This window comes from Arsukibacterium sp. (assembly GCF_018402695.1).
In the GTDB taxonomy this organism is placed as follows: Bacteria; Pseudomonadota; Gammaproteobacteria; order Enterobacterales; family Alteromonadaceae; genus Alishewanella.
Map to the genome: position 1 here is coordinate 1 of NZ_JAGYIM010000024.1, position 57,671 is coordinate 57,671.

A 57,671-nucleotide genomic window follows, 5' to 3' on the forward strand; every position below is an offset into this window, starting at 1 on the left:
TGTATTACCGCAAGAAAAGAATTTCGGCTGAAACAGCTAAAACTTGGTTGAAATATCAGAACTAAAGATAAAGAGACGTTCCATTCTTTATGTAGCCCCAACACATACATGAGTTGTAAAGCATGTAAAGAGCAGATTCGGTAATTGGTTAGAAGAAAGAATGTTCAAATTTATTAGTTCGGTGGTTGAGCTGTTTCTTTGGAATGTTCTTGGTGATAGCATTCGCCATACCGAGTATTCAGATGGCGGATCAAGGATGTTTTGTTAACGAAGTCGGTAGGGAGTTCTGCGATCGGCAGCCGGCGTATGGATCTTGGCGACGGTGCTGGCTCTGGTATCAGAAGCTTTCAGGATAAACAAAACTCCCGAACGGTTAGTGGTCTTACTGAGCGAGGTTGGCCTGGCAGGGGAGATCCAGCCAGTGCGAAGTCGCGTGGTCGAACAGAAAGAAGCAGCCAAAGCAGCTTAAAAAGGCAGTTGTGCCGTTGGCTAATAAACCTAAAGAACAGATTAGCGGGATGGATCTTTGTGGCCAAGTGTCCTAAACTAAGCGGAGGCATTAAAGCAATTTAAGTCGTTGTCAATGAAACTGAAGCGCTGGAGGTGGTAAAAACAGGGCTCTTCATAATGACGGTCTGTTGGCTGGAAAGTTATGTTTCAAGCACTAAAGTCTGTTTTCAGTTTTTCCAGACCCGAAACTTGTCATAACTTTCTACCATAACCAGTGCCTGCTCGACATGGGCGAGTCACAGTAGTATTCCACTACATACCCCACCTGAGGATTGGCCGTTTCCTTTGAAGCGCCACGGCGCATGTAAATAATCCAGCAATCATTAACTCACTGACCGTACTTCCCCAAAATTTACTCTTCATTTACACTACATCCGTTTTTGGCTTCAGTACTGTGCCACTGGGCGGGGTGGTGGTAGCAGAATTTTGAAATCATCAAATGCGCTACTCAGATTGCTGTGGTGTAAAATCTGCCCCAGTTATTTAAAAAACTCCTGAAAACTATTTTCATCGGCTTTTAATTTGGCAAACCATGCCAAATAACAAGTAAACATAGATATGGGATCGTTTGATGGATAAGTTGGAGCCGGATAAAACGGTCGATGCTAGCCGAATGCCTGTGCCAAATTACCACTTTATAATAAGCATAAATCAAATCAAGCTGCACCTGACGAGCAAAGGGCCAAAGGATAACGACTCTACCGCCTCAATAACTCAACAACTCTGTTGTACCGGCTGGCGTCAGTATTTCTAGCACTTCGCTTGCCATGCTGCATTCATGGCCTGGGCAGGTCTGGGCTGCTTCGGGTCTGGCTGTATGGCTTACCGGCGCAGGCGGCTAGCACCAAACTAACTAATAACTATCAGTTAAAGATTCGCTTTCATGTAAAAATCCGTAAACTCACTCGGCTAAATGGCTGTCTAGTCGGGCGTAAAATCGCTAAAATAACTGCTATTGCGATTCTACCCCAGATAAGTTGGGGTTGCACACAGGATAACTGCTTCCGTCATGACAAAACAGCTAAAACTTTCAGAAATTGTACCAGACCATCTTTTTGGTAAGCGGTTAGATCAGGCTTTAGCCGAAATGTTCCCGGATTATTCACGTTCCCGTCTTAAAAGGAGTGGATCCTGGCAATGATGCGGTGCAGCCGGATAACAGACCGTTCCAGAGCCTGCCAGATTCCATTTTTTTGGTTGTTGGCGTGCTGAAGCCAGATTGGTAATCGTCGCGGATAATTGACTTCAGAAGGATCAACGTTTTGGGCGCCGGAGCCATCGCATTCAGATCATTCTGCACGAAGGTAGGACGCGTTCGTGAGTGCTAATCTTTACCGATTCGTGCGACTGGTGGCTTCGAAACAGCCGCGTTGTGCCTGGCAACGCAGCCGGCACTTTACTTAATGCACGCTGCTGCGCCATTGCCGGACGATGGCAAGTGCCGGGAGGGCTGGCTGAGTGTTCTCGCCACGGCTGGATTCAGACCGCTGACGGGCTTAATGGTGGTTGCGAAAACCATTCCGGCACAAGCTCATGTGGTCGAGAGCCATTGCGAAGCGCTGGGAGGTTGCCCGCGAGTATGAAAGCTATTTGCTGTAATGGCAAAATGACCGGCGGTGGTTTGTGAAATCAGCCGATTGGCCGTCCATCATGTCGAAACGGACTCCGATTTAATGGCCGGTCGTCGACGGTGGTAAACCGGCGGTGACCCACTACCGGGTGATGGAAAAATATCGGGGCCATACCCGGTTACGGTTACGCCTGGAAACGGGCCGGACCCATCAGATCCGGGTGCATATGGCGTTTATAAACCACTCGTTAGTCGGCGATCCGGTATACGGCGGTCGGCCGCGACCACCGCGCAAAGCGGCAGAGAGTTTACTGGTAATGCTCAGAAACTTTAAACGTCAGGCTTTGCATGCTGCGATGCTACGGTTAGCGCATCCGATAACCAGTGAAATTCTGGAATGGCATGCACCGTTACCTGATGATCTGGTTGAACTAAACGCTGCACTGCGGGCCGATACGTTACTGCACGGTATGGACGAAGCCTGAGATGAGTGTTGCCAGGCCAGAGACGCCGAAAATGCTGACGCCCAGCTGGCCGGTATCAGTCAATGTTAAGGCTGTCAGCTCTACCCGGGCAGGAGGTTGTTCTGGTGGGCCCTTTCAAAGTCTTAATTTAGGTAATCATGTTGGCGATGATCCAACGGCAGTGAGTCGCAACCGCCAGTTGTTTCAAACCACGGCGAAAATGCCAGGCCAGCCCGTCTGGCTTAATCAAACCCATAGCACGCATTGTGTAGTGTTGGGTTCGGATGTCACAGCAACGTTGGACGCCGATGCCAGTTTTAGCCGGCAGCCGGGACTTATTTGCACCGTAATGACCGCTGATTGCTTGCCTTTGCTGCTCTGTAATCAGGCAGGTACGGAAGTCGCCGCTGTGCACGCTGGCTGGCGGGGCTTATGTAATGGTGTGATAGAAAACACTTTACAACTGTTTAGCCGGCCGGCAGATTGTCTTGCCTGGCTGGGGCCTGCCATCAGCCAGGGGGCTTTTGAAGTGGGCGCTGAAGTGCGTGCAGCCTTTATACAGCAGGAGCCGGCCGCAGGCAGCGCTTTTATCGCTGGCGAGCAGGGGAAATGGCTGGCAGATTTGTATCTGCTGGCTCGCCAGCGGCTGGCACGCTGTGGCGTAACGGCGGTTTATGGTGGAGAATGCTGCACTTACCTGCAATCTCATGATTTTTTCTCTTATCGTCGCGATGGTCAAACTGGCAGAATGGCGACTGCTATCTGGCTGGAATGATCCTCAAAGGCATCAGGCAGAGCCATTTTCTGATCTAAGTCAAATTTTTGACGTTTGTTGCTTGATATTTGCTCACTATCACCCAATCTTAGTACACATCAAAGTTATATTATGTGGAGCTAAGCATGCGTTTAGACAAATTTACCAGTAAATTCCAGGAAGCGATTGCCGATGCGCAATCATTGGCGCTGGGCCGTGATCAGCAGTTTATCGAACCCGTTCATCTGATGTTTGCTTTGCTAAATCAGGAAGGCGGGACCGTCCGTGACTTGCTGAATAAAATCGCCATTAATTTTAATGAGCTACGGGCGAAAGTCAGTAAGGCAATTGAACGCTTGCCGCGGGTAGAGGGTGAAGGAACCAACCTCCAGCTATCCACGGCAACTGCCCAGCTATTACAGCAGTGTGATAAATTTGCCCAGAAACGCAAAGACCAGTTTATTTCCAGTGAGCTGTTTGTGCTGGCCGCGACCGAAGATAAAACTGAGCTTGGTAATATCCTGCGTTTGCTCGGAGTCACTAAAGACAAGGTAAACGCGGCTATTGATGACATCCGGGCTGGTCAGAACGTCGATGATCCTAACGCCGAAGACAGCCGCCAGGCGTTAACAAAATACACTATCGATCTTACAGCCCGCGCCGAAGCCGGTAAGCTGGACCCGGTAATTGGCCGGGATGAAGAAATCCGCCGCTGTATTCAGGTGCTGCAGCGCCGGACTAAGAATAATCCGGTATTAATCGGTGAGCCCGGTGTCGGTAAAACAGCCATTGTCGAAGGGCTGGCACTGCGGATCATCAATAAAGAAGTTCCTGAGGGTTTAAAGAATAAACGGGTACTGTCCCTGGATATGGGCTCCTTACTGGCGGGCGCAAAATACCGTGGAGAGTTTGAAGAACGTTTAAAAGCGGTGCTGAATGAACTGGCAAAAGAAGAAGGCCAGGTTATTTTGTTTATTGATGAAATTCATACCATGGTTGGCGCCGGTAAAGCAGAAGGGGCGATGGATGCCGGAAATATGCTGAAACCTGCATTGGCCCGCGGCGAATTGCATTGTCTTGGTGCCACTACTTTGGATGAGTACCGCAAATACATTGAAAAAGATGCAGCACTGGAACGGCGCTTTCAGAAAGTGCTGGTTGAAGAGCCCAGTGTTGAAGATACCATTGCCATTCTGCGGGGCTTAAAAGAGCGTTATGAGCTACACCATGCTGTAGAAATTACCGACCCAGCTATTGTTGCTGCCGCTACCTTATCGCATCGCTATGTCAGTGACCGGCAGTTACCTGACAAAGCGATAGATTTAATTGATGAGGCCGCATCCAGTATCCGGATGCAGATGGATTCAAAACCGGAAGAACTGGACCGGCTGGAACGGCGGATCATTCAGTTGAAACTGGAAGACAATGCACTGGCTAAAGAATCGGACGAGGGCAGTAAAAAGCGCCGTGACATTATTCAGGAGCAAATTCAGGAGCTTGATCAGAATTATAACGAGCTGGATGAAGTATGGGAGTCTGAAAAAGCAGCATTGCAAGGCACTCAGAATATTAAAGCTGAGTTGGAGCAGGCAAGGCTGGATTTAGAAGTTGCCCGCCGGGTCAGCGACCTGCAGCGGATGTCCGAGTTACAGTATGGTCGTATACCTGAGCTGGAAAAGCGGCTTGATTTAGCCAGTCAGGCTGAAATGCAGGAAATGACCTTGCTGCGGCATAAAGTTACCGAGCAGGAAATTGCCGATGTATTGTCTAAAGCTACCGGTATTCCGGTCAGTAAAATGCTGGAAGGTGAGCGCGACAAGCTGCTCAGGATGGAAGAGGCGTTACATGGTACTGTGGTTGGCCAACATGAAGCCGTGACTGCGGTAGCTAATGCGATACGCCGTTCGCGTGCCGGCCTGGCTGATCCTAACAAACCTATTGGTTCTTTCCTGTTCCTGGGACCGACCGGGGTAGGTAAGACGGAGCTGACCAAGTCACTGGCGCAATTTCTCTTCGATAGCCCTGATGCTATGGTGCGGATCGACATGTCGGAGTTTATGGAAAAGCATGCGGTTTCACGGCTGGTCGGGGCACCACCCGGCTATGTTGGCTATGAAGAAGGCGGCTATTTGACTGAAGCGGTGCGGCGTAAACCGTACTCGGTGATTCTGCTGGATGAAGTGGAAAAAGCGCACCCGGATGTTTTTAATATTTTGCTGCAGGTGCTGGATGATGGGCGGTTAACTGATGGCCAGGGCCGGACGGTCGACTTCAAAAACAGCGTGATTATTATGACGTCCAACCTCGGTTCTGACTTGATTCAGGAGCATTACCAGGAGTATAGCTATCAGCAAATGAAAGACATGTTGATGGGAGTGCTGAGCAAACAATTCCGGCCAGAGTTCCTGAACCGGTTGGATGAGGCTGTGGTGTTTCATCCGCTGGATACCGGTCAAATTAAACAGATTGCCCGTATTCAGTTGGGAAGACTGGAAAAACGGTTGCAGGATCGTCAGTTCGAGCTGGAAGTAACCGAGGCTGCGCTGGATAAACTGGCGGCAGTGGGGTTTGACCCTTTATTTGGCGCCCGGCCGTTAAAGCGGGCTATTCAGCAGCATCTGGAAAATCCGTTAGCACAAACGCTGTTGCAGGGCACTATGCTACCTGGCGTGACCATTAAAGTTGACCATGATGGCGAGCAGTTTGTCATTACCAGTTAATCTGGGTTAGCAGTAGTCAGCGCTTACAGAACGACCGCAGCAAAGAGGCTATGGCCTCTTTGTTGCGCTTAACTTTTTTAAATTTCCTTGTAGGGCCAGTGCGTTAATGGCTGAAAGTGCAGCAACATTTGTCCTTTGCCTATCCATCTTAAGGTAAGTCCCTTATAATCTAATCATTGCTAATCAGAAAAGATTTTTTATGACAGATACTAAAATTACTGACACAAGCCCGCGTAAAGGCATTTATCTGCTGCCCAACCTGCTGACAACAGGTGGCTTATTTGCCGGTTTTTTTGCCATTGTTTCGTCAATGAATGGCCGCTTTGAAGCCGCTGCTGTGGCAATTTTTATCGCGATGATTTTTGATGGGCTGGATGGGCGAGTTGCCCGCCTGACTAATACTCAAAGTGAATTTGGTGCCCAATACGATAGTATGTCCGATATGCTGTCATTCGGGGTGGCGCCGGCGCTGGTGGCTTACAATTGGGGTCTGGCAGATTTAGGTAAATTTGGCTGGCTGGCGGCATTTATTTTTGTTGCCTGTGCGGCGCTGCGCCTGGCACGTTTTAATGCGAACCTTAGTGTTACCGATGGCCGGTTTTTTCAGGGGTTAGCCAGCCCGGCTGCGGCGGCAATTATCGCTGGTATGGTATGGACGGGTTCTATTTATGAGATAAATGGCGATAAAATTGGTTATCTGGTTGGCCTGCTTACTATTGTTACCGGCTTACTGATGGTCAGCAATTTTCGCTATCATTCATTTAAAGATGTGAACTGGCGCGACCGGGTATCGTTTTTAGCGATATTGTGTGTGGTGCTGGTGTTTGTCGTTATTGCCGCCCGTCCGGCAGAAATGTTGTTTGGTATTTTCTTTATCTATGCCTGCTCCGGACCGGTTACTACAATCCGCAGTGTGCGCAAGTTAAAGCTGGAACATGTGGTAGGTGATACCAATGATGCTGATTTTGCTGACGAGTTGCAGGAACGCAATGACGCAGTAAAAGTTGACGAGCCTGACAATGAACCGCGGCCGTAAGGCCCTTTTCAGCTGATAAATTTAACTACCGCTGAATGTTTCAAATTAGTGCCGTTACTTTTTAAAGTAACGGCACTATTGTTTTCAGCCAAATGTTTTCAGCCAAAACTCTTGTTTAAACTTCTGATTTCGCCAGCCTTATCTTGTAATTGCTGACTGTTTTCAGCAACTATTCTGATATTAGCCAGATTGCGATCAGCAATGTCCTGAATAGCCGCCACATTGGTTTCGACATCCTGGGCTACAGCACCTTGCTGGGTCGCTGCGGTGGCTATCTGACCCGACAGACTGGTGATGGTGTTCATCATGCTGACAATCTCAGCTAATTGCTGCTGGCTATGTTTAGTTTGATTAACCGATAGCTCAGTTTGCTCTTTACTTTGTTGCATTACTTTGCCCCAACTGAGCAGTGTTTGCTGAATTTCCGCAATAGATAATTTTATCTGCTCTGTTGCTTTGTGAGTGCGGGTTGATAAAGCCCGTACTTCATCGGCGACTACAGCAAAGCCACGGCCATGCTCGCCGGCTCTGGCGGCTTCAATGGCGGCATTAAGCGCCAGTAAATTGGTTTGATCAGCGATGCCCTGAATTTCAGTCATCACTGTGCCAATTCTCTCGGCTTCAGTGGCCAGGCTAGCAGCGGTATTTGCCGCACCACTCATTTCTGTCGCTAACTGCTGAACTGTGCTGGCAGTTTGCTGCATGGCCTGTTTAGCCGTTTCGCATATTGCATGGGTGTCAGCAACATGCTGGTTTGTATCCACTGTTCGGCTGGCAATGTCTTGCACAGTGGCGTTTAATTGATGGATAGCAGTAGCAATACTGATCAGTTGCTGGTGTTGTCGGGCAACGCCTTGCTCAGTTAGTTTGACCGCTTCAGCCTGGCTTTCGGCGATATGACTTAGCACTGCGGTGCTGTCCATGGTCCTACCCAACACCGTTCTTAAACGAGCCTGGAGCATCTTTTTCTGAAAATCTGCGATGCCAAATGGGCCCAAACCGGAGTATATCCAGCGTGATACGCTATCAAATTGCTGTTTTTGTTGTTGCAGTTTGTCAGGAATAACCAGTAGTTCGTCGTAAAAGCATGCCAGCCAGATCATTGGCAGTAGGGTTGCAAGTAAAAATGTCAGGCCAAAAAACCAACTACCGACTGCCAGCACTAATAGGGTAAGCAGCGCAGCGACTAGCCGCTTCAAACCAAAATTACTGCGCCAGTCAGATGGCGTTTTACCCGCCAACATTGCCGGATAGCTTAGTTCAGCCCGTTTCACAGTCTGGCTGTCTGGTTTGACCCGCACAGATTGATAGCCGACCAGTTTGTCTTGCTGAAAAATGGGCGTGACAAACGCATCTACCCAATAGTAACGGCCATCTTTGCAGCGGTTTTTTACAATTCCTCGCCAGGACTCACCTTTTTTTAGTTTTTGCCATAAGTCGGCAAAGGCCGCTGCAGGCATATCCGGATGACGAACAATATTATGATTTTTACCAATGAGCTCTTCTGCACTGTAACCGGCAATTTTACAAAAAGCAGGATTAGCGTAAGTTATAACGCCACGCAGGTCAGTGGTTGAGACCAGTTCTTCATTGGCCGAGTAGCTTATTTCTTCATTGATTAAATGGCTGTTGCGGCGATTCATGCTGCTCCCGGAGGATTTTTTCGGTCTGTTCGACCAATAGTACTGTAAATGATAGTTTATTTCAGCAAACTCACCCGTACATTCAGGTTGTTGGGCGCACTGTCATGACAAAGAGATTGTTGAAATTACTTCGGCGCGGTAAATTAGCCACTATGCTTGAGATTTTGTGGTTGCCACCCCATGTTGGATGGCACAATTTAAAAGTAAGGGTCCCACTTGGCTGATATCCTGCAACAACGTCTGCATGCGCTGGCGACTGATAAAAATAAAGATGCTGTAGTTGGGATAAAGCGGGGGATAGAACGCGAAACCCTGCGTATTAATCACGACGGCAGTCTGGCATTAACGCCTCATCCTGCCAGTCTTGGTTCGGCATTGACACATCCTTGGATCACAACGGATTTTTCTGAATCGCTGCTTGAGTTTATTACGCCGGCCAGTGACAGTATCGAGACCACCCTGGCGCAGTTAGCAGATATTCATCGCTATACGGTGAAGCAACTGGGAGAGGAAGGACTCTGGCCCGCCAGTATGCCGTGTTTTATTGACGAAGACACTACCATACCGTTAGCGCAGTATGGCAGTTCTAATGTTGGCCGGATGAAGACCTTATATCGTAAAGGTTTACACAACCGCTATGGCAGCATGATGCAGGCAATCAGTGGCGTGCATTATAATTTCTCATTGCCACAAAGTTTCTGGCAACTTTACCAGCAGCAGCTTGGTGATCAGAATCCGTTACAAGATTTTATTTCAGAGCAATATCTGGCCCTTATTCGCAATTACAAACGTCATGCCTGGCTTATTGTCTATCTGTTTGGCGCGTCGCCTGCCATGTGTAAATCATTTCTTGCCGGGCGCAGTTCTCGCTATCCGTTTCAGCAGTTGGGTAAGGGGACACTGTATATGCCCTATGCTACCTCGTTGCGGATGAGTGATTTAGGTTATACCAACAGCGCCCAGTCAAGCCTGAGTATTACCTACAATAGTCTGCCGGAGTACATTTCGGGTTTGCATAACGCAGTAAGTCAGCCATCGGCCGAGTACCAGAATATTGGTGTTAAGGTCAATGGAGAATATCAGCAACTTAATGGCAACGTATTACAGATTGAAAATGAATTTTATTCAACGATCCGGCCTAAACGCACCACGGAGTCAGGTGAAAGGCCTACCTGCGCGCTAGCCAAACGGGGGGTTGAATATATTGAAGTAAGGGCGTTAGACGTCAACCCTTTTAGCCCGATAGGTATCACTGCTGAGCAAATGCGATTTCTGGATGTGTTTTTACTTTATTGTTTATTACAGGACAGTCCGGCACTCAGCGACGGGCAACAAGCGGTGACTGAGCAGAATCTTCGTAAAGTGGTTACCGATGGCCGGCGTATTAATCTGGAGCTTAATCAGGACGGTAACAACAGATTAATGCTGGATTGGGCCGAGCAAATATTTGCCGATATGATGCCAATTGCTAACTGGTTAGATTCGGCCTATCAGGGGACTGCGTATCAGGCAGCGTTAAAGCAATATTACCTGTGTTTACTGGACCCGGCGCAAACATTTTCTGGAAAATTATTAAATCAGTTGCTGGCCAGCCAGCAGGACAACGGTCACTTTATGCTGGCAAAATCTGAGCAATACCGCACGCAGTTACTGGCTGAAGGTTATCAGTACTACAACCTTGCAGATTTTACTGCTGCGGCAACAGCTTCAATACAACAGCAACAACAAATTGAGGCTGCTGACACATTAAGTTTTGATCAGTACATAACCGAGTATTTTGCGGAAGTCCCTGCCTGCAGTTAGTTAAAAATTTACATAACAATACATTGCAAAAAATAATGCTAAAAAAAGCGGCTGCCAGATGGCAGCCGTTAAAAGGAGAATCCAGGGAAAAACAAAAACTTGGTTTACATCCTTGCATACTGTTAGAATCGACTCGATGAATAAAGTTCAAATTAGCCCTAAATACTTTAAAACTGCAGTGGCAATGACACTCGCGGTGGTGCTTGTCGGCTGTAGTACGCCCCCTCCTCAGAACACCTCCGATATATGCGAAATTTTCCGGGAAAACCGTTCCTGGTATAAAGACGCGGCCGAGGCGAGCGACAAGTGGGGCATGCCGATAGCATTGCCTATGAGCATCATGTATCAGGAAAGCAGTTTTAAACATAATGCCCGGCCACCTATGCGCTGGTTTCTGGGGTTTATTCCCTATGGCCGCGCTAGCTCAGCTTATGGGTACTCTCAGGCCAAAACAGCTACCTGGGACGAGTATGTACAAGAAGCTGATAGATTTTGGGCCAGTCGTAATGATTTTGCCGATGCTATCGACTTTATGGGGTGGTACATCGATAAGACGCATCGGCTGAATAAAGTATCGAAGTGGGATGGCTACAACCAATACCTGAATTACCATGAAGGATGGGGAGGCTACCGGCGTGGCAGCTATAAAAATAAAGCCTGGTTATTAACGGTAGCACGCCGGGTTGACGACAGGGCTAAGGTATATAGCGCCCAGCTGAAAAAGTGTGAAAAGGAGTTGCAGCGAGGCTGGTTATGGCGGCTGTTCTTCGGTTAACGATGCCGCCTTGATTCAGAAGCTGCCTGCCAATTGGATCACTGACTTAGTGAGCTGATTTTTTTGACGCCGCTTTCTTTGGATTGACTAACAGCCGGACACTTTTAATCATATTGTCCTGCACATCCACAATCTCCAGTGGGTAGCCCGCCAGTTTAACGCTTAACCTACCCTGGGGTATTTCTTCCAGATATTCCAGGATTAAACCATTTAAGGTTTTTGGACCATCCGTAGGCAGGCTCATTTTCATTTCCCGGTTTAAATCCCGCAAGTTGATACTGCCATCAATTAAAAAGGTGCCATCGGGCTGAGCCAGGATATCCTCGTTAGTGTCTTCGGCAATGTCGGTGGTAAATTCGCCAACCACTTCTTCTAATATATCAGCCAGAGTAACCAGACCCTGAATATCGCCATATTCGTCAACCACCAGACCTATACGGTCCTTAGCGCCTTGAAATTTTAATAATTGGGTGTTGAGGGGGGTGCCTTCCGGGATGAAATAAATTTCACTGGCAGCACGCAACAGCGACGCTTTAGTCAGTTGCTCCTTGATCAGCAGACGCATCAGTTCACGGGGGTGAACAAAGCCTATCGCATCGTCAATATTATCCCGGTATAGCAGGATGCGGCTGTATTGGAAATTAGCCAGCTGCCGTTCGATATCTTTCCATTCATCATTAATATCGATGCCCACAATCTCATTGCGTGGGATCATAATATCTTCAACCGTCGCGTTTTCCAGATCCAAAACGCCGACCAGCATATTCTGATGCTGCTCCGGGATCAGCGCGCCGGCTTCATACACCACGGTACGTAACTCTTCTGCGCTTAAACTATTGCCCTGATGCTTTTCCGGGCTGACACCGAGTAAGTTAAGCAGACCATTGGTCACTTTATTCAATGCCCAGACAAATGGGTAGAAAATCTTCAGCAAAACAGATAAAACCGCTGATGTTGGCAGTGCTACTTTTTCCGGATGTAATGCGGCTAAGGTTTTTGGCGTGACTTCTGCGAAAATTAAGATAACCACAGTCAACACAATTGGCGCTATAGCAACGCCGTAGTCGCCATACAGTCTGACACCAATAATCGTTGCCACTGTTGAAGCGAAAATATTAACCAGATTGTTACCAATAAGAATAAGGCCGATTAAGCGGTCGGGGCGCTTTAACAGATGGCTTACCCGCAGAGCAGCTTTATTCCTGGCATTAGTAAGATGTTTTAGACGGTAAGGGTTAACAGACATCATGCCTGTCTCAGAGCCCGAAAAATAAGCGGAAAGTACAATTAGTACGCCTAAAATTATAAACAGCGTACTGGTCGATATGTCGTCCAAGAGCTAAATACCTTTATTGCCAAACATCGATTTGCATCTTAACAGCAGTTTAGCGCCGGATGCCATTAAAAACCGTTAAAATCAACCAAGCCGGTCAATTATTACTTCTTTTACAAAACGACTGCCAAAGTAAGCCAGGGTTAACAGGCTGGTACCAATTACCGTTAAGGTAATCGCCGTCCTGCCGCGCCACCCTTTGCGGGCGTGCCCCCAGCACAAGCTGACAAAAACCAGAAATGCCAAAGCACTGAGTACCGTTTTATGCAGATTTGCTTTTCCCAGCCAGTTTTCAATAAACAGCACACCAATGGCCAAAGCGAGACCCAGTAATACCGTACCCGCCATCAATAGCCGAAACTGAATTGCCTCGGCTTGCATCAGGGGGGGCAGATACTGACTTACCGGCGTGAAGTCTTTTTGCTTTAACTTAGTGCTGATGTAACTGACCTGAAAAGAATACAGCGTTGCCATGGTAAGGACCACATAGGCCAGAAAAGCCAGTGTTATGTGTACCAGCAGGCTGGCGTTTTGTTCAAAATGCTGTAGTTGTAGATCCTGAGGTACTAATAAGGTAGCAATTTGCATTAGGGCGGCAAAGCCATACACCACAGGCAGCAGCAGAAGTGTAGGCGTGCGCAGGGCAGTAACCGTTACCGCAACGGTAACCAGCCAGCACACCAGTGAGCTGACATTAATTAAACTGAAGTTCTGGCCGGCGGGGGTAAACAGGGTTTGGGTCAGGGCCAGCATATGCAACACCAGACCAAGAATACCGGCACTGAACATTAATTTAAAATGCGGACCTTTGGGATGAAACAACCGCATTAACACTGAGCCTGTCGCCAGCAAATAGGCAGCCAATGCAAATAAAGGAAGCAGTCCGGTCATCATTAACAATCCTGTTATTCAGTTAGTTAGTTATTGTATGGCAAGTGTTTACCAATGCCCAGCAGTTATACCAGCTAGTTGCCAACTGCCACTTTAGCATGCGATAAGCGGCTGACGTAACACTCTGGCTGCGTTATAATCGGCGCAATAGTTGAATACGGGCAATAAAAATGTTTGAGAATCTGTCTGATCGGTTAAGTAAAACCTTAAAAAATATCAGTGGCCGCGGCCGGCTGACGGAAGACAATATTAAAGACACCTTACGCGAAGTACGAATGGCTTTATTAGAAGCGGACGTGGCGTTACCGGTGGTGCGGGATTTTGTTGCCAATGTGAAGGAGCGCTCGGTCGGGCTGGAAGTCAGCAAGAGCCTGACTCCGGGTCAGGAGTTCCTGAAAATTGTCCGAAAAGCTTTAGAAGAGGCGATGGGCGAGGCTAACGAAGAGCTGGCGCTGAACACTCAGCCCCCAGCGGTCGTGCTAATGGCCGGTTTGCAGGGCGCGGGTAAAACGACCTCTGTTGCGAAACTGGCAAAATTTTTAAAAGAGCGGAAAAAGAAGAAAGTGCTGGTGGTATCGGCGGATATTTACCGGCCGGCAGCCATTAAACAGCTGGAAACGCTGGCTGCCGATATTGGCGTGGAGTTCTTCCCCAGTGATTTAAGTCAGCAACCGGTCGCCATTGTTAACGCCGCTATTGCTCATGCCCGCACCCGGATGTTTGATGTGCTGCTGGTCGATACCGCCGGTCGTTTGCATGTCGACAGCGAAATGATGGATGAAATCAAAGCACTGCATGCGGCGGTCAAACCGATAGAAACCCTGTTCGTTGTCGATGCGATGACCGGTCAGGATGCGGCCAATACTGCTAAAGCGTTTAATGAGGCACTACCACTGACCGGGGTTATCTTAACCAAGGCCGATGGCGATGCCCGTGGCGGTGCAGCGTTATCTATTCGCCACATAACCGGTAAGCCGATTAAGTTTATTGGTACTGGCGAAAAAACCGATGCACTTGAGCCGTTTCACCCGGACCGGATTGCCTCGCGTATATTAGGTATGGGCGATGTGCTGAGCTTAATCGAGGATCTGGAACAGAAAGTCGACAAAGACAAAGCGGCGAAAATGGCCCAGAAGATGATGAAAGGCAAGGGCTTTTCATTAGAAGATTTTCGGGATCAGCTGGTGCAGATGCGCGGCATGGGCGGCATGATGTCGTTAATGGATAAGCTGCCCGGTATGAAAAACCTGCCTGCCGGCGCCGCCAGTCAGCTTGATGAAAAACAGTTTGTGCGGATGGAAGCCATTATTAATTCAATGACCCCGAAAGAGCGTAATTTTCCGGATTTAATTAAAGGTTCGCGTAAAAAGCGGATTGCCGCCGGCTCCGGCTGTCAGGTGCAGGACATCAATAAGTTGCTGAAACAATTTATGCAAATGCAGAAAATGATGAAGCAGATGTCAGGCAAAGGCGGCTTGATGAAAATGATGCGAGGTATGGGCGGCAAACTGCCCCCGGGTATGTTGCCACCACGCTAAACGTTACACCAAACGGCTGCAAAGCCTGAAATGGCTTGCATTTGCAGCAAAAATCCGTACAATGCAGCAGCCCTTCAGTCTGACTGGGGGCTTTATTATTTTTTAAAACCTGAACGATTATTTTTAGAGGACGGTATGGTAACTATTCGTTTACAACGTGGTGGCGCGAAAAAGCGTCCATTTTACCAAGTTGTGGTAGCGGACAGCCGTTTTGCTCGTGACGGCCGCTTTATTGAGCGCGTGGGTTTCTTTAACCCAATCGCTGGCGGTACTGAAGAGAAACTGCGTCTGGACCTGGAGCGTGTTGATCACTGGGTAGCACAAGGTGCTGCATTAAGTGACCGCGTTGCAAACCTGGTAAAAACCGCTAAGAAAGCAGCTGCTTAATTAGCACATTGGTGTGGAGTAGTAACCTTGAGTGACAAAGACGACAAAGACTTAGTTGTCCTTGGTAAGTTTGGTGCCGTTTACGGTATTAATGGCTGGCTTAAGGTAGTTGCTTACACCGATATCCCGGAAGGGATTTTTGACTACACACCCTGGCAAATTAAATTGCAGGGCAACTGGCTACCGGTGCAGGTTGCAAGCTGGAAGCGCCATAGTAATGGCCTGATAGCAAAACTGGACGGCATTAGTGACCGTGATATTGCCCAGCGTTATGTTAACGCTGAAATTGCGGTAACCGCGCAGACGCTGCCTTCATTAGAAGAAGGCGATTATTACTGGAAAGACCTGATGGGGCTGGCAGTAGTAAATGAAGCAGGTTATCACTTAGGTGAAGTCTCGGACATGATGGAAACAGGCTCGAATGACGTTATTGTCGTGAAAGCTAACCGCACAGATGCATTTGGTAAAAAAGAGCGTTTGTTGCCGTTTTTAACCGATACAGTGGTAAAAAGCGTCGACCTGGCTGAAAAGCGGATTATTGTTGACTGGGACCCGGCGTTTTAATGCAGCAAAACACTAAACTCTGGCTTGGCGTAGTAACGTTATTTCCAGAGATGTTTGATGCAATAACGCAATACGGGGTAACCGGCCGGGCAGTAAAGCAGGGCATTATGCAGTTACAGTGCTTTAACCCGCGGGATTTTACCACGGATAAGCATCGTACCGTTGATGACCGGCCTTATGGCGGTGGTCCGGGCATGTTAATGATGGTTCAGCCTCTGACCGAAGCAATTCGGGCGGCAAAACAAGCCGCAGGGGGCAAGGTTCACACCATTTACTTATCGCCGCAAGGCCGTAAGTTAGATCAGCAAGGTGTGGCTGAGCTGGCCGCGCACGACAAGCTACTTTTAGTAGCTGGCCGGTACGAAGGCATTGATGAACGCGTAATTGAAAGCGAAATTGACGAAGAATGGTCAGTGGGTGATTACGTGTTAAGCGGGGGCGAGTTGCCGGCGATGACACTGATTGATGCAGTTTCTCGCTTAGTACCAGGTGTACTGGGGCACGACTTATCTGCAGCGCAGGATTCATTTTCTGAAGGCTTGCTGGATTGTCCGCATTATACCCGGCCTGAGGTGTTAGCCAATAAACAGGTGCCGTCAGTTCTACTGAGCGGTAACCATGAAGAAATCAGACGCTGGCGTTTGAAGCAGGCCCTGGGAAGGACCTGGTTAAGACGGCCAGATATATTAAAACCCCTGGCTCTGACTAAGGAGCAACGCAAATTACTGGCTGAGTTCCAACAGGAACACCAGGCGTTGCAGCAGCAAGATAGTTAATTCCAGGTAAAGTGAGATTGTTATGAGCAAAGTTAGCCAAAACATCATCAAAATGCTTGAAGATGAACAGTTGAAGCAAGACGTTCCAGCGTTCGCGCCGGGCGACACTGTTGTAGTTCAGGTAAAAGTAACAGAAGGCGACAAAAGCCGTCTGCAGGCGTTTGAAGGCGTCGTTATCGCCAAGCGTAATCGCGGTCTGCATTCAGCCTTCACCGTCCGTAAAATATCTAATGGCGAAGGTGTTGAGCGTGTATTCCAGACGCACAGCCCGCTGGTAGACAGTATCACCGTTAAACGTCGTGGTGCCGTTCGCCGTGCTAAGCTTTACTACTTACGCGATCGTTCAGGTAAATCAGCGCGTATCCGCGAAAAGCTTAACTAAGCAACCTGTAAAGGCCGGCATTGCCGGCCTTTTTCTTATGTCACTTAGTCAACCCCCACTTACCGAGCCAGTACTGCAGCTGCTGAAAAATCAGCTGGCCAGCCTGATCCTCTCAGCTATGCCTGAGACTGGCGGGCAAACCCTTACCGAACAATATTTAATATCCCGGCTGGGGCTTAAACTGAGTACTGAGAGTGACATTAGTCCGGATTTGCAACGCTTTCAGCTGCATTTTGTGCTTTATCATTTACTATTCCGGCTGCAAACAGAATGGCTTATGACGGGCGAAGGTTTGCTTGACATTGGCCTGGCAAAGGTACGCTTAGTTCCAACAGTATCAGCTGATCCCTCGGCACTGGCAGCGAATAATGATAATAGCGGACGGCGACAGTATTACTCAGACTGGCAGAACTTTTATGCCATGAGCGAGCAATTGCTGGATGAGTATCTAAGCCACTTCTGGCAGCGTTTCAGTAAAGGTGGCCTGAATACAGCCCAGCTGTCGGTTGAGCAGGCGCAGCAACTGCTTAAACTCAGCCCGGGTTGTACCCTGGCAGAGTTAAAAAAAGCATATCGTAGTCAGGCGTTGTTAGTTCACCCGGACCGTGCTCATGGTGATGCCGAAAGATTCAGGCAAATTCAGCAGGCTTATCAATGTCTGTTGCAACAGTACCTGTAATTCTCTTCTGATTGTAAAATTTTATTTACGTTTATTTTTACGTCTGAAATTCTGGATTATCTGGTATTTATTGACTTACAGCGGGTTGACGCTGCCGGTCAAGATCTTTAGTATGCACAAATCGTATTTAATTAATTACGTGCTGTATATTAAAGTTTACATTAAAGCGTCAGACCAGTTATTCCTGCGTTTTTATCTATGCTTAAACACCAGCACAACAGGACCCCAGTGGAGTTAGCATGAGCCAGATCGTTGATGATTTAAGAATAGTGGCAACCAAGCCATTAAGCCCACCCGCAGTCATGAAAAAAGCCTTGCCGTTATCAGAGCAGGGTGCCGATTTTGTCGCCCGGGCCCGGGCCGACATTGCCAATATTGTGCATGGTCGCGATAAGCGGCTGTTGGTAGTCACCGGCCCCTGTTCTATCCACGATCCGGTCGCGGCCATTGAGTACGCGACTAAGCTAAAAGCTTTACAGCAGCAATACATCGACAGTTTGTATATCGTTATGCGGGTTTACTTTGAAAAACCCCGTACGACGGTAGGCTGGAAAGGCTTTATCAATGACCCGCACCTGGACGACTCGTTCGATTTGGAAACCGGTTTAACCTGGGGCCGCGAGCTGCTATTAAAAATGGTGGAAATGGAGCTGCCTACCGCGACTGAAGCGCTGGACCCAATTAGCCCGCAATATTTATCTGATTTAATCAGCTGGGCCGCTATTGGCGCCCGCACGGTTGAATCGCAAACCCATCGCGAAATGGCCAGTGGCTTATCGATGCCGGTCGGCTTTAAAAATGGCACCGACGGTAATTTAAATGTGGCGTTAAATGGTCTGCAATCGGCTGCCAGTGGCCACAGTTTTATTGGTATTAATCAGCGCGGCGAAGTTAGCCTGGTGCAGACTGCCGGTAACCCGGATGGCCACATTATTTTGCGGGGTGGTGTTAAACCGAATTACGATGCTGATAGCATCAATGCCGCGCTGGCCGAGTTAGATAAATTAAAATTACCACACGGTATCGTGGTGGATTGCAGCCATGGCAACTCGAATAAAGATCATAACCGCCAGCCGGCAGTGGCTGAAGCGGTTTTGTCGCAGCGGCTGGCCGGTACCGAGGCTATTATTGGCATTATGCTGGAGAGCCATCTGTTTGGCGGCCGCCAGAACCTGAGCAATGGCAAAGCGGAGCATTACGGTGTGTCGGTAACCGATGCCTGTATTGACTGGCAAACTACGACAGAGCTGTTAGCCAGTCTGCACAAACAAATGCAACAGCTGGTTGCGGCAGCCTAGGTTGAATTAATAAAAGCTTGGATAAATAAAAGCATGGATCAACAACAACAGGCACAGCAACAGTTAGCGCCACTGCGAGAGCAAATTGACAGCATCGACAGCCAGCTGGTGCAGCTACTGGCGGCACGCGCTAAGGTTACGGCACAGGTTGGCAAAGTAAAACAGCAATTTGCCATGCCGGTGTATGTGCCAGAGCGCGAACAACTGCTGCTAACTGCCCGGCGCGAGCAGGCACTGGCGCAACAGGTATCGCCTGAGCTGGTTGAGGATGTGCTGCGCCGGATCATGCGTGAATCTTACGCCACCCAGGAAAGTCATTTCGTCTGTTGCCGGCCAGGTGGTGGGAAAGTGGTGGTCGTTGGCGGCGCAGGTGCACTGGGGCAACGCTTTGTCAGTCTATTTCAGCGTTCAGGCTATCAGGTTGTCGTGCTGGAACAAACCGACTGGCCCAATGCGGCAGCACTTTGTGATGATGCGGCATTGGTGCTGGTAGCGGTGCCGATTACCTTAACTGAGCAAGTGATAAACCAGCTACCCGCGCTACCGGATAACTGTGTGCTGGCCGATATTACCAGTATTAAACAGCAACCTCTGGCTGCGATGCTTACTAAGCACCAAGGCCCGGTTGTTGGCTTACACCCGATGTTCGGTCCCGATATCACTAACCTGGTAAAACAGGTGGTGGTGGTGTGTGATGGCAGGGCAGAGCCGCAATATCAATGGTTATTGCAGCAGCTTAAGGTATGGGGCGCTGAGTTAGCCAGCCAGAGCGCAATAGAGCATGACAAGGCGATGCAGCTTATTCAGGCAATGCGCCACTTTTCATCGTTGGTATACGGTAGCCATTTAGCGGAAGAGCAAGCCGACTTAGCCCAGCTGTTGCAGCTTAGCTCACCAATATACCGGTTAGAGCTGGCGATGGTCGGGCGTTTATTTGCCCAAAACGCCGAGCTGTATGCTGATATTATGCTGTCATCGGCCGATGTCACCGAGCTGTTAGAGCGCTATCAGCAACGCTTTAGTGAGCTGCTGCAATTACTGAAAAACCAGGACAAAACCGGTTTAATGGCCCAGTTTGGCAAAGGCCAGCAGTTTTTTGGCGAACTGGCAGGGCAGTTCCTGCAGGAAAGCAAACAACTGCTGCAAAAGGCGGCTGATAGCCGCAGTTAATTACGACTCTGCTGGGATCGGGCTGATGCTGCCAATGCCATTGGTTTTGCTATCAATCAGCTCAGCTTAACTTTCAGCTGGGGCAGACGAAGTTGCTAGTATGGCAGAGCATGTCTTAATGGTCATAACTTACCACCCGGACCACTGTCCAGCGCTCATCCTGTTTTTTCCAGATATGTAAAAACTTAAAAACGTTACAGTCTGGCTCCGCATTTTCGGTATGACAAAAACGGTGCTGGCCGGTTTGAATGGCGCCAAAATCTTTAATCGGGTACACCTCGGTACTCTCTGGCAGCAACGTACGGGTTAGGTCACCGGCATTGGCGAACAGCCGGTTTAAGTTGGCGATAGTTTGCTGGTAGTCGGCCAAACCGCCAGTATCATGATAGAACTCAACATCGGTATCCAGCAACCGCTTGGTAGTTTCAATATCGCGCTGATTAAACGCATCAAACAACTGTTTATCTAATTGCAGAATTTCAGCGTGCAGCGAGCTTTGTTCTCTAGCAACTAGGGGCAATGAGCTCAATAGCCCGGCGCACAGTGTTAGTAAAATAGATAATTTTGACATCAGGTAGCTCCAATTGGGTGTTCCAGAGGAGTGTTGCACAGCAATGCGCAGTGGGCTGGAAAAAAATGTAACAAAACCTTAGCAGGTTGCGGCCGCAGCTGTTATCAACGACTCTTGTGCCTGTTTACTCTGGCTGGGTTTGTCCTAATTCATAGTAGTCATAAATCAGTTGCCAGGCATGTTCTGGTGTATCGGCGTATTGAATCAGCTCCAGGTCCTGCGGGCTGATTAAGCCTTGTTCTGCCAGCATGTCGAAGTTAATCAGTTTTTGCCAGAATGCTTTGTCGTACAAGATAACCGGTACCCGTTCAGCTTTTTTAGTTTGAATAAGAGTTAAGGTTTCAAATAACTCATCCAAGGTGCCAAAGCCGCCCGGGAAGGCGACTAAGGCGCGGGCACGTTGCAGGAAGTGCATTTTCCGAATGGCAAAATAATGAAACTGAAAACAGAAATGCGGGGTTATATACGGGTTAGGGTTCTGCTCTTTGGGCAGGACGATATTGAGGCCGATACTCTCACCGCCAGCTGCCATGGCGCCGCGATTTGCCGCTTCCATTACCCCTGGGCCGCCGCCGCTGATGATCATTAAGGCACTATCCTGGTGTTTATTACTATGCTCAGTCACCAGCTTTGAAAAGTGTTGTGAGGCCAGATAGTAGTCACTGTTTTTCTGGTCGCGCTTTGCCTGGTTTAGTGCCAGTTGTAACGCCTTGTCGTCTGGCTGTTTAGCCAGGCTCTGCTCGGCCAGTTCAAGATTTTTATTTGCTTGCTCAGGTGCCAGAAAACGGGCACTGCCAAACACGACAATAGTCGCTTTAACGCCGTGTTGCTCTAATACCAGTTGCGGTTTCAGATATTCCAGCTGTAGCCGGACATGGCGTAAATCGTCCTGCATTAAAAAGGCATTGTCAGCAAAAGCCAGTTTATAGGAGTCATGATCCTGCAACCTGGCAATAGCGGCCTGGGATTCTTCAGCTGACGCAAAATGGCGTTTATAAAGGTTATGGGCGTCTGACATAGCGGCTCCTGCAAAGTGGCTTTAGCCACATACTAACAATATGTTTGATATAGACTAATCTTTTAGCAGGCAAGATGCGATATAAAAACAGCCACACAATAAAGGGATTCAAAAATGTCTGTAGCCAATTTAACTTTTTTAGGCGCTGCCGGTCAGGTGACCGGTTCCTGTTATCTTATCGAACATAATCAACAGCGTATTTTGCTGGACTGCGGCATGACTCAGGGGGCTGATCAGGTAAGGGAGTGGCATAAATTCCGGTTTGCTTTTAAGCCAAAAGACATCGACCTGGTTATTTTATCTCATGCCCATATTGATCACAGTGGTTTACTGCCACTGCTGGTGGCCAAAGGCTTTAAAGGCAAAATAATTTGTACTCCAGGCACAGCTGAGCTATTGCCGGTATTACTGAAAGACTCAGTTGGCCTGTATTTAAAAGATTTAGAATGGCAGAACAAGAAAGCTGCGCGCGGTGGCAAAAAGCAGCAAGACCCGGTAATGACGGTCGCAGATGCCGAGCGGGTAAGTGAACTGGTGCAACCGCTGGCCTATCGCAAGCGACTGGTGCCTCTGCCCGGGTTAGAGCTGGAATTTGCTGATGCCGGCCATATTCTGGGTTCGGCAATTGTCCAACTGTGGATAAAAGGCCCACAGGCAATGCGGAAACTGGTGTTCTCGGGCGACTTAGGCAACCCGGCCACTGTACTGATGCATGACCCAACCGAAATTGGCCAGGCTGATGTCGTATTGCTGGAAAGTACCTACGGCAATCGCGACCACCAAACCATAGATAATACAGTGGAGGAATTTGCCAGCGCACTTGAACGGGCTTATGACGATGGTGGCAATGTATTTATTCCGGCCTTTGCGCTGGGGCGCTCGCAGGAAGTGCTGTATTACCTGGCATTGTTGCATCGTCAGGGGCGTTTAAAGCAGCAGGCGATTTTTTTAGATAGCCCGATGGCCATTAGCATTACCAATATCTATAACGATTACCTGCATGCGCTTGACCAGGCTGACCTAGACAAAGTTGGTGCCGGGCGCAGCCTGCAGCAATTACTGCCAATGTTAAAGCTAACACCGAAAGTTGAAGATTCTATGGCAATTAACCGGGTAACGCATGGTGCCATTATTATTGCAGGTAGTGGTATGTGTAATGGTGGCCGAATCGTCCATCACTTTAAACATAACCTGTGGAAAAATACTAATCATCTTATATTTGTTGGCTTTCAGGCTCGTGGCACCCTGGGCCGGCGGCTGGTTGACGGCGAGAAGCGGGTTAAAATGTTTGGTCAGGATATCGTGGTTAAAGCAAAGGTGCATACCATAGGCGGCTTCTCAGCCCATGCCGGACAAAGCGAATTGCTGGACTGGGCCAAAGCGGTCGGCGGCCAGCCCCAGTTTTATCTGGTGCATGGTGAGCCGGAAGCCCAGCTGGTGCTGCAGGAAAAATTACAACAGTTGGGTATCAATGCCCTGATCCCGGTAAAAGGCGATACTATTAAGTTGTAACCGGATATGTTTTGGCATTGGCAAATGGCGTTCAACAGTTACAATGCAAGATATACAAAAATTAAGGACAGCCATGAAACGGATCACAATAGCAGCTTTACTGCTTAGCTTTGGGCTAAGTGCTGCGCCGGCAGAATTGCAGCAACACGTAGCAGAGCTTTGGCAACAACGGGATTTTGCTGGGGCCAAAGTGTTGCTGGCTGATAAAGTTAACCGCAAAACTAAAGATGCCTGGTTGCTGGCAGCGCTCGGGCGCAGCGAACTGGAGTTGGGGCTGGCTGCTGAGGCAGAGGAATTGCTGGCCAGAGCCATAAAAATTGAAGCTGACAACGCCCGCTATCAGTTCTGGTTTGGCCGGGCGAGTTGCGACAGTGCCCAACAAGCCAGTATGTTTAGCGCCCTGGGGTATGCCAAGCGCTGTCGTAAGGCCTTTGAACAAGCCGTATCGTTGGCGCCAGCTGAAACCGGCTACCTTAAAGCATTGGGTAAGTATTATGCCCAGGCGCCCGGTATTGCCGGCGGTGATAAAGAGCAGGCACTGGCCATTGCCGCAAGGTTAGAACAACAGGATCCATTGCAGGGGCAGCTGTTGCAGCTGGAAGTATTATTCAGCGCAGAAGATACGGCTGCCGCAGAACAATTGATAAATAACAGTGAGCTGCTGCAAAGCCGGCCTGAGCCATACTTTATGCGCGGTATTCAACTGGCACAAAGTCGTGATTACCCGGCAGCGATAACTGAATTTAGCAAAGCCAGTGAGCAAGTCGTTGCCGATGATGATGGCAAGCGCAACCGCTTACTGGCGTTATATCAGCTTGGCCGGGCCACTGTTATGGCGAAGACGGAGTATCAGCGGGGTATTGCTGCATTGACCGAGTTTTTAGCAGATGGCAGCCTGCACGACTTTAACGAATGGGCGCAGTTCCGGCTAAGTCAGTTGTATCTTGCCCAGGACGAGCGGCAAAAGGCTGAAGCGATTTTAACGCCGCTGCTGGACACGACCCGGGATAACAATCTGAAGTCTGAAATTAAAAAAATACTCTGAAAAAAAGAGGCAATGCTGATGGAGCGTTACTAATGGCCGCAAAACTTGGCGGTATTCACCATGTGGCAATAATTTGCAGTGACTATCCGCGTAGTAAAACGTTCTATACTAAGCTGCTGGGGTTGCAGGTTCTGGCTGAAAACTACCGGCCGGCGCGTGACTCCTGGAAGCTCGATTTACAACTGGCCGATGGCAGTCAGCTTGAACTTTTCAGCTTCCCTAATCCACCAGCGCGGCCCAGCCAGCCAGAAGCGCAGGGCTTGCGCCATCTGGCATTTAAAGTGGCAAACCTGGCCGATTATGTCGCTTATTTAACAGCGAATGGGGTTAGCGTTGAGCCGGTGCGAATTGACGAATATACCGGTAAAGCCTTTACCTTTTTTCAGGACCCGGATGGCCTGCCTTTAGAGTTATATCAGCAGTAGCACAGGAGACGAGATGGCATTACAACTTATCCCACTGATTAAAGTGTTGGGGCCTTATCTGACAACTATAGCCACGACCGCTATCCCGGCGTTTACCGCGAAACCTGCAGCTGCCAAAGCTGATCCGGTGCAAGCTCAGCAAATTAGCGAGCTGCAACAGGCTGTAACTAAAAACGCTCAGTCACTGCACACCCTGGCAGAGCAACTACAAAAAGTAATTGCGCTGGCAGAACAGGCTTCAGCAGAGGCCGAGCGCCAAATCGCGACCTATAAGTCGTTAGTGATTGGCAGCACGGTTATTTCAGTTGTCGCCATTGCTATTGCCGCTTACAGTCTGCTGGGCTAAATCAGCTGGCGCTGACCTGGGTCGGCTCAATATCTTCACTGGGGTAGCAGCCGAGTACTTTGACGAATTTAGTGATATTGTTCAGCTCTTCCAATGCGCGGGTCATGGCGTAATCTGCCAGATTGGCGAAAACATCGACATAGAACATTTCTTCCCACGGGTTACCCGGAATTGGCCGCGATTCCAGCTTGGCCATACTGATACCATGTTGCTTTAACACCATTAACGCCTCTACTAAAGCGCCTGGCTGCTGGCCGGTGTACATAATAAAAGTGGTTTTTGCCGGGATGGCTTTGGCAACGTTAACCGGTTTACGCGCTACCACAATAAAGCGGCTGACATTGTCTTTTTGGTTAGCTAAATCCCGTGCCAGCACCTCAAGCTCATACAGCTGACCCCCTTCCTCACCGCCAATGGCAATAACGGTTGGGTCCTGTAGCGCTTTTACTTTGGCAAAAGCTGCAGATGAACTGTCACAATAATCAATTTTTACGTTAGATAGCCCCAGCAAGTACTGGCTGCACTGGGCGATAACCTGGGGGTGAGCACATACCTGACGCACTTTGCTCAGCTCGGCACCACTAATACCCAGCAGGCAGTGGGCGATAGGGTGGGTGAGTTCGCCGACAATAGATAAGCGGGTATGTTGCAGTAAGTCGAATACCTCATTAATAGAACCGGATGACGTGTTTTCAATGGGTAGCAGGGCAAAGTCGGCATGGCCGGTTTCTACCGCCTGCACGATTTCATTAAAGCTGTCACAGCCCAGTTCAATTATCCGTTCAGCGCGGCGGGTAAAGTATTTTTGGGTTGCCCAGTAGCTGTAAGAGCCCTGACCGCCAAGGAAGGCGACCCGCACACTGGGACCATTTTCACCATTTAGCTGGCCCTGCACTTTGGCTTGTTGCTGCAGTACCGAGTCTTCAATAATCACATGGTAAATGCGGGTAACGTACTGAGCGTCTATGCCCAGCGCTTTGCCCTGAGCAATCAGTGACAGCAACAACTCCTGTTCGCGTTTCTGGTCGCGAATAGGTTTATTCTGACTGAGCTTTGCTTCAGCCACGGCCAGCGCCAGTTCGCGCCGTTTCGCCAGCAACTGCAGCAATTGCTGATCAGTACTGCTGATCGCCAGACGAATGTCGTCGAGTTCCATGATGTTTCCTTTTAATAAACCTGCCAGTATGCAGCAAAATAAACGGCTAAAGATTTCGCAAAAAAAAACCTCCCAGTGGGGAGGTTTCTTGCCATTTGTGCACGCACGGCCAGTTACCTCCCCTAAGGGGTGGTAAAGCTAAAAAAACCGAGAGCGCAATTAACTGTTTTCATCTACCGCACCATAATCCGTCTGGATGGCTAAAGTCAAGCGGCAGGCACTAACCTTAACTGATATTTTTTCGGCCCCGGTAAAAAGGGCAGTGCTACTTCATTTAACCAGTATTGATGATCCGCCCGGTAAAATGGTGACAGGGGATGACCTGACTGGCCTGCCGGGATAGTAAGAATACCATCCTGCTCCTGGCCAGGTGCTACAACCATGCGTTGTGACTGGCCGAAAGACGGTAGCTGTACCCGGGGCATATGGCGATCGCCGGCAAACTCAGACGCCGGCATATTCAGCCAGTCACCAATCAGCGGAATTGCACCGCTAAGCGGATGGCGGATTTTAGCCTGATTCTGTTGGCCCCAGCGACTGTCTTGCAGGCTGCCATGTTGCTGCTCCAGTTGTTGTTTACTGTCAAGTACCGCCTTTACCAGTAACTGCGACCAGTCAGAAAATCCTGCCGGCAGGGTGTCTGTCCGGCGAGCCTGCAGCATGGCCCAGGCTGGCGTTTCCAGCGGGTATTTTAAATAAGCGCTGCGACTGCCTTGCTGTTCGAGCAGAGCAGACAAGGGTTCAAACATAAGTTCAATCACCCGTTGGCGAAATTGCTGGACCAGGGTATAGCCAATATCATCGCTGGCGGCATAGCGACCACTCTGGCTTAACAATAAACGGTATTCAGTTAGCTGATGTTTGGCGGTAATATCGGGTGTCAGCACCTCCAGCAGCAGTTGCTGCCAGCGACTTAAAAACAGCGCGCGGTTATCTAATTGGATCTGGTGCAGTGCCTGCTCATCCAACTGGCCCTGACTAAGCAGACTATTGCGTATTTGCTGGCCGCGGGCACCCAAATCATAGCCGCCGTTACCCAGCAACCGATAAGCGTCGCCACCCACGCTGCGGGCATTGGCGGTCCACAACACACCAGCCTCCGGATTATAGACCCGCGGGTACTGCTCTGCGCTAAGGTTTGCTGACCAGAAATTACTGCCATCGCTCCAGTCCTGGGCGGTATCCCAGTCGTTTAATTGTCGCCCGGGCAGAGGCCCCAATGGGGTCCAGCCAATATTGCCATCTTTATCGGCCACCAACAGATTCTGGGTTGGAATGCCGGTAATGGCGCCCAGCGCTAATGCTTGCTCTGTGCTTTTACTGGTTTCTAACTTAAGCAAATTAAAGTTTACTGCATTAGGATCATACGCCACCCAGCGTAAGGCAAATGTATGGTCGCCATAATTGATAAACGGCCCCCACTGCGTTTCCTGCAACTGTAGCGAGTAATCTTCAGCACCTTTAATTTTAATCGTCTCATAGTAATTTTGCAGCGGTTGCCAGCCTTGCTCACTCAGATAAGCTTTACCATCCTCAGACAGTTGCAGTTTAATTAAATCGTGCCAGTCTGCGGTGCTGTTGGTAAAGCCCCAGGCAATGTGGCCATTGCTGCCAACTACAATTGCCGGTGCGCCAGCCAGGCTTAGGCCCGTTACCTGTTGCCAGTCGTTATTTTCCCGCCAGTTCAGTTGCACTTTATACCAAGTACCGGGTGCTCTGATGGTTAAATGCATATCGTTGGCTACGATTGCTTTGCCATGGCTGGTCAACCGGCCCATTACCGCCATATTATTACTGCCCAAATCCGCACTGTCTTTCGGGGTACATTCTTTACAAGTACCGGCAGTGCGTAATACCTCCGGATAGGGAGCATCAGGCAGGCTTACCGGCGTCACTTCTGAGTTATCAATTGCCGCCTGCCAGTCGCTGCTGTGCTGTTGCAGAAACTTAAACCAGGGCTCTGGTATCGCCTGGCGTAATACCGTCATGGCATATTCATCCCGGCCCAATTTACCCTGCAATTCCAGATACATATTATAAATAACCAGAATAGAATCGGTTTCCTGCCATAAGACAGGGTCTGTTCCGAGTAAGGTGTATTCAAAAGGGGCAGTGCCAAGCGACGCCAGGCCATCATTAACGCCGCGGCTGTACGCACTGAGAACTTGTAAGTCTGCCGCAGCAAATGCTCCCAGAGTGTTTACCGCGCGCTCAGCGAAGCGGTGACGACGCCGTTCAATATCGGTGGCCAGCGCCCGTTCACCAAATAACTCGGCAAGGGTGCCAGCAGCGTTACGCCTGGCCAGGTCCATCTGAAAAAAACGCTCCTGAGCGTGCGCAAACCCCATACCATAAGCTGCATCATTACGGTCGGCGGCGGTAATGCTCAGATAACCCAGAGCATCGCGGTCAAGATTAACCGGATTGGCCACGGCCGCCGGGTACTCGCCCTGATACTGCGGTAAACTGAGCCTTAACCAGAAATAACCGCTAACAGCTACCCCAAAAACAATTACTATGGTTGTCAGCAGCAGCCATTTAATTCCTTTCATCATCTTGATCCGCTATCATAAAATCAAAAAGTTAGCATAGCAGGAGCACTCCAGATGGCGCAAAGAATAAAAGTATGGGATGGCGCAGTACGGTTTTTCCACTGGGCTATGGTTTTGCTGGTAGCCGGACTTTGGTTCAGTGGCTCTGAGGGTTATATTGTCGTGCATCAAATACTGGCTTATTGCCTGGCGTCGTTACTGATTGCCCGGATAATTTGGGGAATTTGGGGTAGCGAGACCGCCAGGTTCAGCCAGTTTGCCGCCAGTCCGCAAGCTGCTATTAAATACCTGGGCAATGCGCGGCCGGTAGTGGGCCATAATCCGGCGTCTTCTTATATGATATTTACCCTGATGACGTTGTTGTTGCTGCAGATAATCAGCGGCCTGGCCACCTTTGATAATAGCTATATGAGCGATGGCCCTTTGGTGGCATTGTTGCCGGCCAGTTGGGTTGATCTGGCATCTGCCATCCATAAGCTTAATATTGATATTATTCTGATTTTGGTCACGGTACATATTGGCTTTGCGCTGTGGCATAGCTGGCGCCATGATAATGTCATTAAAACCATGGTTACCGGCACCGCAAAGTTAAACAATGTGCCCCAGCCTGTAATGCAGGCCAGTTGGCGTTTTTTTGTCATGCTGGCAGTGTTTTTGCTTATCCTGTATTACTGGCAGGGCAGGATGTTACTGGCGCTGCTGTAACTACAGCGCCACAACGATGTTATTGTCTGCAGTTCTACTCTTTATAATTGTCGTGGCAGGCTTTGCAGTTGCGGGCAAAGTTGCCAAACGCCTTGCGCAATTCATTTTTGTCGCCGGTGGTCGCGGCAGCTTGTAAGCTGCTGGCATCGGCGGCCAGCTTCTCGCCACGTTTTAGAAAATCATCCAGGTTTTTCCAGATGTCAGCTTTAGCATCGCCTCCTCCCTGCTCGGTGCCGGCAACCTGAAAGGCTTCCCAGGGTAAGGTGGTAACCAAAACTAACGCGTCTGCCCGTTTTTGAACCCTGGCCGCGTCATAAGGCACCTCACCTTTTATCATCTCATTGATATCCGCCATATTATGCCGGATAAGCTGAAAGGCAGCCTGGCGGTACTTTACCGCATCCTTGGCATCGGTAAAGGCAGTTGCCGCCATTAAAGGCGCGGAAATAATCAGGGCAGCAAGGCCGGCAAACAGGGCTTTTTTCATTTGTTCATTCTCTTTTGTTGGTTTTGCATGCAATAATGATAAGGTAATTACAATAGCACTCGGCTAAAGTCTGTTGTACCAGACTGAATTTATTATAACAATAGCAAGGTCCCGTCATTGAAGGATGTAAACACTAAACCAACAGGGATGAACTCGCTGGGTCTTAAATTCTCAGTTGTTGTGTTTATTGCTATAACTTTGGCAGGGTTGGTGTTTGCTTACGCAGTACTATGGCTACAAGAGCAAGCCCTGTCAGAGCAACAATTGGCTGCAGTGCAACGAACGGCCAAAAATTATGCGCGCCAGTTAAACACTCAACTGGATGACAAAGAAGAAGCGGCGATATTAGCCAGTCAGGTAATAGGTCGTTATTTAACTGAGCAACGCCGTGCTGCTGGCAATATACCCCGGCCAGATCGCGATAATATGGTGCGACAGCAGGACAGTTTCTCCGCTGCAGCTATTCCTGCTGCAAACCTTAACACCAATACTTCTTTGTTATTCAGCCACAGTCAGCTGTTGTGGCAACAATTATCGCCATTGATGTTGCAGCAGTTCTCGGCGTTTTATTTTGTCAGTGCACATCAATTTGTCAGAGTTGCCCCGGCCGACTTATTACAACAATTTAGTCCACAACATGATTTAACTGCTGACTTATTTTATCAGGAAGCCATCCCTGAAAATAACCCCGCGAAATTACCGCGTTGGACACCGGTTTATTATCATCCTATCTGGCAAGAGTGGGTTATCAGCATTTTGGTGCCCGTTTACGTTAAAGAGCAGTTTATCGGGGTAAGTGTTGCAGACCTGGAATTAAGTGAACTGACCGGCAATATCAGCAATATTGGTTACTGGAGTCGTCATACTCAAACTCTGCTGTTTGATGCAGCTGGTCAGGCAGTTACTTCACCGGGCGACATAAACATCAGCCCGGTCGCAGGAAATACACTTTATCCGGGAGAGCCAATAACCCAACCTGCGCTACGTGAACATATCAGGCAAACATTGCAGCCGTCGCTGCCGGCAGACGTAAGTGCAGACCACAAGTATTTGTTTGCAGCGGCCCCGTTGAAACATCTGAACTGGCACGCAGCAGTGTACGTCGACAAAGCAGAGGTGATGGCTACCCTCAAGCAATTCCGCGGTCATGTGGTTGTCATTTTTATTGCGGTAGCCGTCGCGCTGGCTGCCTTGCTGCATTTAATAAGTTATCAGTTTGTATTAAAACGCTTAAACCGGTTATCCGGGGCCGTGGTTAAGCTGAGCCGTGGTGATATCCAGCAAGTAAGTTTAGATAACAAGAAAGATGAAATTGGTGTGTTAAACCGGGCCTTTACCGGTATGTCTGCTGAGATTGCCCAACTGGTAACGGGGCTGAATGCCCGGATAGCAGAAAAAGAACAAGCAGAGCGGGCCGCCCGTAAGCTAAGTAAAGCCGTATCGTTCTCCAGTTCAGGTATTCTGCTGACTGACCCACACCTGAATATCGAGTATCTCAACCCCTTTCTGACCGATTTGCTCGGGTGTGATGAGCGAAGTGTAGTGGATCAGCCACTTAACATGCTGCTGGCAGATGAAATGGAGCAGCTCAGCGCTGAGATAACGCAGACATTGCATGAGCGCCAGCACTGGCGGGGCGATATTTTACTGCAGCACCAAAAGCTGCCCGCCAGACAATTCTGGGTATCGCTGGCAATTGCCCCTATCCGGGACGAGATCGGCACGTTACTGAATTACGTCTGCGCTATGCAGGATATTTCTTTTATTAAGCAAAGCCAGAAGCAAATGGAGCATCTGGCTTATTACGACATTCTAACCGGGCTGGCCAACCGGAGTTATTTCCGGGATCAGCTGCGTAAAGCCATTGCCATGGCGCATCGTGGCTATTACAATTTTGCGCTGTTGTATTTTGACTTAGATGAGTTTAAACGGATCAACGACACCCTTGGTCACGATGCCGGGGATGAGCTGTTAAAAGAAGTCGCCAGACGGTTAACGTCGCGCTTGCGCGAGGAAGATACCATAGCGCGGCTGGGTGGCGATGAATTCGCGGTTATTCTCAGCGGTATAAAGAGACCGTCAGCAGGCATCAACCATTGCCGCTAATTTGCAACAGGCGTTTCATGAGCCGGTTAAACTGGGGCACCATGATGTTGCTATCAGTGCCAGTATTGGTATTACCGTAGCGCCGGAAGATGCTTCAGAAGAAGAACTGCTGTTAAAGCATGCTGATTTGGCGATGTATGAAGCCAAGGCTCGCGGTAAAAATACCTTCCACTTTTTCAGTCAGGATTTAAATGATGCAGCCAACGAGCGGCTGCAAATTGAAAATCAGCTTCGTGAAGCCATTCGTGAAAATCAGTTCTTACTGTATTTTCAACCCAAAGTGGATATTCGCACCGAAATCATTACCGGCTACGAAACCCTGATCCGCTGGCTGCGCCCGGATAATACCCTGGTGCCACCAGCTAAGTTTATCCCGGTAGCGGAAAGTACCGGTCTGATTGTGCAGATTGGCGAGTGGATAATCTGGGAGGCCTGCCGTTTTCTGGCCCGCCAGCAGAGCAGGGGCTATGACGTGACCTTGTCAATCAACTTATCAGTGCGTCAGTTTAATGATCAGGACTTGCCGTTAATTGTCGAGCGGATATTAAAACGAACCGGGGTAAAACCGCGGGCGGTGATCTTTGAAATTACCGAAAGTATGCTGATGGGCGATACCGATGCGGCTATTAACCAGTTAAATCAGTTAAAACGTCTCGGCGTGTCTTTATCTATTGATGACTTTGGTACAGGCTATTCATCACTGAGTTATTTAAAACGCTTTCCGGTTGATGAACTGAAAATAGACCGTTCTTTCGTTAAAGATATACCTCAGGATCGCAACGACATGGATATTGTCGCCGCGATTATCGCCATGGCCCAGAAAATGAATCTGCGCGTTGTCGCTGAAGGCGTGGAAACCGCCCAGCAAGTGGAATTCCTGCGCAATAATGGTTGCTTTGAAGTGCAGGGCTATTTTTACAGCATGCCGTTGGCCGAACAGGAGCTTAGCCAGCTTAATTACACAGTTAACACCTAAATATAATTAATACCTAAAATACAATAAAATCAGGAAACGTTTATGACACCAGCTCGCCTGTCCATGTTCAGCATGGCTCTGCTTGGTGCTTTTTGCACAGGTAGTATTGCCGACCAGACTTCACCGCAATTAGGGATCCGCGATAAAACGCCGAACCGGGTTGCTTTAATCAACGCCACCGTAGTCTCTGAGCCAGGGAAAACCCTGCCATCAGCCATGGTGTTAATTCGTGACGGTAAAATTGAAAACGTCACTAGTAACATTCAGGTTCCTGACGGCTATCAGACCATCGATTTAACGGGGTATCACCTGTATCCGGGTTTTATTGACCCATACAGCCAGTACGGTGTGCCTGAGGCCGGTAAAACAGAAGGGTTCCGCTTTGGTGGAAAACCAGTTTATGACAATGAACGGGTGGGTGGCAATGCTGCTAATGGCGCGATTCACGCGCAGCAGCGCTGGGCAGATCTGTTTAAACCCGATGCAAAAGCAGCCGATGAACTGCTGCAACAAGGCTTTACCGTGGTGCAGGCTGCACGCCATGACGGTATTTTCCGGGGAACTGGTTTTGTGGCCTCATTAGATCAGGGTCTGCCAAACGACCTGATCCTGAAAGCTGAAAGCCAGCAATTTATGTCATTCAGTAAAGGCAGCTCTAAACAAAGCTATCCGTCATCGCTGATGGGCAGTATTGCGCTTATTCGCCAGACCTTTGCCGATGCCAACTGGTACCAGGCGGCCCATAGCAAAGACGACTTCCGCTTCGTCAGCGGCGGGGTTGAGTACAATGCCGCCCTGGCCAGTGTAGCTGGCGCCTCGCAACGTGGGGTGCTGTTTGACACCAGCGACGAGCGGGCTTTACTGCGGGCAGATAAATTACTGGCCGAGTTTAATATTAGTAACGCGGCTATTCTGGGCTCGGGCCATGAATATAATCGGCTGGCCGATGTAAAAGCCAGTGGCCGGACTCTGGTGTTGCCACTTAATTTTCCAGCGGCACCGGAAGTGACTCTACCGGATCAACATATCGATGTCAGCCTGGCCGATCTGCGCCATTGGGAGCGGGCGGCGGCTAACCCGGCGGCGCTGGCTGAGGCAGGGGTGCGTTTTGCCCTGACCAGCCATGGCCTGAAGAAAAAAGAAGACTTCTTACCCAACCTGCGTACCGCTGTTAAACATGGCCTGAGCCAGCAACAGGCGTTGGCAGCATTAACCACTGTGCCCGCCAACATGCTGGGCCTGGATCAGCAGCTGGGTAAAATTGCCAGTGGTTATCAGGCCGATATCGTGGTCAGCCGGGGTGATCTGTTCGCTGACGGTGAAATTGTCGCCAGCTGGTTACGAGGCAAGCTGCGTGAGTTTACGCCCCTTGCCGCCCCGCAGTTTGCCGGCAATTATCAGTTGGATGTGGCAGGCAACAATTTTGAATTAAGCCTCAGCGGCCATGCCCCGAAAGTTAAGGGCGAGCTTAAACTGGCTGAACAGAAAGTAGAACTGAAACATCTGGTGGTACAGGGCCAGAATCTGCAATTCAGTGCACCGCTTGAAAAGTTAACCGGTACAACTGAAGTTGCCCAGTTCAGCGGCACGTTGCGGGGGAGCTCGCTCGCCGGCCGCTGGCAACAAGCTGATGGCAGCCAGTTGGCCGTAAGCGCCGAACGGACTGCCGCGCCGGCGGCTAAGCCTGAAGCGGAAAAAGGCCCTGCGCCGATGGTGTCGAAGCTGACCTATCCAAACCGGGCATTTGGTCGGGAAAACTTGCCTCAGCAGCAAAATCTGCATATTAAAAATGCCACCCTGTGGACAGCAACCGAGCAAGGGGTATTAGCAAACACCGATATTATTGTCCGTGATGGCAAAATAAGCCGGATTGGTCAGCAGCTTAGCACGCCGCGGGGTTACACCGTAATTGATGGTAAGGATCTGCATGTGACGCCCGGCATTATTGATGAGCACTCACATATTGCCACCGAGCAGGGCGTTAATGAAGGCAGCCACGCTAACACTGCTGAAGTTCACATCGGTGATGTGGTTAACCCGGATGATATTAATATTTACCGTGGTTTAGCGGGTGGCGTTACCACAGTACAATTGCTGCACGGCAGTGCCAACCCCATCGGTGGCCAGGCCCAGATTATCAGCCTGCGTTGGGGCGAGTCGGCTGAAGGTATGAAGTTTGCCGGTGCCCCGGGCAGCATTAAGTTTGCTTTGGGTGAAAACGTTAAACAAGCAAACTGGGGTAGCGAGTTTACCAGCCGCTATCCGCAAAGCCGGATTGGGGTCGATACCTTTATCCGTGACAACTTCCAGGCGGCAAAAGAGTATCAGGCCAGCTGGCAGGCATACAACAAGCTGTCGAAGCGGCAGCAGGGTAAAGTGCAGGCGCCACGGCGTGATTATCAGTTAGACACGCTGGTCGAAATTATCGAAGGTAAACGGCATATCCATACGCACTCTTATGTGGCGTCAGAAATTTTAATGCTGATTGAAGTAGCGGAAGAAATGGGCTTTAACATTCAGACCTTTACCCATATTTTGGAAGGTTACAAAGTTGCCAGCGAAATGCAGAAACATGGTGCCAGCGTATCGACTTTTGCCGACTGGTGGGGCTTTAAAATGGAAGTGAATGATGCTATCCCCACTAACACGTGTCTGATGCACGAACAGGGGCTGTTAGTTAGTGTTAACTCTGATGATCCGGGCCTGCTGCGCCGGTTAAATCAGGAAGCGGCTAAATCACCGATGTACTGTGGTATGGACGAACATGACGCCTTGAAAATGGTGACCATCAACCCGGCTAAACAGCTGAAAATTGATGACAAAGTGGGCTCGCTGGCCGAGGGTAAGCAAGCTGATTTAGTGTTATGGGACGGCCATCCGTTGTCGGTATATGCTCAGGTTCAGCAAACCTGGATTGCCGGTGCACGTTATTTTGACCGCAGTGAAGATCTGGCGCTGCGCTCTGCTCAGGATGCTGAAAAACAGCAGCTGATCCAAAAAGTGCTGACTGCAGGTGATTCTGCCCGCAATGGCGTTGCCAATGGTTATAAGCAGGACGATCCGGTATGGCATTGTGAGGACAATGCTGACTGGTTACAACTGCGCTTCGGCCAGCATAGCGACCATGCCGGCCATGCGCATACCAGCAACCATCAGTATCTGCAGCATTAGGGAGTAGCATAAGCGATGAAAATTTTAAGCAAAATTGTCATGCTGGCAACAGTACTGACTACAGCTTCGGTAGCGGCAGTAAATCCGGTACCGGGTAATAAACAACAACAGCCTCTGTTGTTGCAAAATGCCACTGTGCACAGCGTAAGTTCAGCGCCAACCCAGCAGGATGTGTTACTGGTCGACGGCAAAATAGCGGCAGTGGGCACAAATTTGACCGTGCCTGCTGATGCGCAGCAGCTGGATTTGAGCGGTAAGCATCTGTACCCGGGGTTAATTGCCCTGATTAACCAGCTGGGTTTAATTGAGGTTGAGGCCGTGCGGGCTACCCGTGATGATCGGGAAACCAGCTCGACTAATCCGGATTTACAGGTGCAGGTTGCTTATAACGCCGACTCTGTGGTGATCCCGACGATTCGCAGTAATGGCTTCAGTCACAGCCTGATTTATCCTGATGGCGCGATGTTAACCGGCCGTTCGGCGTTAATGCAACTGGACGCCTGGAACTGGCAGGATGCGACGGTGCAGTCGAATGTCGGGCTACATGTTAGCTGGCCGCGAATGAGTATCCAAAATGGCTGGTGGGTGCGGGACAGTGCTGAGAAACAGCGGGAAAACCAGCAAAAGCAATTAGCTGAGTTGCATCAGTACTTTGAGCAGGCTCATGCCTATTATCTGGCTGAACAAGCCGGATTAAACAGCGGTAAAGATTCGCGCTGGCATGCGATGCTGGAGTTTTTTAACGGTGAGTTACCGCTGTTTGTGCATGCCGACGACCCGCGGCAAATTCGTCAGGCCATGCTGTTGGCCGAGAAATATCAGGTGCGGTTAGTGATAGTCGGTGGCCGCGACAGCTGGCGCTTAGCGGATGAATTGGCTAAAGCGAAGGTTGATGTCATTTACACCGCACCCTATGGCTTGCCGACCCGTGGTGATGAAGCTTACGATCAGGCATTCTCGGTACCTGGCCAGCTGCGGCAGGCCGGTGTCCGGATTGCCCTGTCATTAGACGGCTTCTGGGATACCCGCAATCTGGTATTTGCCGCCGGCCATGTTACCCGTTACGGCCTGAGCAGCGAAGATGCGTTGCGCGCTCTGACTCTGGATGCTGCGGCCATTGCCGGCGTTTCTGACCGGTTGGGCAGCATTGAGGTGGGTAAAAGTGCCAGTTTAGTGGTGTCGGATGGCGATATTTTTGATTATCGCGGCCATAAAATTGAACACTTATGGATTGATGGCCGTAAAGTTGATTTGAATAATCATCATAAGCAGCTGCACGAGCGGTTTAAGCAGCGTTATAACAACGCAGAGTAAACACACAAATAATATTTAGTAATAAAAAGTATTTGTTAGCGTTATAACTGTACTTGAAGGTGAGAGCAGGTTTGCTCTAAGCCGACCGTTGAAGCCCTGGCCGGGCGGAAACGAGCCCCCAGGGATGGGTTTACGGCGTGTCGGCGTGGGCAAACCTGTTTGAACCGGCTTCCTAACCTCACTGGTACTTTTTTCGGAGAATCCATGTTGTATAAATTAACCAGCGGCGTCACTTTGGCGCTGTTACTAAGCGCCTGCTCTGTTGGCAATCAACCTGAGCAACCACTTAGCGCCCGCCCGGCAGCTATTGAAGCCCACCTGCAGTTTTTAGCCAGTGACGAGCTGGAAGGGCGTGATACCGGCAGCCGTGGCCATCAAATTGCTTCTAATTACATCGCCAGCCAGTTTCAGGCACTGGGTTTAGCACCAGCGGGGGACAACAACAGTTATTTCCAGCAGGTACCGCTGCGCTCAGCCCGGCTGCAACAGGAAAGCGTCAAACTAAGCTTTCAACGTGGGGATGACATCCTGCAGCTAAGCTACCCGCAGCAGTTTTTCAGCGGTGCTTCGGTTAACCAGACTGAGGTTGCGGTTACCGCACCTTTGGTATTTGTCAGTTATGGTTTGGTGTCAGAAGAGTTTGCTTTAGATGATTACGCCGGGCTTGATGTTAAGGGCAAGATTGTCGTGCAACTGGCAGGCTTGCCAGCATCACTGCCAAGCGAAGAGCGGGCCTATTTGGGCAGTATTAAAGGCAAATTGGCGGCCGAGCGCGGGGCCATCGGCGTTATTACTATTCATACACCACAGCAGGAAAAAACCCGGCCCTATGCCAACAGCCTGCTTTATCTTAATACGCCACGCTTAGCCTGGCTGAATGCTGACGGCGAGCCCGGTAATGGCAATAGTAATTTGCAAGCGGGGGCTTACTTGCATTCTGATGCTGCTGTCAGCTTATTTGAGCAGGAACAACAAAGCCTGGCAGATATTTTCAGCATGCTGGAGGCTAACCAGCACCCACGAGGCTTTGAGTTAAGCAGCGAAGCCAGTTTAAGCGCAAGCAGTACCCATCAGCAAATCAGCAGCCCCAATGTGATTGCCATGCTTGAAGGCAGCGATCCGGAACTGCGGGACGAGTATGTCGTGATCACCGCCCACTCCGATCACATTGGCTTTAGTAACGACCTTCGCTCAGACGATAAAATCAACAATGGTGCTATGGATAATGCCGCCGGGATGGCTATTTTGCTGGAAACGGCAAGAATGTTCAGTGAGCTGACGGTAAAGCCAAAGCGTTCAATACTGTTTGTGGTGGTTACCGCTGAAGAGAAAGGGTTACTTGGCGCCGATTATTTTGCTCAAAACCCAACCCGGCCGCTACAGAGTCTGGTCGCAAATGTTAATTTAGATATGCCGGTATTGTTGTATCCGTTTGCCGACTTAATTGCCTTTGGTGCTAATCACTCCACCCTGGGAGACGTGGTCGCTAACGCAGCCGCTAAAGAAGGCATTGCCCTAAGCGGCGACCCAATGCCGGAGCAGGCAATTTTTACCCGCTCAGATCATTTTACCCTGGTTAAACAAGGGGTGCCGGCAGTGTTCTTAATGACCGGTTTTACCTCAAAAGATCCAAAGCAGGACGGGGCGAAAATCTGGGGCAGCTTCTTTGCTAAGCATTATCATAAACCGTCAGATGATATTGCCAGCTTAAGTAAAGAATATGGGCCAATCCGCTATGATGCCGGCGCGGTGTTTGCTGATATTAATTTTAATATCGCTGTGGATATCGCTAATACCCCGCAGCGGCCGTTGTGGAAGGCAGACAGCTTTTTTAATAAGGTTTTTGGTAAAGACTATAACCGGGAATAGTGAACGTAACACCCGGCCAGCACGCTGGCCGGGTGTTACTGGCTTACTGCTCCAGTAATTTATAAAGTAATGCTTTTACCAGCTCAGGTTCAAACGGTTTATCGCACATGGCGTTCACACCAGACTGGGCAATGTTGCTTAAATGGGTGTCGTTGGCTTCGCTGGTGACCATGAGTACCGGAATATGTGATTGCTGGCTGTTCTCGCGGATATACTGAGTTAACTCGCGGCCATTTACGTCCGGCATATTGTAGTCGGTTACCACCAAGTCAAACATTTGCTGTTGTAAAATTTCAATGGCCTGCCGGCCATTTTCAGCGTCGGTCAGGTGCTTAATACCCAGGTTGCTTAATACCCGTTTGATATGATTGCGCGCCAGCCTGCTGTCGTCTACCACCAGCACTCTGATGTCATGGACATCAAATAATGATAGCTCCAGCTCGCTGGGACTTAATAAATCGATGGCGGCGTTTAACGCCTTCCCTAAGTGTGCGGTAGTAAAAGGCTTGGGTAGAATAGCCACTACACCGGATTGCTTAAACTCCTCCAACATCGCTTTACGGGTTTCACTCGACACCAGCATAAACGGAATTTCCGCCAGCTTTGGGTTTTGCTTAATTTTATGCAGCAGATCGAGCGCCGTACCATCAGCAAAATGCAACGCACAGGCAATTAAATCAGGTTGGTGATTACTTAGCTGTAAATAAGCGGCATCAACAGAATTGGCCTCGCTGATATGTTGCACCTGCTCCTGCTTCAGCCGTTGACTGATAATTTTCCGCTGCGTATCAGATGGCTCTACCAGTAAGATATGCAGATCGGCTGGTGATAATTGTTGCATGGTAATTCCTTTAGCTGGCGACGAAGCCAACAACTGCTGACTTAACCACCAGCCCATTTAACGTTAAAACCGAGCTGGTTTAAATACTGCTCAATCAGTTGTCGTTTATCGGCCTGAATTTCAATAATGCCATCTTTTACCGCGCCGCCACAGGCGCACTTTTTCTTTAAGGCTGCACAAATTTCAGTCAGTTCGGTTACCGGTTTTGCGATACCACTAATGGTCAGTACAGTTTTACCGCCGCGGCCTTTCTTTTCCCGGCGCAGCCGTATTGCGCCATCCGGATAAGCAGTACCGCCAGTGTCAACCGGTTTGGGTTGTACCACTTTGCCCTGATCGGTGCTGTATACGAGATTATCGCTGCTTTCATTTTCAGGGCTGCTGGTACTGCGGCCTAGCTGTTGCTGCCAGTCGGCGAGGGAGATTTTCTGAGCCATAACTTCTATTAAAACTATTACGGGTTGCTTGCCATTAGTGCCAGCTTACCGAGCTGCTGGCATAGCAGCAAGTTTTTCTCAGGCTGACTTGGCTTTTTAAACACTTCTGCTAAAATAGCCCGTCTTTTAGAAATCTGGATGGCTATAGCCCGGTGACGTATGCAGGCATTTGAATATTTACAACGAAGTGGGTTGCTGGACGAGTATGGCGATATCAGTGCAGAAATTGAGCGGGTCAGACAAGCGTTAACTGACTATCTGCAAACAGCAAGCGGCGAGGTGCACTGGCAATTTCAGGTGCCGGAGCTGGGCGAGGGCGGTGCGTGCAGTTTATTTGGTCAGCTGGCGGCCGAACCGTATTCGTTACTGCCAATTTTAGGGGGGCAAACTGCGGCCAACCAAACTGCGTTGAGCAAACTGAGCGCTATTACCGATTATTACCAGGAGAATAGTGGCCAGGACTGGTTTGGGATCTATCAGGCCCGGTCTAACCCGGCTGGTGAGCCGGTGCTGGTCAAGCTGGCTTATTACGGTGCGCCGTCGCGGCCAGAGTTTCCGCTTAATAGCGAATTTGCCAAAATCAGTAACAACAGTACCGTTGGTTTGTCCGGCCGGGCCCGGGTGATTAACAGTGTGCCAGACTATTTAGCGGCAGGCGGTGAGTATTATACCTGCGATCCTAAGGTACAGGCTGAAGCGTGTTTGCCTCTGTTTGACCAATCAGGCAAAATAGCCGGTATTGTCGATGCGGAGCATTTTCAGCAAGCCATTTTTACGCCTGCAGCGATGGCGTTATTGGTAGCCGTATGTCTGGTCGTGCCAAAATATTTACCCTAAGTACGTTAACCTAAGTAAGTTATCCTAATAACTTACACTGACAAGTTACTATGCAAGTAAGCGAGCCGCTTACTTTTATTGAACATTTTAACCAGGTAGAGCCTTATGTTTTCTCAGTTACAAACGGTTGCCACTGACCCTATTCTGGGCCTGATGGCCGAATATAAAGCAGATCCTAACCCGAACAAGGTAGATTTAGGGGTTGGCGTGTATAAAGATGAACAGGGCCATACCGCGGTACTTAAATGTGTCAAACAAGCCGAGGCACTGCGCCTGCAACAGGAAGACAGCAAGACCTATATTGGTATGGCAGGGGATCTTAATTTTAATGCGCATATTGAAAAACTGGCGTTTGGCGCGGCGCATCAGGTGTTACTGGCTAACCGGGTGACCACCGCGCATACCCCTGGTGGCACGGGGGCCCTGCGGGTGGCGGCCGAGTTTATTAAAAGAGCGAACCCCAACGCCACTATCTGGGTTACCACGCCAACCTGGGCAAATCATATTTCTTTATTTCAGGCAGCTGGTTTAAACGTTAAAGAATACGCTTATTACGACTACATCACGAAAGGCCTGCAGACCGAGCAAATGTTTGCTGATCTGAATAAGATCCCGGCCGGTGATGTGGTGCTGGTACATGCCTGCTGTCATAACCCCAGTGGTATGGATTTAAATTTTGAACAATGGCAACATTTTACTGCTATTGCTAAAGAGCGTGGTTTTACGCCGTTAGTGGATATGGCTTATCAGGGCTTTGGTGCCGGGCTGGATGAAGATGCGGCCGGGCTGCGTTTTCTGGCTGACAACGTGCCAGAGTTGTTGCTGTGCAGCTCGTGTTCAAAGAATTTTGGTTTGTACCGGGAACGGATTGGTGCCGTTAGTATCGTGGCGACAGACAGCAAGGTCGCTGAAGTGGCACGGGTTAATTTGTTAAGCGTGGTACGCAGTATTTACTCGATGCCACCGGCTCATGGTGCAATTATTGTCAGTCATATTCTCGATAGTAAAGAGCTGACTGCATTATGGCATCAGGAACTGGCCGAAATGCGCAACCGGATCAATGATTACCGTCAGCTGATTATTGATAAATTAGCGGCAGAAGGGGTAACGGATGATTTCAGCTTTATTACCCGCCAGCATGGTATGTTCAGCTTCCTGGGGATCACTAAAACACAAATCGACCGCTTAAAAGCCGAATTCAGTATCTATATGGTCGGCTCAAGCCGGGTAAGTATAGCCGGCTTGAACCACAGCAATATCGATTACTTTGCCAGATCAGTAGCCACTGTACTGAAAGGCTGAGCTGAACTAATCAGCCTGCAAATACTACAGAACCGCCATTCTTAAAATGAGGGGGGGCGGTTTTTTTATTTCATCAGGCTGCTGAAAAGCCCACGGAATTTAGCCATTTTCGGGGCAATTATAAACTGACAGTAACCTTGCTGCGGGTTTTGCAAAAAATAGCCCTGATGATAATCTTCTGCCGGATAAAAAGTGACGGCGGGGCTCAGTTCTGTCACGATTGGCTGGTCAAAAAACTGCTCTGAGGTTAGTTCACGGATAAGTTCCCGGGCAATGTTTGCTTGTTGCTCGCTATGGAAAAACACCACAGAGCGATATTGGGTGCCAACATCATTGCCCTGGCGGTTGAGCTGAGTAGGGTCATGCAACGCAAAAAATACCTGGCATAGCTGCTTAAAACTAATTTGCTCAGGGTTAAACCGCACCTGTACCACTTCCGCATGGCCGGTAGTGCCGGTGCAGATACTGCGATAATCAGGATTAACAGTGTGGCCGCCCATGTAGCCGCTAAGAGCTTGTTCTACCCCCTTAAGCTGATTAAGCGCCGACTCCAGACACCAGAAGCATCCGGCACCAAAGGTTGCAATGTCGTTACTCATTTATATTCCGCCCTTTTCAGTAGGTGTGGTCGCACGTTTGCGGGTTATGTTACAGATCGAATCGCTAAAGCATAACGTACCAAACAACCTGATGGTTTGCTAATCAAGGATGCTTTTATGACAGTGGCAGTAATTGGGGCGGGAATGGCAGGGGCCGCCGCGGCCAACACCCTGACCATGGCCGGGATCCAGGTAGAGATATTTGACAAAGGTCGGGCGCCCGGCGGCAGAATGAGCTCCAAGCGCAGTGGCCAGAGTTATCTTGATTTAGGTGCCCAGTATTTTACCGCCCGAAGTGCCGCGTTCGTGCAGCAGGTTGAGCAATGGCTGGCGGCAGGGGTAGTGAGGCGTTGGCCGGCAGATTGCTATCAATATCAGTCTGGCCGCTTATCAGAATCAGTCGATGATACCTGGCGTTATATTGGCTGCCCGGCAATGCAGGCACCGGTAAAAGCCCTGTTGGACAAAAAGCCTGTGCATCTGGACTGTCGGATCAGCCGGCTGCGTTATCTGCAAGAAAGCTCCCTTACTGAAGCCGCTGGCTGGTACTTATTTGACCAGCATAACACCAGTTTCGGCCCATATCAGGCCCTGATAACAACGTTGCCGCCGGTGCAGTTACAGACTCTGCTGGCAACGGGATCTCACCCCGGTGAACCCGCGTATGGTGACATATATGGGCTGATATCACAGTTGCAGCCTCAGGTTTTGTTGCCGTGCTGGGCAGTAAATATGCAGTTGGCTGCACCGTTACAAACCCGTGCTGACGCGGTGTTTGTTAAAGACGGCAATATCAGCTGGCTGGCCCGGCAAAATAGTAAGCCAGGACGGGCCAATAGCTCTGACAACTGGCTGGTTCATTTTAGTCCGCAATGCTCTGCCTTGCACTTGCAGGCAGAGCCGGTACAGCTGACAGCGCTTGCCAAAGCCGAAATGGAATTGATATTTCAGCAGACAATTTCAGTTAGTAGCGCCCTTACTCATCGCTGGCTTTATGCCCAGATAAACCCGGCCGTTACTCAGGTTAAAGTCGATTACAACCAGGGGATGAAGCTGGCGGTCGCCGGCGACTGGCTGTTAGGTGGCAGAGTAGAGAATGCCTGGTTAAGCGGCGTAACAGCAGCAAAAGAGGTACTAGCTGATGTCTGAACAAATTTTGATTATTGGCGCCGGCAGTGGCATTGGTCAGGGCCTGGTACAGCATTATTTACAACAAGGTGATCAGGTACAGGCGATTAGCCGCGGCGCCTGCCCGCCAGCACTGGCAACAACCGCACTAAACTGGCTGCAACTGACAGAGGCTGACGTCGCTAGCAAAGAGGATGCGCAGGAGAGCGCAATTAACAGCGTAGTGACTGAAGCCGTTGCCGCCCGACCTGACATCGTTTTTATTTGTCAGGGCTGGTTGCATGATAACCAGTATGGTCCGGAGAAAACCCTGCGCCAGTTAACCGCTGCACAAATGCAGAAAAGTTTCGCGATCAATGTAGTGCAGCCGGCGTTGTATTTAAAAGCCCTGTTTGGCTATCTGACCCGCCAGCAGCAGGTAAAAGTATTGGTGCTAAGTGCTAAAGTGGGCAGCATTACTGATAATCAGCTGGGCGGCTGGTACAGCTACCGGGCCAGTAAAGCTGCCATTAATATGCTGGTGAAAACCAGCAGTATTGAACTGGGCCGCTACAACAAAACGGCTACGCTGGTCAGTTTGCATCCCGGCACTACTGACACGGCATTATCGGCACCATTTCAGGCCAATATTCCGACCGGGCAACTGCAATCAACAGCAGCTACTGCCAAACGACTGGCTATGGTAGCTGCAAATTTAACTTCAGAGCACAGCGGGCAACTGCTGAACTGGGATGGCACCGTTTTGCCTTTTTAGGTTAGTAACAGTAGTTATTTAGGCACTACCTCATCGGCGGCATGCTCGTCTGGTGCTTGCCGCTCCAGACGCTCCAGTTCTTTGCTAAGTGCTTTCGGCGAGCCGGTATTACGGGCTATAGCAATATAGGTTACCGGCACCACATACAGGGTCAGTAGCGTGGCCAGTGCCACCCCGCAGAAGATCACCATCCCTATGACCATCCGGCTTTCTGAGCCCGGTCCGGTAGCAATAATCAGCGGTAAACTGCTCATAATAGTGGTAAAGCATGTCATGGTAATCGGCCGCAACCGCTGAATCGCTGCCCGGCGTACGGCATCTTCAAAGGCCACCCCGGCATCGCGTAACTGATTGGCAAATTCGACAATCAGAATCCCGTTTTTCGCTACCAGGCCTATTAACATTACCAGGCCAATCTGGCTATAGATGTTTAACGACATATCAAAGAAATACAAGCCGGACAGTGCTCCTACCAGCCCGAGCGGTACGGTGATCATAATGACCAGTGGGTGAATAAAGCTTTCGAACTGCGCCGCCAGCACCAGATAAGTAATGACCAGTGCCAGCATAAAGACTAACAAAGTTGACTCACCACTTTCCTGAAACAGTTGTGATTCACCTTTGTAATCGATACCGACTGTGTCCTGAATTTCTGTCTGGACGATGGTTTCCAGGTACTCAAGCGCTTCACCAAGACTATAACCCGGCGCCAGACTGGCAGAGATGGTAATTGAGCGCATCCGGTTATAACGGTTTAACGCCGCTGCAGTTGCCTCTTCGCGCAGGGTGACCAGGTTATCCAGCGGAATCAACTGGCCGGTACTGTCAGAGCGGATAAACACGTCTTTAATGGTGCCTGGTGCCTGGAAATCGTCATCCCAGCCTTCCAGAATAACGTCATATTCGCGACCGCGGTCTAAGAAGGTGGTCACCCGTCTGCCCCCCAGCATAGCTTCCAGTGCCCGGCCAATAGCACCAACCGAGATCCCCAGATCGCCGGCCCGTTCGGTATTAATTTCTACTAATACCTGCGGTACGGTTTCTTTGTAGTCATGATCCAGCATCAGCAGATTAGGGTTCTCGCTGGCTTTATTAATAACAGTATCCCGCCAGCGAGCCAGTTCTTCATAGGTGTTGCCCTGTAACACAAACTGGACCGGCCGGCTGCCACCACCACCACCACCGAGGCCACTGCGCATAAAGGTGAACGCGCGGACATCAGGCAGTTCGTTTATTTTTGCTGCCACTTCCGGCATCAATTCGGCGGTGCGCCTTTTGCCATTACGCCAGTTTTCTGCTCCCACTATGGCAATGCCGCCACTACCGCCCCAGCCGGGTACCCGGATTAACAAGCGGTTAAATTCACCGTCTTCATAGTAGGGCATCAGAATATCTTCAATCAGTCGCATATTGCGGCTGTTACTCTGATAACTGGCGCCTTCAGCGGGGGTCATCGAAATAAAGAAGGTACCGCGGTCTTCTGATGGCGCCAGTTCAGACGGCAGCATTTTCACCAGCTGATAGCTGGCAGCAAAACAAAGCACTACCACAACTAACACCGGCCAACGGGTTTGAGTTACGACATTCAGTTGTTTACGGTAGCCATTTTCGAGCTTGGCAAAGCCACTATGCAACGCCTGGCCAAGTTTTGACTCCCGTTTACGATGCTGTAATAGTTTGCTGCATAACATCGGTGACAGGGTCAGGGCGGTAACGCTGGAAAATGCTACGGCGGCAGCGATAGCCAGGGCGAATTCGGTAAATAATTTACCGAGCTGTCCCTGCATAAATACCAGTGGTACAAATACGGATATCAACACCAGTGTGGTGGCAATTACCGCAAAGCCAACTTCCCTTGCACCACGATAGGCTGCCAGTAACGGCGCCTCACCGGTCTCAATCCGCCGGTAAATATTTTCCAGTACTACAATAGAATCATCTACCACCAGACCGATGGCCAGTACCATCGCCAGCAGGGTCAGCAGGTTGATGGAAAAGTCGAGCGCAAACAATACTGTTACTGCAGCGACCAGCGCTACGGGTACTGTGATTGCCGGAATAAAGGTTGCTCTGATGTTGCCCAGAAACAGAAAGATAACCAACACCACCATGCCCATGGCAATACCCAGGGTGTTGTACACTTCTTTAATGGATTCGGCGATAAACAGTGACGAGTCGTAGCCGGGTTCAATGGTAGTACCCTGAGGCAACTGCGCTTTAATCCGCTCCATTTCTGCCCGGGCGCTCCTCACCACTTCCAGGGTATTGGCTTTGGACTGTTTAATAATGCCGATACCCAACAGGTTTTTACCGTCACCGCGGAATTCACTTTCCTCATTTTCTGAGGTCAGCATCACATCAGCGATTTCGCCAAGCCGCACCAGATAGTTGTTTTCACCCCGTTTAATCACCAGCCGCCGGAAATCCTGCTCCGTTTTGTAAGTACGGATAACCCGTACAGTGAAATCACGATCAAAGGACTTAATATTGCCCGCGGGTAACTCAACGTTCTCGTTGCGCAACACACTTTCAATGTCCTGGACCGTCACACCACGGGCGGCCATGGCATCACGATCCAGCCAGACCCGCATTGCATAATCGCGCGAGCCGCCTAACTGGATCCGGGCCACACCATCAACCACGGAGAAGCGCTCAACAATATAACGGTTGGCGTAATCGGTCAGCTCCAGGGTCGTCATGTTTTCGCTGTTCAGTACAAACCAGGCAATGGTATCTTCGTCAGCATTGGCTTTAGAGACTTCAGGCGGGTCCGCCTGATCGGGCAGATTATTTAACGCCCTTGACACCCGGTCCCGTACGTCGTTGGCTGCCGAGTCGATGTCACGTTCCACATTAAACTCGATGGTTATGCTGGAACGGCCATTGCGGCTGTTAGAGTTGATGCTTTTAATGCCTTCAACGCCACTGATCCGGTCTTCCAGTAGCTGGGTTATTTTAGTCTCAACAATTTCCGCTGATGCACCGGGGTAGTTAGTGTTAATACTGACGATGGGCGAGTCGATATCCGGAAACTCCCGCAGCGGCAGCATGGTAAAACAGACGATACCAAACACCACCAGCAGCAAGTTAACAACGGTGGCAAATACCGGCCGTTTTACCGATAAATCTGATAATAGCATTATCGTACTCCGACTCGGTTAATAACCAGGCCAGGGCGTAGCTTCTGTATACCTTCGACCACTATCTCTTCACCTTCTTCCAGCCCAGAGCTAACCTCTACCCAGCCCGGAATACGCTGGCCCACTTCAATCTCGCGCTGGCTCACCGTATTGTCGCTATCAACCACAAACACAAACTGTTTATTTTGCTGGGGAATTAATGCCCGCTCTGAAATTTGTAGCGCGGGCACGTTAGCCAGCTCCACTTTCACTTTAAGCAGCATGCCAGGGCGCAGGCGCAAATCGCTGTTGTCCAGGGTGGCATGCACTCTGATGGAGCGTGTTACCGGGTCGAGCCGGGTATCAATGGCACTGACCTCGCCCTGAAAATCGACATTGCCGTAGGCAACGTTGCTAACATTTACCGGCATACCACGTTTAATTTCAGCCAGATAATGTTCAGCGACGCTAAATTCCACCTTCAGGGTATTCAAATCGTCCAGGGTCGTCAGCACCGAGCCGGCATTGACATAAGCACCCTGGCTGACCTGACGCAGGCCGAGGTAGCCATCAAAAGGGGCTCGGATAGTCAGGTCATTCAATTGCGCTTTGGCAATATCCAGTTGTGCCAGTGTGGTGTTTACCCGGGTTTGCTGCTCATCCAGTAATGACTGCGCAGTAGCCTGCGTCGTCGCCAGATTCTCCAGCCGATCCAGCTGGCGCTGCTGATCAGTCAGTACCGCCGACAATTCTGCCACTCTGGCCAGTTGCTGGACATTATTAAGGCGGGCGATAACGTCGCCGGCTTTGACCTGCTTACCTTCCTGAATATTCAGCTCAATTATGAAGTCACTGGCGGGGGCAACAATTTGCACTGAGTTATTCGCCAGGCCGCTACCTAATGAGGTGATTTGCCGGATCATCGGTTTCATAGCGACTTTAGCTGTACTGACGGCGACTGGCGCACCAGCACCTCTGCCCGAGGTTGGTCCTTGTTGCTGTTGCCAGTACAGGTAGCCCAGGAATACCGCCAAGGCTATTAAAATGACCCAGATTAGACGAGAATGAATTTTTGTCACAATGACTCCGCATACCGCATAATAATACTTTGTGTGTATTGTATGGTTTTAATGGTGAAACAGATGATCTGTTATCGCAATCACGGCGGCGTTGGTCGTATTCCGACGCCTTTTCTGCTGATCCAGTATAACAGCTGCCGCTGTACTGCTAGGCATAAGACGAAAACAATAGGGCAAACAGACAAGAGGTGAACAGATGGAACCGATTTTAGTCAGCCAGACCAGTCATCAGGGCGGGGCCCGCCTGCTGTTGTCCGGCGCTGGCGCACTGCTGGGACTGGTGCTGTTTACTGTGCTGTTTGCCGGGCAGTTTAATTTGTGGCTGGCACTTGCCTATATTGCCGCTGTAATGGCGATATTTCTGGGGTTCGCCAAACTGGCCGAGCCAAGGCACTTTCTCAAGTGTGACGAGCAGGGCGTGCACTACCATCACCGCTATGGCAGTTGGCTGTTACCCTGGAGCAGCTTTATGTATTGTGCTGTACCGCAGCTGGAACAGCAGGACCTGTCGTTTATCGGCTTTAAAGTGACAAATTATGATGCCGTGCTGCAACCTCTGAGGTTACGGCTGGCTGTGCGGCTGATGACGGAACAGCGACCGTTATTTATATCGGCGGTGAAGCAAGGCTGCACAACCGGCCAGTGTGCCAGCGAATTGCTGGCCGAAAAGGACACCTTTGCTACCGAAAACCAGCAATACACTGGCATAAAAGCCGTTTTTGGCCAACGAATGCAGCGGCTGGCGCAAGCGAGCGGCTTCGACTTATTTGTACCAAGCTCGCTTAGCGCAGAACAAACTACTGCGTTATGCCAGCAAATTAATAAAGCCCGCTTACAAATAATACAGAATACAGCGACCTAGACACACCGCTGACTGTGTATCATAATAAGCCAAACCTCTTTTCTGGCAGGATGGTGCATGAACAGCTACGATAAAGCATTTCTGGTTAGCGGGCGTAATACCCTGATCCATAAAAATAAAAAATTAGATTTAATCGTGATTAATGATGATAACGATCCGCCACTGATCATCACTCGCCATGGTGTAAAAATGTTTCAGGAGGCAGTGCCGACCAACAAGGTCGAGGCAAAAGAGCGCTATATGGAAATTGTTGATATTTCCAGCACTGAAGTATTTGGCGAAACCAAAACCCTGCTATTTGTGCAGGCGCTGAACAACAAAGAGTATAAGGTTGACTACAGCAAGAAAGGGACAGATTTGTTTATCCGGATCCATCAGGACAATTATATTTAGTTTTTTTCGCTTCTAGGGCCCTGAAATGCAGTAAGGGCTTGCCTTTCTGCCTGATATTTGCTTCATTAAGCATAATACTTTTGTCGTAGTTCAAGCAGACAATCTACATGCAATTTTCTGAGCACAATAAAACAATAAAAATAACGGTGCCGGTCTCGTTAACGGCTATCAGTGCCGCCGAAATTCAGCAGCAAATCAATAATCATGGCTATGAGCGTTGTCTGGTTCTGCAGGATCAGCTAACGAATCTGCTGGTCGAATATCAACAGATTCAGCAAAAAATTAAAGAAAATGTTCTGGCAGAAAATAGTAAAGAATTAAGTTACCGGATTGCGGAAAAGCGGGACGCAGAGCTGACCTTTGACATCAGTGAAGACAAAATGATGGCAACAGCCATTATTACCGCTGCCTGGGGGGGGGCGCCTGTCTCAGCCAACGATCTTGTTAAAAGTGCCCAGGCAAACGGTATTGTATTTGGCTTTAGTAAAGAACAGATAATCAAACTGGTTTCTTATGCGGCAAAAGCAGACCCTGGCAGCAAGGTAAAGCTGCTGATCGCCCGCGGCCGGGCCATGGTACCGGGCGCCAATTCCCGGTTCGAACCTTTACTGGCAGAAATGGAAAGTCGCCGGAACCGCCCCGTAGTCAAAACCGATGAAAAAGCTGATCTGCGTGATTTCGGGGTTATTCCGGCCATCAGAGCCGGTGAAGCCATTATGCGGCGTCACCCGCCCACTGCAGGCGTTGCCGGCATGTTGGTCAGCGGTGAGATGATCCCGGCAACGCCTGGCCTGCAATTAGAATGGCAATTAGGGGAAGGGGTTGAACTGGCGCCAGCCGACGGCGATTTGTTATTAGCGGCTCGGGATGGCTTACCGCGGGTTATTGAAGCCGGGGCTACGGTTGATGAGGTTTTTACCGTTAAAAATGTTGATTTAGCGACCGGCCATATCGTATTTCGTGGCTCAGTCGTGGTAAATGGTAGTGTGACAGAAGGCATGAAGGTGGTTGCGGGTGGCAATGTCTTTGTCAAAGGCATGGTTGAAGGCACCCTGATTGAAGCCGGGGGCGATATCACTATTAATGGTTCAGTTATTGGTCATCAGCTGGCGCAGGCGGATCATCATAGTGAATACAGTACTGAGCTCAAAGCGGTGGGTGATATTCAATGTAACCTGGCCCAGTACAGCCGGATCAGCTGCGGCGGCAACCTGTATGTCGCTAAGCAACTGATGCATTGTGCGGTAGAGGCGGCGATAGTTTATGCTGGCCCGGAAGATAACCCCAACGGTAAGTTAGTAGGGGGGTATTTTTATCTGGATCAGGGCCTGTTTTGTGGCAATCTTGGTGCCCCTTCCAGTAGCGCCGTATTAGTCAAACTAAACCGGCAACTAGACCCTATAGTTGAAAAACAAGAAGTGCTGCGAGCCAGCGTTGCGGCAGAGCGCACAGAAATGGAAGACTTGCGCCAGCAGTTGGAAAAACTGAAAAAAATTGAAGGTAACGCCCAGATAGAAATGCGGCGCTATGAACTGGTGGCTAAATTTGAAGAGCAAAAAGAGCTGGCGGTATCGCTTATTAACGATATTAAAATTCTGGAAGCACAACGCCAGGAAAAGCTGGCAGAGCTTTTAATCGTGGTGCGCCAGCAGCTGTTTTCGGCAGTAGAAATTCATTTTGGTAAAGAGCTGGTTAAAAGCCGGCGTGAATATGGTCCGTCCAAAGTGGTATTGGTTGACGGTCATCCCTCCATTGAGCCGCTGTAAGCAACCGCTGTAAATAGCAATACGCGACAAGCTGTCTCTGCCGTGCGGCATAAGACAGTGCCATTTCCGCCGCTATCTATTAGGCTGTACACGTGTGTTTAAAGAGATCGCTGTTGTGAAAGCTATACTGCTTGTTCTAATCCTGTGCTTACCGTCTGCGGCCTTTGCAGATTGCAATATGGCGTTTCGCTATGGCTTATTGATCGCCCCGGATCATATCCGTTTTATGCAAAATACCCGTACCTATGTCCAGATTAATAATGATCGGCAATTGTTTGTGGCCGGTGAATGGGTACACTTAACCGCAGAAGACACCGAACTGCTCGAACAATACAGCCAGGGCTTACGCAAATTTGTGCCGGAAATTGTCAGCCTGGCAGTGGACGGGGTTGAAGTGGGCTTGTCGAGTATCGAGTCGATGCTGTCGGGTCTGGGTAGTCAATCGCAGCAGGCGGAGTGGCAGGCGTTAATCCGCGAAACCACCTTTCAGTTTATGTCGCGCTTTGTCCGTACCGGCGAATACTTTTATCTGGCGCCGCAAAGTTTGAATGAGCTGGATCATTTCTTAAACCGGGAATTAAAACCGCAGTTAAGTAATCTGGCCCGCCATACGGTGGGCGCAGTATGGGGCGCGCTGCGCGACGCCTTGCGCCAGTCTGACAGCAACTTTGAGCGTACCGACAATCAGGGCCTGGAATCGGTAGAACAACTGGTTGATAACATCAGTTTTGGCCTGGACGAAAAGGCAATTGAACTGGAAGCCAAATCGGCACTCTTCTGTCAGCGAATGCGCGAGCTGGATGACATTGAAACCACCCTGCAACAGCGGATCCCATTGCTAAGCCAGTATGACGTGGTAACAGAAAAAAACTGAAACAAGGAATAAAGCCTTACACCACGCCGTATTCGTCCCGCAGGGCTGCCGGCATCGCGTTGTCGACTTCGTCACTTATCGCGTCCAGAGTTTTCTCTGCTTCATCCAGTGAGCTGACTTCAGCCACATGAAACAATGCTTCGCCTTCATTGACCAGCGGTAGGTTATTGCGGCCTATCACCACGCCATCGAAGGTTGCCGGAATAGCCACTTCGAAATCGGAATAGGGTGAATAGATATGCGCCATAATATCGCCGGCTTTTACCGTCTGGCCCAGGGTCACATAATAGCGGGCGATACCATCGTGTTCGGCCCGCACCCAGCTGCTTTTCTTCGAAAAGACTGAACGGTTTTTCGGTGCTTTGGTTCTGCCACTTAACATACCCAAATCCTGCATCACGTTAACGATACCGCGCACGCCGATTTTTATCGATTGCTCGTCAAAGCGCAGCGCTTCGCCGGCCTCGTACAGTAATAACGGAATACCCAGATTGTTAGCGGTGCCGCGCATGGTGCCATCGCGGCTGGCCGCTTTGATAATAACCGGGGCATTAAATACCTCCGCCATCCGTAGCGCGGTTTTATCTTTGGCGCTGGCCCGCACTTGCGGCAGGTTGGCGCGGTGAATAGCACCGGTATGTAAATCGATAGCATGGGTACAGCATTTAAGAATTTTATCGGTAAACTGATAGGCCATCCGGCTGCCAAGCGAGCCTTTTTCACTGCCGGGGAAACTGCGGTTTAAATCGCGCCGGTCTGGCAGATAACGCGATTGCTGGACAAAGCCATAGGTATTAACGATGGGCACCACAATTAAGGTGCCCTTGATCCGATTTAACCTGGGAAGTTTTAGCAAGCGGCGGCAAATTTCCACGCCGTTAATTTCATCGCCATGTAAAGCCGCGGTAATTAACAATACCGGCCCATCCTGACGGCCATGAATAACATGGGCGCCTATATTTAACTCGGTATGGGTATACAGCTTACCAAACGGGATATCGACTACGGCCCGGCTACCTGCAGCAATTTTGTCAGGGCCCAAGGTAAAAGCAGCACGGCTGTTCATTAGCCTGTTCCTTTGGTTTTGGCTTTGCGCCGGGTTTTATGGGTTGCCACTTTTTTCTCTAAAAAGCTGATAATCAGGCCAGCGACATCTTTGCTGGTGGCACTCTCAATGCCTTCCAGCCCGGGCGAGCTATTCACTTCCATAACCACCGGGCCATGGTTTGAACGCAACAAATCTACCCCGGCCACATTCAAACCCATGGTTTTTGCGGCATGTATGGCAGTGTTGCGCTCCTCCGGGGTTAGCCTTACGACGGTGGCAGAGCCGCCCCGATGCAGGTTAGAGCGAAACTCACCTTCTTTCGCCTGACGTTTCATGGCCGCAACAATTTTATCGCCCACCACAAAACAGCGAATGTCAGCGCCTTTCGCTTCTTTAATATATTCCTGCACCAGAATATTGGCGTTCAGGCCCATAAAAGCCTCAATAACGCTCTCAGCGGCGGTGCGGGTTTCGGCCAGCACTACCCCTATACCCTGGGTGCCTTCTAACAGTTTAATCACCAGCGGCGCGCCGCCCACCATGTCGATTAAATCGGGAATATCACCGGGCTTATCCGCAAAGCCGGTTATCGGTAAGCCAATGCCCTGGCGGGCGAGCAATTGCATGGAGCGCAGCTTGTCACGGGCCCGGCCAATAGCGACCGACTCATTCAGTGAATAAACCCCCATCATTTCAAACTGGCGCAGTACCGCCGTGCCGTAAAACGTAATAGAGGCACCAATGCGTGGTATCACTGCGTCAAAGCCATCCAGCACTTCACCTTTGTAATGAATAGAAGAATTGGAGCGGTTAATATTCATGTAGCAGCTTAATGGGTCAATAACCTGCACCTGATGGCCGGCTGCTTCGGCTGCGGCAACCAGCCGTTTAGTCGAATACAGTTCAGCATTTCGCGATAATATCGCAATTTTCATGCACTCTCCGTGAATAAGTTAAGTAGCGCTGCGGCTGAAGTCAGTCAACCAGGCCGGTAAAAGCTACGCCAGTAAAAACAAGGACCCCAGGCCTAAAAACGCAAAAAAGCCAACAACATCTGTTACGGTGGTCAGAATAACCGAGCCGGATAACGCCGGGTCAATATCCAGTTTTTCCAGCCAGATAGGAATAAATACCCCGGATATGGCTGCCGCGATAATATTAATAACGATGGCCAGGCCAATGACGCCGCCAATAATCCAGTCACCGAACCAGAAATAGGTGATAACGGCAATCACTAACGCCCATAGCACCCCGTTAATTGCCCCGACGCCGAGCTCTTTACGAAACAACATCATATAGGTTTGCGGGGTAATTTGTTCCAGTGCCAGGCCGCGGATCATTAAGGTTAAGGTCTGGCTACCGGCGATACCGCCCATACTGGCGACAATGGGCATTAACACGGCCAGTGCCACTACCTGTTGCAAGGTGGCTTCAAACAGGCCAATGGTCCAGGCGGCCAGAAAGGCGGTTAACAGGTTGATCCCCAGCCATAAGGCCCGGCGCTTCGCGCTATCAAACACCGGTGCGAATAAATCTTCCTCTTCATCCAGACCGGCCGTATGCATAAACTGGCTTTCCAGCGCCCGGCGCACGTTCTCCAGCGCTTCACCAATAGATAAACGGCCCAATAGTTTATCGTCTGCGTCCACGACCGCCAACGCTGTGTAACCCGAGCGCGACACGATATCAGAGCCTTGCTCAAGTTCCATCTCGCCGGTCACCACCGGGGCATCTTTGTCCAGAAAGTTTTCTACCGGTAAGTGGCTGGGCTGGCCCAGCAGCGCAGTGGCATGCACCAGCCCGGCGTAACGACCGGTGCGGTCAATGACAAACAATGCGTCCTGATATTCGGCATCGTCTGCCAGTTTGCGGAACATTCTGATGCCATCCCGCACTTTGGCGTTTTTATTGATGATCAGTAAATCGTGGTCAGCATAACGGCCACATTGGTCATCATCATAGGTTAGCGCTGTTTCTAACCAGCTGCGCTGGCTGGCATCCAGCCGCGAGCAGGCATAGGTGTATATCCGTTGCGGTAACTCGTCCAGTAACTCAATTAAGTCATCAACTTCCATGCCCTCTACCAGGGTGCGCAGTTGTTGCTCATCGAGTTGTTTGAAAATGTTTTCCCGGGCGTCTACCCGCATGTAGGTCAGGGCGGCGACCTGATCGTCGGGGTGTAACTCAAGCCAGGTGCTGACCCGTTGCTCAACCGGCATTGCTTCCAATACCAGGGCAATTTCTTCCGGCTCCAGCTGGCTGATTTTCTCGATCAGCGAGCTGCTGTCCTCATCGGTTAAGCTGCCGCGGACAATATCCTCAATATCCAGTAGCGGGTTTTCTGCCATTGCAAATCCTTATTACCACCAGTTTTTAAACTTAAACCAGAACAGACCGCCCACGCCCAGCACGGCCATGGCTAACAGTGCATAATAGTAACCATTGGGGTTAGCCAGCTCAGGTATATTAACAAAGTTCATCCCGTACAAACCGGCAATAAAGGTCAGTGGAATAAATATTGTGCTAACCATCGTCAGCACTTTCATTCTTTCATTAATCTGGTGCGACGTAGTAGACATATAGCCTTCAACTAAGTCACTCAGCTGATCGTAGTATAAGTCTGTCATACTATGCAGCCGCTCAAACTTTTCATAAAAATCGCGCACATCCGGCGCGGTAAATTGCTGCATCAACGGGTTCTGTTCTTCATACAGGGCATCAGCGAAAATGTCTTTCTGATATGCCAGGTTGCGGTTGATTTTCCGAAGTACCGACCGATACCGCATCATCAGCGCCATTTGCTCATCGTTGCCGCGCTGCAGCATGTTGTCTTCCAGCTCGCTTAACACATCTTCAAACGCTATCAGCTTTTCCAGATAACTGCCTGAAACACTCAGTATCAACTGTTTTATCCAGTCGGTAACTGTCAGACTTTGGCCCGCAGCAATTTTTGGGGTAAGTTGCTCGAGCAATGAGGCACTTTGACAGCGTACCAGGCTAATTAAAACTTGCTTAGAGTATAACAAGTTAACCTGAGCACTGCTGGTATATTCGCTGAAATCGGGGTCGGCATAACCGCGCATAAT

The 57,671-nt window shown here is 49.8% G+C and carries 47 protein-coding genes and 2 pseudogenes (1 of these 49 running past the window's edge); 31 read left to right on the forward strand and 18 right to left on the reverse strand.

Annotated elements, in window-relative coordinates; genetic code table 11:
- Positions 1–1,027 precede the first annotated feature (1,027 nt).
- Positions 1,028–1,177 carry a tetratricopeptide repeat protein gene (locus tag KG631_RS19300; RefSeq protein WP_365869252.1) on the reverse strand — a complete coding sequence of 50 codons (150 nt, stop codon included), beginning with the start codon at positions 1,175–1,177 and terminating at the stop codon, positions 1,028–1,030.
- Between the two features lie 342 nt (positions 1,178–1,519).
- On the opposite strand from KG631_RS19300, the pseudogene KG631_RS19105 reads away from it, so the two are divergent.
- The 4 genes and pseudogenes from KG631_RS19105 to pssA all read left to right on the forward strand — a co-directional run bounded on the left by KG631_RS19105 (position 1,520) and on the right by pssA (position 7,054).
- A pseudogene (locus KG631_RS19105) lies at positions 1,520–2,565 on the forward strand (pseudouridine synthase).
- A 1-nt stretch (position 2,566) separates the two neighbouring features.
- Positions 2,567–3,319, forward strand: coding sequence for a peptidoglycan editing factor PgeF (pgeF, locus tag KG631_RS15895; protein ID WP_301003927.1), 753 nt, complete (start codon positions 2,567–2,569; stop codon positions 3,317–3,319).
- A 125-nt stretch (positions 3,320–3,444) separates the two neighbouring features.
- Complete coding sequence (gene clpB / locus KG631_RS15900; RefSeq protein ID WP_214000639.1) at positions 3,445–6,018, forward strand: ATP-dependent chaperone ClpB; 2,574 nt, start codon at positions 3,445–3,447, stop codon at positions 6,016–6,018.
- Positions 6,019–6,217: 199 nt separating this feature from the next.
- Positions 6,218–7,054 carry a CDP-diacylglycerol--serine O-phosphatidyltransferase gene (gene pssA / locus KG631_RS15905; protein WP_214000640.1) on the forward strand — a complete coding sequence of 279 codons (837 nt, stop codon included), beginning with the start codon at positions 6,218–6,220 and terminating at the stop codon, positions 7,052–7,054.
- Between the two features lie 98 nt (positions 7,055–7,152).
- Here pssA and KG631_RS15910 read toward each other — a convergent pair whose 3' ends face one another.
- Positions 7,153–8,697: a PAS domain-containing methyl-accepting chemotaxis protein gene (locus tag KG631_RS15910; RefSeq protein WP_214000641.1), complete on the reverse strand. Its 1,545-nt coding sequence runs from the start codon at positions 8,695–8,697 to the stop codon at positions 7,153–7,155.
- A gap of 216 nt (positions 8,698–8,913) precedes the next feature.
- Between KG631_RS15910 and gshA the strand changes: the two genes are divergently transcribed.
- Both gshA and KG631_RS15920 read left to right on the forward strand, forming a co-directional pair.
- Positions 8,914–10,500: a glutamate--cysteine ligase gene (gshA, locus tag KG631_RS15915; protein WP_214000642.1), complete on the forward strand. Its 1,587-nt coding sequence runs from the start codon at positions 8,914–8,916 to the stop codon at positions 10,498–10,500.
- Between the two features lie 136 nt (positions 10,501–10,636).
- Positions 10,637–11,275, forward strand: a complete 639-nt coding sequence (locus tag KG631_RS15920) for a hypothetical protein (protein ID WP_214000643.1) — start codon at positions 10,637–10,639, stop codon at positions 11,273–11,275.
- A gap of 46 nt (positions 11,276–11,321) precedes the next feature.
- On the opposite strand, the gene KG631_RS15925 is transcribed toward KG631_RS15920, so the two are convergent.
- Positions 11,322–12,611 carry an HlyC/CorC family transporter gene (locus tag KG631_RS15925; protein WP_214000644.1) on the reverse strand — a complete coding sequence of 430 codons (1,290 nt, stop codon included), beginning with the start codon at positions 12,609–12,611 and terminating at the stop codon, positions 11,322–11,324.
- An 81-nt stretch (positions 12,612–12,692) separates the two neighbouring features.
- The gene (ccsA, locus tag KG631_RS15930) at positions 12,693–13,502 is read right to left on the reverse strand and encodes a cytochrome c biogenesis protein CcsA (RefSeq protein ID WP_214000645.1); all 810 of its coding nucleotides are present in this window, start codon (positions 13,500–13,502) and stop codon (positions 12,693–12,695) included.
- A gap of 167 nt (positions 13,503–13,669) precedes the next feature.
- Here ccsA and ffh point away from each other — a divergent pair, with 167 nt between their 5' ends.
- The 8 genes from ffh to tyrA all read left to right on the forward strand — a co-directional run bounded on the left by ffh (position 13,670) and on the right by tyrA (position 20,293).
- Positions 13,670–15,037, forward strand: a complete 1,368-nt coding sequence (gene ffh / locus KG631_RS15935; RefSeq protein ID WP_214000646.1) for a signal recognition particle protein — start codon at positions 13,670–13,672, stop codon at positions 15,035–15,037.
- A 135-nt stretch (positions 15,038–15,172) separates the two neighbouring features.
- Positions 15,173–15,424, forward strand: a complete 252-nt coding sequence (gene rpsP / locus KG631_RS15940; protein ID WP_026349270.1) for a 30S ribosomal protein S16 — start codon at positions 15,173–15,175, stop codon at positions 15,422–15,424.
- Positions 15,425–15,451: 27 nt separating this feature from the next.
- A complete protein-coding gene (gene rimM, locus KG631_RS15945) occupies positions 15,452–15,988 on the forward strand; it encodes a ribosome maturation factor RimM (RefSeq protein WP_214000647.1) in 537 nt (178 codons plus the stop codon).
- Positions 15,988–16,764 (forward strand): tRNA (guanosine(37)-N1)-methyltransferase TrmD, encoded by a 777-nt coding sequence (gene trmD / locus KG631_RS15950; protein ID WP_214000648.1) that lies wholly within the window; start codon positions 15,988–15,990, stop codon positions 16,762–16,764. Before rimM ends, trmD begins: the two co-directional genes overlap by 1 nt.
- A 22-nt stretch (positions 16,765–16,786) precedes the next feature.
- Positions 16,787–17,146, forward strand: coding sequence for a 50S ribosomal protein L19 (rplS, locus tag KG631_RS15955; protein ID WP_214000649.1), 360 nt, complete (start codon positions 16,787–16,789; stop codon positions 17,144–17,146).
- Positions 17,147–17,183: 37 nt separating this feature from the next.
- Positions 17,184–17,825 carry a DNA-J related domain-containing protein gene (locus KG631_RS15960; protein ID WP_214000650.1) on the forward strand — a complete coding sequence of 214 codons (642 nt, stop codon included), beginning with the start codon at positions 17,184–17,186 and terminating at the stop codon, positions 17,823–17,825.
- Positions 17,826–18,064: 239 nt separating this feature from the next.
- Positions 18,065–19,123, forward strand: coding sequence for a 3-deoxy-7-phosphoheptulonate synthase (locus KG631_RS15965; protein ID WP_214000651.1), 1,059 nt, complete (start codon positions 18,065–18,067; stop codon positions 19,121–19,123).
- Between the two features lie 33 nt (positions 19,124–19,156).
- Positions 19,157–20,293, forward strand: a complete 1,137-nt coding sequence (tyrA, locus tag KG631_RS15970) for a bifunctional chorismate mutase/prephenate dehydrogenase (protein ID WP_214000652.1) — start codon at positions 19,157–19,159, stop codon at positions 20,291–20,293.
- A 115-nt stretch (positions 20,294–20,408) separates the two neighbouring features.
- Here tyrA and KG631_RS15975 read toward each other — a convergent pair whose 3' ends face one another.
- Complete coding sequence (locus KG631_RS15975) at positions 20,409–20,864, reverse strand: nuclear transport factor 2 family protein (protein ID WP_214000653.1); 456 nt, start codon at positions 20,862–20,864, stop codon at positions 20,409–20,411.
- Between the two features lie 124 nt (positions 20,865–20,988).
- The gene (locus tag KG631_RS15980) at positions 20,989–21,882 is read right to left on the reverse strand and encodes a TIGR00730 family Rossman fold protein (RefSeq protein WP_214000654.1); all 894 of its coding nucleotides are present in this window, start codon (positions 21,880–21,882) and stop codon (positions 20,989–20,991) included.
- A 114-nt stretch (positions 21,883–21,996) separates the two neighbouring features.
- On the opposite strand from KG631_RS15980, the gene KG631_RS15985 reads away from it, so the two are divergent.
- The 4 genes from KG631_RS15985 to KG631_RS16000 all read left to right on the forward strand — a co-directional run bounded on the left by KG631_RS15985 (position 21,997) and on the right by KG631_RS16000 (position 25,210).
- Positions 21,997–23,394, forward strand: coding sequence for an MBL fold metallo-hydrolase (locus KG631_RS15985; protein WP_214000655.1), 1,398 nt, complete (start codon positions 21,997–21,999; stop codon positions 23,392–23,394).
- A 73-nt stretch (positions 23,395–23,467) separates the two neighbouring features.
- Entirely contained in the window at positions 23,468–24,439 is a 972-nt protein-coding gene (locus KG631_RS15990; protein ID WP_214000656.1) for a tetratricopeptide repeat protein, read from the forward strand.
- Between the two features lie 32 nt (positions 24,440–24,471).
- Positions 24,472–24,864, forward strand: a complete 393-nt coding sequence (locus tag KG631_RS15995; RefSeq protein WP_214000657.1) for a VOC family protein — start codon at positions 24,472–24,474, stop codon at positions 24,862–24,864.
- A gap of 13 nt (positions 24,865–24,877) precedes the next feature.
- Entirely contained in the window at positions 24,878–25,210 is a 333-nt protein-coding gene (locus KG631_RS16000; RefSeq protein ID WP_214000658.1) for a hypothetical protein, read from the forward strand.
- Position 25,211: 1 nt separating this feature from the next.
- On the opposite strand, the gene KG631_RS16005 is transcribed toward KG631_RS16000, so the two are convergent.
- Together KG631_RS16005 and KG631_RS16010 are read right to left on the reverse strand one after the other, a co-directional pair.
- Positions 25,212–26,366: a chorismate mutase gene (locus KG631_RS16005; RefSeq protein ID WP_214000659.1), complete on the reverse strand. Its 1,155-nt coding sequence runs from the start codon at positions 26,364–26,366 to the stop codon at positions 25,212–25,214.
- 206 nt (positions 26,367–26,572) lie between these two features.
- Positions 26,573–28,921, reverse strand: coding sequence for a penicillin acylase family protein (locus KG631_RS16010; protein ID WP_214000660.1), 2,349 nt, complete (start codon positions 28,919–28,921; stop codon positions 26,573–26,575).
- A gap of 51 nt (positions 28,922–28,972) precedes the next feature.
- On the opposite strand from KG631_RS16010, the gene KG631_RS16015 reads away from it, so the two are divergent.
- Positions 28,973–29,623 (forward strand): cytochrome b/b6 domain-containing protein, encoded by a 651-nt coding sequence (locus KG631_RS16015; protein ID WP_214000661.1) that lies wholly within the window; start codon positions 28,973–28,975, stop codon positions 29,621–29,623.
- A gap of 34 nt (positions 29,624–29,657) precedes the next feature.
- Here the strand turns inward: KG631_RS16015 and KG631_RS16020 are convergent, their stop codons facing one another.
- Complete coding sequence (locus KG631_RS16020) at positions 29,658–30,110, reverse strand: cytochrome c (RefSeq protein ID WP_214000662.1); 453 nt, start codon at positions 30,108–30,110, stop codon at positions 29,658–29,660.
- 1,270 nt (positions 30,111–31,380) lie between these two features.
- Here KG631_RS16020 and KG631_RS19305 point away from each other — a divergent pair.
- From KG631_RS19305 to KG631_RS16040, 4 genes and pseudogenes are all read left to right on the forward strand, one after another.
- Positions 31,381–33,189, forward strand: a pseudogene (locus KG631_RS19305) (diguanylate cyclase); the annotation flags it as partial.
- 45 nt (positions 33,190–33,234) lie between these two features.
- Positions 33,235–36,363 carry an amidohydrolase family protein gene (locus KG631_RS16030; RefSeq protein WP_301003931.1) on the forward strand — a complete coding sequence of 1,043 codons (3,129 nt, stop codon included), beginning with the start codon at positions 33,235–33,237 and terminating at the stop codon, positions 36,361–36,363.
- A 15-nt stretch (positions 36,364–36,378) separates the two neighbouring features.
- Entirely contained in the window at positions 36,379–37,677 is a 1,299-nt protein-coding gene (locus KG631_RS16035) for an amidohydrolase family protein (protein WP_214000663.1), read from the forward strand.
- A 204-nt stretch (positions 37,678–37,881) separates the two neighbouring features.
- The gene (locus KG631_RS16040) at positions 37,882–39,546 is read left to right on the forward strand and encodes a M28 family metallopeptidase (protein WP_214000664.1); all 1,665 of its coding nucleotides are present in this window, start codon (positions 37,882–37,884) and stop codon (positions 39,544–39,546) included.
- Positions 39,547–39,589: 43 nt separating this feature from the next.
- Here the strand turns inward: KG631_RS16040 and KG631_RS16045 are convergent, their stop codons facing one another.
- Both KG631_RS16045 and KG631_RS16050 read right to left on the reverse strand, forming a co-directional pair.
- Positions 39,590–40,387: a response regulator gene (locus KG631_RS16045; RefSeq protein ID WP_214000665.1), complete on the reverse strand. Its 798-nt coding sequence runs from the start codon at positions 40,385–40,387 to the stop codon at positions 39,590–39,592.
- A 41-nt stretch (positions 40,388–40,428) separates the two neighbouring features.
- Positions 40,429–40,824, reverse strand: a complete 396-nt coding sequence (locus tag KG631_RS16050) for a translation initiation factor (protein ID WP_214000666.1) — start codon at positions 40,822–40,824, stop codon at positions 40,429–40,431.
- Between the two features lie 159 nt (positions 40,825–40,983).
- Here KG631_RS16050 and KG631_RS16055 point away from each other — a divergent pair, with 159 nt between their 5' ends.
- Positions 40,984–41,661 (forward strand): GAF domain-containing protein, encoded by a 678-nt coding sequence (locus KG631_RS16055; protein ID WP_214000667.1) that lies wholly within the window; start codon positions 40,984–40,986, stop codon positions 41,659–41,661.
- A gap of 105 nt (positions 41,662–41,766) precedes the next feature.
- Entirely contained in the window at positions 41,767–42,963 is a 1,197-nt protein-coding gene (locus KG631_RS16060) for an amino acid aminotransferase (protein WP_214000668.1), read from the forward strand.
- 65 nt (positions 42,964–43,028) lie between these two features.
- Here KG631_RS16060 and msrA read toward each other — a convergent pair whose 3' ends face one another.
- Positions 43,029–43,562 carry a peptide-methionine (S)-S-oxide reductase MsrA gene (gene msrA / locus KG631_RS16065; RefSeq protein WP_214000669.1) on the reverse strand — a complete coding sequence of 178 codons (534 nt, stop codon included), beginning with the start codon at positions 43,560–43,562 and terminating at the stop codon, positions 43,029–43,031.
- A gap of 117 nt (positions 43,563–43,679) precedes the next feature.
- Between msrA and KG631_RS16070 the strand changes: the two genes are divergently transcribed.
- Together KG631_RS16070 and KG631_RS16075 are read left to right on the forward strand one after the other, a co-directional pair.
- Positions 43,680–44,711 carry an NAD(P)-binding protein gene (locus tag KG631_RS16070; protein WP_214000670.1) on the forward strand — a complete coding sequence of 344 codons (1,032 nt, stop codon included), beginning with the start codon at positions 43,680–43,682 and terminating at the stop codon, positions 44,709–44,711.
- Positions 44,704–45,444, forward strand: coding sequence for an SDR family NAD(P)-dependent oxidoreductase (locus KG631_RS16075; RefSeq protein WP_214000671.1), 741 nt, complete (start codon positions 44,704–44,706; stop codon positions 45,442–45,444). Before KG631_RS16070 ends, KG631_RS16075 begins: the two co-directional genes overlap by 8 nt.
- 14 nt (positions 45,445–45,458) lie before the next feature.
- Here the strand turns inward: KG631_RS16075 and KG631_RS16080 are convergent, their stop codons facing one another.
- Both KG631_RS16080 and KG631_RS16085 read right to left on the reverse strand, forming a co-directional pair.
- Positions 45,459–48,584 carry an efflux RND transporter permease subunit gene (locus tag KG631_RS16080; RefSeq protein ID WP_214000672.1) on the reverse strand — a complete coding sequence of 1,042 codons (3,126 nt, stop codon included), beginning with the start codon at positions 48,582–48,584 and terminating at the stop codon, positions 45,459–45,461.
- The gene (locus KG631_RS16085) at positions 48,584–49,642 is read right to left on the reverse strand and encodes an efflux RND transporter periplasmic adaptor subunit (RefSeq protein ID WP_214000673.1); all 1,059 of its coding nucleotides are present in this window, start codon (positions 49,640–49,642) and stop codon (positions 48,584–48,586) included. Before KG631_RS16085 ends, KG631_RS16080 begins: the two co-directional genes overlap by 1 nt.
- A gap of 196 nt (positions 49,643–49,838) precedes the next feature.
- Between KG631_RS16085 and KG631_RS16090 the strand changes: the two genes are divergently transcribed.
- The 4 genes from KG631_RS16090 to KG631_RS16105 all read left to right on the forward strand — a co-directional run bounded on the left by KG631_RS16090 (position 49,839) and on the right by KG631_RS16105 (position 53,537).
- Positions 49,839–50,504 (forward strand): DUF2982 domain-containing protein, encoded by a 666-nt coding sequence (locus KG631_RS16090; protein WP_214000674.1) that lies wholly within the window; start codon positions 49,839–49,841, stop codon positions 50,502–50,504.
- 57 nt (positions 50,505–50,561) lie between these two features.
- Positions 50,562–50,897, forward strand: a complete 336-nt coding sequence (locus KG631_RS16095; protein ID WP_214000675.1) for a hypothetical protein — start codon at positions 50,562–50,564, stop codon at positions 50,895–50,897.
- A 107-nt stretch (positions 50,898–51,004) separates the two neighbouring features.
- Positions 51,005–52,663, forward strand: a complete 1,659-nt coding sequence (locus KG631_RS16100; protein ID WP_214000676.1) for a FapA family protein — start codon at positions 51,005–51,007, stop codon at positions 52,661–52,663.
- A 178-nt stretch (positions 52,664–52,841) separates the two neighbouring features.
- Positions 52,842–53,537 carry a DUF2884 family protein gene (locus KG631_RS16105; protein WP_301003932.1) on the forward strand — a complete coding sequence of 232 codons (696 nt, stop codon included), beginning with the start codon at positions 52,842–52,844 and terminating at the stop codon, positions 53,535–53,537.
- A 16-nt stretch (positions 53,538–53,553) separates the two neighbouring features.
- Here the strand turns inward: KG631_RS16105 and KG631_RS16110 are convergent, their stop codons facing one another.
- The 4 genes from KG631_RS16110 to KG631_RS16125 form a co-directional block, all read right to left on the reverse strand.
- The gene (locus KG631_RS16110; RefSeq protein WP_214000678.1) at positions 53,554–54,603 is read right to left on the reverse strand and encodes a succinylglutamate desuccinylase/aspartoacylase family protein; all 1,050 of its coding nucleotides are present in this window, start codon (positions 54,601–54,603) and stop codon (positions 53,554–53,556) included.
- Positions 54,603–55,520: a 30S ribosomal protein S6--L-glutamate ligase gene (gene rimK, locus KG631_RS16115; protein ID WP_214000679.1), complete on the reverse strand. Its 918-nt coding sequence runs from the start codon at positions 55,518–55,520 to the stop codon at positions 54,603–54,605. The genes KG631_RS16110 and rimK overlap by 1 nt, the downstream gene beginning before the upstream one ends.
- A gap of 63 nt (positions 55,521–55,583) precedes the next feature.
- Complete coding sequence (gene mgtE / locus KG631_RS16120; protein WP_214000680.1) at positions 55,584–56,933, reverse strand: magnesium transporter; 1,350 nt, start codon at positions 56,931–56,933, stop codon at positions 55,584–55,586.
- Between the two features lie 12 nt (positions 56,934–56,945).
- Positions 56,946–57,671 carry the 3' portion of a magnesium transporter CorA family protein gene (locus tag KG631_RS16125; protein ID WP_214000681.1) on the reverse strand. Its footprint extends 237 nt past the window's final position, so only the last 726 of its 963 coding nucleotides appear in the window; its start codon lies off the right edge, out of view; the stop codon is at positions 56,946–56,948.

Coding starts and splice junctions, on each gene's coding strand:
- pgeF (WP_301003927.1), top strand. CDS start 2,567: ATGAGTGTTGCCAGGCCAGAGACGCCGAAAATGCTGACGCCCAGCTGG.
- clpB (WP_214000639.1), top strand. CDS start 3,445: ATGCGTTTAGACAAATTTACCAGTAAATTCCAGGAAGCGATTGCCGAT.
- pssA (WP_214000640.1), top strand. CDS start 6,218: ATGACAGATACTAAAATTACTGACACAAGCCCGCGTAAAGGCATTTAT.
- KG631_RS15910 (WP_214000641.1), bottom strand. CDS start 8,697: ATGAATCGCCGCAACAGCCATTTAATCAATGAAGAAATAAGCTACTCG.
- KG631_RS15920 (WP_214000643.1), top strand. CDS start 10,637: ATGAATAAAGTTCAAATTAGCCCTAAATACTTTAAAACTGCAGTGGCA.
- ccsA (WP_214000645.1), bottom strand. CDS start 13,502: ATGATGACCGGACTGCTTCCTTTATTTGCATTGGCTGCCTATTTGCTG.
- ffh (WP_214000646.1), top strand. CDS start 13,670: ATGTTTGAGAATCTGTCTGATCGGTTAAGTAAAACCTTAAAAAATATC.
- rpsP (WP_026349270.1), top strand. CDS start 15,173: ATGGTAACTATTCGTTTACAACGTGGTGGCGCGAAAAAGCGTCCATTT.
- trmD (WP_214000648.1), top strand. CDS start 15,988: ATGCAGCAAAACACTAAACTCTGGCTTGGCGTAGTAACGTTATTTCCA.
- rplS (WP_214000649.1), top strand. CDS start 16,787: ATGAGCAAAGTTAGCCAAAACATCATCAAAATGCTTGAAGATGAACAG.
- KG631_RS15960 (WP_214000650.1), top strand. CDS start 17,184: ATGTCACTTAGTCAACCCCCACTTACCGAGCCAGTACTGCAGCTGCTG.
- KG631_RS15965 (WP_214000651.1), top strand. CDS start 18,065: ATGAGCCAGATCGTTGATGATTTAAGAATAGTGGCAACCAAGCCATTA.
- tyrA (WP_214000652.1), top strand. CDS start 19,157: ATGGATCAACAACAACAGGCACAGCAACAGTTAGCGCCACTGCGAGAG.
- KG631_RS15975 (WP_214000653.1), bottom strand. CDS start 20,864: ATGTCAAAATTATCTATTTTACTAACACTGTGCGCCGGGCTATTGAGC.
- KG631_RS15980 (WP_214000654.1), bottom strand. CDS start 21,882: ATGTCAGACGCCCATAACCTTTATAAACGCCATTTTGCGTCAGCTGAA.
- KG631_RS15985 (WP_214000655.1), top strand. CDS start 21,997: ATGTCTGTAGCCAATTTAACTTTTTTAGGCGCTGCCGGTCAGGTGACC.
- KG631_RS15990 (WP_214000656.1), top strand. CDS start 23,468: ATGAAACGGATCACAATAGCAGCTTTACTGCTTAGCTTTGGGCTAAGT.
- KG631_RS15995 (WP_214000657.1), top strand. CDS start 24,472: ATGGCCGCAAAACTTGGCGGTATTCACCATGTGGCAATAATTTGCAGT.
- KG631_RS16000 (WP_214000658.1), top strand. CDS start 24,878: ATGGCATTACAACTTATCCCACTGATTAAAGTGTTGGGGCCTTATCTG.
- KG631_RS16005 (WP_214000659.1), bottom strand. CDS start 26,366: ATGGAACTCGACGACATTCGTCTGGCGATCAGCAGTACTGATCAGCAA.
- KG631_RS16010 (WP_214000660.1), bottom strand. CDS start 28,921: ATGATGAAAGGAATTAAATGGCTGCTGCTGACAACCATAGTAATTGTT.
- KG631_RS16015 (WP_214000661.1), top strand. CDS start 28,973: ATGGCGCAAAGAATAAAAGTATGGGATGGCGCAGTACGGTTTTTCCAC.
- KG631_RS16020 (WP_214000662.1), bottom strand. CDS start 30,110: ATGAAAAAAGCCCTGTTTGCCGGCCTTGCTGCCCTGATTATTTCCGCG.
- KG631_RS16030 (WP_301003931.1), top strand. CDS start 33,235: ATGACACCAGCTCGCCTGTCCATGTTCAGCATGGCTCTGCTTGGTGCT.
- KG631_RS16035 (WP_214000663.1), top strand. CDS start 36,379: ATGAAAATTTTAAGCAAAATTGTCATGCTGGCAACAGTACTGACTACA.
- KG631_RS16040 (WP_214000664.1), top strand. CDS start 37,882: ATGTTGTATAAATTAACCAGCGGCGTCACTTTGGCGCTGTTACTAAGC.
- KG631_RS16045 (WP_214000665.1), bottom strand. CDS start 40,387: ATGCAACAATTATCACCAGCCGATCTGCATATCTTACTGGTAGAGCCA.
- KG631_RS16050 (WP_214000666.1), bottom strand. CDS start 40,824: ATGGCTCAGAAAATCTCCCTCGCCGACTGGCAGCAACAGCTAGGCCGC.
- KG631_RS16055 (WP_214000667.1), top strand. CDS start 40,984: ATGCAGGCATTTGAATATTTACAACGAAGTGGGTTGCTGGACGAGTAT.
- KG631_RS16060 (WP_214000668.1), top strand. CDS start 41,767: ATGTTTTCTCAGTTACAAACGGTTGCCACTGACCCTATTCTGGGCCTG.
- msrA (WP_214000669.1), bottom strand. CDS start 43,562: ATGAGTAACGACATTGCAACCTTTGGTGCCGGATGCTTCTGGTGTCTG.
- KG631_RS16070 (WP_214000670.1), top strand. CDS start 43,680: ATGACAGTGGCAGTAATTGGGGCGGGAATGGCAGGGGCCGCCGCGGCC.
- KG631_RS16075 (WP_214000671.1), top strand. CDS start 44,704: ATGTCTGAACAAATTTTGATTATTGGCGCCGGCAGTGGCATTGGTCAG.
- KG631_RS16080 (WP_214000672.1), bottom strand. CDS start 48,584: ATGCTATTATCAGATTTATCGGTAAAACGGCCGGTATTTGCCACCGTT.
- KG631_RS16090 (WP_214000674.1), top strand. CDS start 49,839: ATGGAACCGATTTTAGTCAGCCAGACCAGTCATCAGGGCGGGGCCCGC.
- KG631_RS16095 (WP_214000675.1), top strand. CDS start 50,562: ATGAACAGCTACGATAAAGCATTTCTGGTTAGCGGGCGTAATACCCTG.
- KG631_RS16100 (WP_214000676.1), top strand. CDS start 51,005: ATGCAATTTTCTGAGCACAATAAAACAATAAAAATAACGGTGCCGGTC.
- KG631_RS16105 (WP_301003932.1), top strand. CDS start 52,842: ATGGCGTTTCGCTATGGCTTATTGATCGCCCCGGATCATATCCGTTTT.
- KG631_RS16110 (WP_214000678.1), bottom strand. CDS start 54,603: ATGAACAGCCGTGCTGCTTTTACCTTGGGCCCTGACAAAATTGCTGCA.
- rimK (WP_214000679.1), bottom strand. CDS start 55,520: ATGAAAATTGCGATATTATCGCGAAATGCTGAACTGTATTCGACTAAA.
- mgtE (WP_214000680.1), bottom strand. CDS start 56,933: ATGGCAGAAAACCCGCTACTGGATATTGAGGATATTGTCCGCGGCAGC.